Below are 56,151 nucleotides of genomic sequence, written 5' to 3'. Positions count from 1 at the left end.
CGATCTACAGCAACGATGCGGGCGGCGCCATCCCGGGTGCGACCCCGGGCGGCGACAACCAGCAGGGTGTCCAGCCCTCCGGCCAAGCCACGCCCGCGCCGACCAGCGCGGCGCCCAAGCCGGGTAGCTGACGCGCAGACGAACAAGGGCCTGTCCTCGGATTACACCTGGGACAGGCCCTTTTCGTCATCCCGGCGTGCTTTTGGCCGGGATCCATAGAGACAGGGTGGATTCCGGCCAAAAGCACGCCGGAATGACGGGGTATAGGTTCAGAAGAGGGTGAGTGCCTCGGGCGCAACGGCCTTGGCGGGCGCTGCGGTCTTGGTGGTCGCTGCGGTTTTGGTGGTCGCGGCCCGGTGGCGCGGGGTCGGCGCCGCGGAATGCGCGGTGGCGGTGACCATTTCGCCGTGTTCGGCGGGCCGGGTGATGGGCAGCGGCTCGGTCTTGGGCTCGGTCACCGGTAACGGCTCGGTGATCGGATCGGCCGGGGCCGGATCCTCCGGCTCGATGGCGACGCCGCTGGCGGCCACCTGGCGGGCCGCCTGACCGGCCAGCGTGTCGGCCTGCTCGTTGAAGTAGTTGCCCACGTGTCCGCGCACCCAGCGGAACCGGACCGGGCCGGGGCGGCCGGCGATGGCGCTGTCGATCTGCTGGATCAGCTCGACATTCTTGACCGCACCGCCGGTGGAGGTCTTCCAGCCGTTGTTGCGCCACCCGTTGATCCATTCCGACGCGCACTTGATCGCGTAGAGCGAATCACTCTCGATGAGCAGGGGTTCGGCGCTGGGATGCGCGCGCACCGCTTCCAGCAGCGCGCGCAACTCGGCGATCTGGTTGGTACCCGAAGGCGCACCGCCGCTCGCCGAGCCGCCCGCGTGATTGACCCAGGCCCAGCCGATCGCGCCGCCCGGATTGCGCAGGCATGATCCGTCGGTGCTCACGATGATCATGCGGCCTACCCTACGCGATCCGGCCGACAAGATCGGTGCCGTGGAATTCCTCTATCTCCCTACGCAATTGCGACTCGGTCCGCCGGACCGTGGCCTGCACCAATGCGGCGGCCAGCTTGGAGAGCAACTTGCCGGTGAGTCCGCGCGGCACCCAGTACTCGGTCTCCGAGGTCAGCACCGCGCGACCGTAGCCCAGCGGGTCGAAACGCAGGGTGATGACACAGAAGTTGGCGCACGCCGACGTCGGCTTCCCCGTCCGACGTCGGCGCAGTGTGTACTCGATGACCGCGTTGCGGCGGTAGTCGGAGATCTCACACTCGATGGTGGGATGCCACAGGCCGACGCGCAGGGTCGCGGCGAAGACGGCTCCGGCACCGTGGTCGGAATCCCCGACCGGTTCGAAGGCGGCAACGCCGAAGGCCCAGTCCGGCACGAACTGGTGGTTGTCCGTGTATGTGAACGCGACTTCCACCGGTGCGCCGACATCACTCGCGTACTTGAAATGGCCCATAGGCTGCTCCCTGTCCCACGGCTGCCTTAAAAGTACTACAGCAATCCTATTTATTGGACGGATCCGGATCGAACGCGGCATCCAATCGATCCGCTATGTACTCGGCGATGGGCAGGGCGGAGGTGGCCGCCGGGGACGGGGCATTGAGCACGTGCACCGAGCGCGGCGTGCGCTCGAGCAGGAAGTCGTGGGCCAGGGTGCCGTCACGCAGCACGGCCTGCGCGCGGATGCCGGCCTCGCGGGGCAGCAGATCGGAGCGGGTCAGCTCGGGACAGTAGCGGCGGCACTCGGCCAGATAGCCGCCCTTGAACAGGGAATTGCGCATTTCCCGCACCCCGGTGCGGACATTGGCGGCGGCGACCTTGTGAAAACCGCGGTAGCCCAGGATCTCCCGGGCGTCGCGCAGGTTCACACTGCCCTTGCGGTAGCCCTCGCGGGCCAGGCCCAGCACCGCGTTCGGCCCGACGGTCAGCTCGCCGTCGATGGTGGGGCTCAAATGCACGCCCAGGAACGGCAATTCGGGATCCGGGATCGGATAGATGAGGGTGCTCACCAGATTCGCGCGCTCGGGCGGCAGCCGGTAGTACTCGCCGCGGAACGGCACGATGCGCAGGTCGATCCCCAGGCCCGCCAGTCGCGCCATCCGATCGGCCTGCAAGCCCGCGCATACGACCAGATTCCGAGCTTGCCAGCGTCCGGTCGGCCCCGAAATCGCGACCGCGGAGTCTGTTTCGATGATGCTCGCGATCTCCGCGCCGAGCACGATCTCACCCCCGGCGGCCCGGACCTCGTCGGCCAGCGCCCGGGTGACCCGGCCGTAGTCGATGATGCCGGTGCTCGCCACGAACAGCGCCCCCACACCGGTGATCCGCGGTTCGCGCCGCACCAGCTCGGCGGCGTCGAGCAGTTCCACCTCGACGCCATTGGCGACCGACCGCTCGTAGAGCGCCATCATGCGCGCGTGCTCGGCGGCATCCGTGGCCACCAGCAGTTTTCCGCACACTCGGAACGGAATATCGTGTGCCGCGGCGAATTCCTTGGTGAGCTCCGCGCCGCGCACGCACAGCCGTGCCTTCAGGCTGCCCGGCTCGTAATAGATGCCCGAGTGGATGACACCGCTGTTGTGCCCGGTCTGATGGAGGCCCAGTTGCGCGGCCTTCTCCACCAGCAGCAGGCTCGCCCCCGGATGGCGTTCGAGAATGCGGTGCGCGGTGGCCACCCCGACGATGCCGCCGCCGATCACGCAGTAGTCGTACACACCGGGAAGTCTCACACAGCGCTGGACGCGCCTTCCACAGGAGCCGGGACCGGATGGCGCACGATCTGCACGCCGTAGCGTCCCAGGCCCGGATCCGAGAGCGTCAGCGTCACGTCGCCGTGGACGTCCACGTCGGTGCGCAGCTGCGTGTTCGCCGTCGGATCGGCGTTGATGCCGAGCTGCTCCCCCAGCGGGGTGTGCAGCAGCACGTCGGCGATCGCGGCGAAGACATTGGTGTCGACGGTGAGTGTCAGCGAATCATGTTGGGCCGCCGCCACTTGCGCGCCGAGATAGGTGGTGCCGAGCTTCAGCTGCGCGCCCAGCGGATGCGGTGCCTCGGCGGCCGTGGCGGCGCCGGTGCCCGGGACGCGGGCCGGAATCGTCAGCCGCGTGGCCGGTTCCTGCGGGGCGCCGGCGAAAAACGAAGTCAGACCGATCTTTTCGGAAATTGGTGCGGCGGCCTGGACATCCGGCTGATCCGCGCCGCCGCCGAGGGCGATCGAGGCCGGTCGGTCGGCCGGCGGTGTGGTGGCGAGTTTGCCGGGTTCGTGGGCGATCTGGTTGGCGATATACGATCCGGCCGCGACGGTCAGCCCGATGCTGGCCATGCTCGCGGTGACAATGGCGCTGAAGCGGAACGCCTGGGCCGTGCGCCGTTTGTGCGACATGACTGGTGCGTCCTTTCCCTCTCCCCTGGTCCCCCTGCGTCTGAACGACGCAGCGACCCGCACCATTGAAAGTCGTACGCGCGTCCAGGTTACGGGGGCGAAGGTAACCCGAGGTAAACCGACCCTCCATTGAGAGCAGGATCACAGAACGGAAAGGTTGGACATCAACATGTTTTCCCCGGCGTAAGCCTGGGTAAAAAGTTCATTAGCGGCGAGCGCCAACTCGACTGCCATCGAAGAGACCTCCGGCCAACGGCGTCCGGTCGGCACCAGGCACGGCGCACCCAGGCTGGCGCTCGTTCGCTCCCTCTCCGGGAACGTGGTTCCACGAGAGAACACATGCCCCTGTGGGAATTGGGGATTTCTGGTCGGAGGCCGGGATGGGCGGCGGGTCAGTTGAACTGACCCGCCGCTCGGCCGCTTCCGGGGGGACCGGCGAAAGCCTGTGCCAGGCCTAGCCATTCGCGGGCGTCATCGCCATCGACCTGCAGCGCGAGATCATCGAAGTGCCGCCGCTGAGTCACCAGCAGGCAGAAATCCAAGGCCGGACCGGTGATTCGCTGCGCGGCGTTCTCGGGTCCCCAGCTCCACTCGCTGCCGTCGGGCGCGGTCAGCTCGACACGGAACTCCTCGGCGGGCACGTCCTTGCCGTGCGTCAGATAAGCGAAATTGCGGGTCCGCACACCGATATGCGCGATATGCCGCAGGCGGGCGGTTGGTTCGCGCTTGATGCCCAGCGTGTCGGCCACGTCCTGGCCGTGTGCCCACGTCTCCATGAGCCGCGCGGTGACCATCGAGGCCGGGCTCATGGGCGGCCCGAACCACGGCAGCTTGGTGCCCGCCGGAACCGTGCGCAGCGCCTCGACGAGCGCGGCACGGTCGCGCCGCCAGGCAGCGAGCAATTGCGGCGCTGGGGTTTTCGCGCCCTCCGCGGCGGCCTCGTCCACGAAGGTGAGCATCTTGGGCAGGGCTTCCTGCACTTGCCGGTCGAACTCGGCGGGATCGGTGGCCGCGACCGCGGCGACCTGATCGGTCCAGTTCAGGTGGGCGATCTGGTGGGCGATGGTCCAGCCCGCGGCAGGTGTATCGCGCTGCCATTCGGCCGGATCGAGATCCGCGATCAGTGCGTCCAGCGCGGCGCATTCGGCGGTGAAGTCGGCGAGCAATGCCTCGAGATCGGCCACCGGACGAGCATCGCAGCACCGTCAGAAAAATGCAAGCACGCGTGCTTGATTTCCGAATCGGTCTGCTACCAGCCGAAAAGGATCAAATGCACGGCCCCGACCACCAGGCCCAGCGCGGCGCCGTGCAGATACAGCAGCCACGCGTCCTGCTCCACCGAGGCGTAGAACATCTCCATGAACTCGCCCGGCGTCAGGTGCTGGAGTTTGCGCGCGGCGAACTCGTCGATCTTCTTGGCCTGGGTGGCCGCGAATTCCGGATCGTCGGCCAGGCTCGGGGCCAGTCCGACCGCGGCCGTGGTCGCGCCGATCTTCAGATTGTCGAACTGCCGCTTGCCGAATACGGTTCGCACCACCGAATGGGTGGGCCCGAGCTGGCGGTGGATCTCCTGGGAGATGAGCCGTTCCAGCAGCTGCCGGGTCTTGTCGCCATTGGGTCCGTCCAGCAGTTCGCGGGCCAGGTTCGGCAGCGTGAGCACCTGGTAGGCCAGGATATTGGCGAGATCGGCGGCGGCCTCGGGCTGCCGCTTGGCCAGCAGCGCCTGCTTCCACAGGTACTTGTAGCGCGGCTGCGGATCGCCCGGCTCGAACACCATCTTGATGGCGATGACATTGACGATGACGCCGATGGCCGCGGCCGCCGACAGGATCACGAACCAGCCCGGCAGCCAGCCCAGCACCGGAATCCGGTGGTGCACCTGCATATACAGCGCCAGCAGCAGGCCGAACGGCGCGCCGAGCAGGCCGACGCGCACCATGAACTTCAGCTCCGGCGCGGCGATGGTGGTGGTCAGGTCCTTGAGGATGGTCGGGTTCTCCCGCAGGTACCGGATGACGAAGTCCTTGATGTCGATCAGCTGGTCGACATTGTCGCCGAGCCGCTCGAACGCGGTGCGCGCCAAGGTCGGCAGCTCCCGCTCGATCCGCTGGTAGAGCACATTCCGCACGGCCTTGGGCACCGCGCCCCACAGATCCGGGTTCTCCTGCATCATGATCTCGTCGACCATGGCCGGCACCTGCTTGCGCCCCACCTCGGCGATATAGTCCGCGATTCCCTCGAGATCGAGCTCATGAATGAAATCCCGCGGACTCCCGATCCGCATCAGCGCCTTGTCCACACAGATGCTGGCCATCTTCTCGGCCCGAGCCGGAATGAACCCCTGAAACCCCAGCCGCCGCCCGTCCCCCGAAAACGTCGGCAACACCTGCACCCGCCGCGGCAGATACGGATACAGAATCTCCAGCCCCGGCACCCGGAAACCCTTGAAATAGACCGGCCAGAACAACATCAACACACCGGTCCAGTTGGTCAACCACCCCGCGATAGCACTGAAAATCGGAAAGCTGATCAAATCAACGACAAGCTTCGACTGCCCCGTCAGCTCCTCCCAATCGAGGAACACTCCCGAAGCCACTGTCGCCATACCAGCGTCCCCCTACTGCCGAGCTGATGGTGAGAAAACGGACTCCCAACACTCTCACCGCTCCGGACCCCTGTCAAAAGCTCCCGACCTGGAAGAACCTCTCGTGTCGCCGGTGTCCAAGAGCGGTGCTGCAACCGCCGACCAGCAAACGCCACCATTGGGTAATACCAAGGTATTATGGTGGCGCGGTGGAGTACGTATGGTCACCGACAGCCAAACAGTTCCTCCAGCGATTTCAGGTTCGCACCTGGGAGGTGATGGAAGTCCTGTATTCGTCTCACCGGTGGCCACGGTCGGCCCGCACCGACCAGGGCCTACCAGTGCTGACGGTGTGGGGTCGCAGCGATGAGGGCCGTCCGTTGGTAGTTATGCTGCGGCAGCTGCCTTCACCCTCCACACGCTGGGAAATCCTGATGGCCGTGCCGATGGGACCGCACCAGCTCACCGAGTACAACGCATGGGAGGCCAACCAATGAGCGATCCGACAGAACCCGGCTACCCGCGCAGCCCTGATGAAGCCGCCGAGTTTCTGGGCGGCCTGACGTTCGACGACAGCGCCGCTGTGCCGCCGCTGCCGCCGACCACCGACGAGATCGAGACCGGAATGGTCACTACCTCCCTGAAGCTTCCCGCTGAACTACGGGACCGCATCCGGGAGACGGCCGCAGAGCACTGCATCACCGCGAGCATGCTGATCCGCCAATACATCGAAATGGGCCTGGCCTCCGAACAACCCGGGCGCATGATCCCGCTCTCCGACGCCATCCGAGTCTTGTCCAGCCTGCGCGCAACGGCTTGATCACCGACGCTCGGGAATGCCGGGGAATACGAGGGGTTGAGCGTCGAGCCGATCAATGGGCGCTTTGAAGGACTTCTTCGAGGCGCATGTGGTGGGGCGGTGTCAGTTCCTGCTGTCGGGGCATGACCATTCGTTGCAGGTGCTGGAACCCAATGTCGCGTCGAAGGGGACCCGGCAGATCATTTCCGGGGCGGCCGCGAAGTCGGTGCACGGGGAGCCGTCGCCGGGTGGCAAGCACACGGCGAATGGTGCGCTGTACGAGAACTACACCGATCTGGGGTTCATGGTGCTGGAGCTGACCCCCACGTCCGCGGACCTGGGGGTCTACACCGTTGATCTCTCGAACGGTCAGTGCGCCAACGCTTTTCAGCGTCGGCTGGGCTGATCAGGGCTTCAGGACGATCCGGATCGGGTTGCCTTCCTTCGCCTCCAGGGCGTGGACGGCCTTGGGGGCGTCGGCGAGGGGGACGACGGCGCTGACCGAGCGGGAGAAGTCGACCCGTTGCAGGCCTTGGAGTTTCACCAGTTTGCTGACGTCCTCGGGGGCGGAGCCGTAGTGGCCGCGGACCTGCTGCTGGAAGAAGCTGAAGGCGGTGCCGCCGGTGATGGTGATGGGCTTGTCGGTGAGGCCGACCAGGACCAGGCGGCCCTGCGGGGCGAGGCAGACCACGGCCTGCTCGCGGACCGGGGCCACGCCCGCGAAGTCGAAGGCGGCCGCCAGACCGGTGCCGGTCGCCTGGAAAACCTTGGCGCGCAGGTCCGGATCGGCCGGGTCGAGGGCCAGGTCCGCGCCGAACTCCAGCGCCCGCTCGCGGGCCGCGGGCAGCGGATCCACCGCGATGATCGGCGCGGCGCCGACCAGGCGCAGCAACTGCACCCCGTGCGCGCCCAGCCCGCCCACACCCCAGACGCCCACGGCCTCACCGGCTTTCACCTCGGCGGTGGCGGTGATGGCGGCCCACGGCGTGGACACCGCATCGGGAATGAAGCAGGCCTGCTCGAACGGCAGTTCATCGGGGAGCGGCACCAGCGTGTCCACCCGCGCCAGCGTGTACTCGGCCCAGCCGCCGTCGTAGTCCACACCCCGGGTGAAGGTTGCTCCATCACGAAGCTCACCCGCCTGCAATACGACTCGATCCCCCACCTTCGCGCTGGTCACCCCGGGACCCAGCGCATGCACCGTGCCCGCCACCTCGTGCCCGAGCGTCACCACGTCGTCCTTCAGGAACAGCGGCGTGAGCGTCCCGTCGATCAGGTGCACATCCGACAGGCACACGCCCGCGGCCTCCACCTTGACCAGCACATGATCCGGTCCCGGCTGCGGGATCGGCACCTCGTTCAATTCCAGTCGCCGTGAGCGCGGGGATTCCGAGCGCGGTCCCAGGTGTAGTCGGGCTGCCAGCATGGTGTCGGTCATGGGCCTCATGCTAGGCCGGGCGAGCGCTCAGTGGACGTGGTCCGCCGGGAGGTGCGCGGCGAGGAAGTCGCTGACGATCTCGGTCACCGCGGCCGATCGTTCCAGCATCGGCACGTGCCCGCACCCGTCGAGGTATTCGGCGCGATCGGGCCGCAGCTTCTCGTTCACGATGCGCCCGGCCGCCGCCGACAGCACCCGATTCTGATTACCCCAGATCACGCAGAGCGGTGGCAGCTCGCCCCGATCGGGCCAATCATCCAGGGCCGCAAAGGCGGAAAGATCGCGCACCAGCTGGACGAGCGCCCGCGCCGGGAACCCGGTCGCCGCCAGCGGCGCGACATAGGGGCTTTCCCGATAGGCGCGCCGGGTGGTGAACCAGGACCGTGCGGTCCTTCGGGCGAACCAGCGCGGCGTGTGCCACCCGCTCAGCGCCCGCACGGTGCCGTCGGGCGCGCCCCGCACCAAGCGTGCGGCCCGCCGCCAATCCCCCTGCATGGCAGTCGATTCGGTCAGCGGATTGATCGCGACCACCGCCCGGAACAATTCCGGATACCGCCGAGCGAGCGTGAGACTGATCGCCGACCCGACGCAATTACCGACCAACCCCGCATCCGTGAGCCCGTGCTGCATGAGAAACGCACAGATCAACTCGGTATAGCGCTCCAGCGTGTACCCGTCCGCGGGCCGATCCGATTCGCCGTATCCCGGCAGATCGACTGCGTAACAGCGGTAATCGCGCGACAGCGCCGCCATGAGCGGCGTCCAGATGAGATGCGAGGACCCCGCACTGTGCAGCATGACCACGGGCGGCCCGGTCTCACCTTGCCGCACGAAGGCCAGGCGGGTCCCGTCGAATATGAACTGCTCCATGACACTCCAACACCTTCGTTGCCAGTGTTGTTTTCATGGTCCCGCAATCCGGTTCAGCGTGAGCCGATTTCGCTGAGCCCGCGGTCGAGGAAGCGGATCATCCAGTCGAAACTGTCCTCGGAGTCGCCGCTCCACTGGAAGCCGTCGGAGGATTGCAGGGTGGCGAAGCCATGGAAGGTGCACCGTAGTGTCCGCAGGGCATGCACCATGTCGTCCTCGGCGACGCCGTAGCCGCGCAGCACCACCTGCATGGAATCGAGCATGCGCGAACTGGATTGCAGCAGTGGATCATCCGGCCCGCCGAGCGGTTCGCCGACCGTGGCGGCATAGCGGCCGGGATGCTGAACGACATACTCGCGGAAGGTATTGGCGAAGGCCGCCAGTGCCGCGCTGCCCGTCTTGCCGTGCATGGCGTCGCGGACCCGCTGATCGAGTTCGGTCATGGCGAGCACGGCGATACCGTGCCGCAGATCGGCCAGGCTCTCGATGTGCTTGTACAGCGAGGGCGTTCGCACGCCGACCCGCTGCGCGAGCGCGCCCAGCGACAGATTCGCGAAACCGACCTCGTCGGCGAGGGCGGCCCCCGCGGCGACGACGTCGGTCTTGCTCAGCCCGACCCTAGGCATGGTGTTCCTTCAGGAACGGCAGCACCAGCTCGGCCACCCGCTCGGGCTGTTCGAACTGCGGGTAGTGGCCGGTGCCCTCGACCAGGCCCAGGCTGCCCAGACCCTCCGGCAGCGCGGCGACGATGCGCTTGCCCTCGGCCTCGGGGCTCGGGAAGTCGGGATCGGCGGTGCCCATGATGATGAGCGCGGGCCGGGTCACGTTGGGCACCTGGGCTTCCGCGTCCGCGGGGGTCGACTTACCGGTCTTCATGAACTCGGCGAACCGGCCGGGCTCGCGCAGCTTGGCCTCGACCTCGGCCAGGTACTCGTCGCGGTCGGCCGGGTCGGACGGCATGGCCACCTTCAGGTACTTCAGCCACTGCCCGAGGCTCTTGAAGATCATGGTGCCCATCAGCGGGATCATCCCGCCGCGGTGGCGCGCATTGGTGAAAAGCGCTGCGATGTCCGCCTTCTGGGTGAGCGTGAACGGGTTGATCTCCACGATGGCCCGCACCAGATCGGGCCGCAGCGCCGCCGCGATGGTCGCCGAGCCGCCGGAGAGCGAGTGCCCGATCACGATGGCGGGCCCGCCGCCCAGCTGCTCGATGACCGCCAGCAGATCATTGGCCACATCGGTCCGGCTGATCGCCTCCTTGCCGGTCTCCGACGCCCACTCCATGCTCGACTCGCCGTGGCCGCGCATATCGGTGTTGACCACCCGGTACCCGGCGGCCACCAGCAGCGGCACCAGATGCTTGTTCACGTTCCGGTCGATACCCATGCCGTGCGACAGCACGACCAGCGGGCCCTCACCCGTCTCGTCGTAGGCGATCCGTCCACCGTCGATGTCCACGTACTGCGTCATGGTCTTTACACTCTCTGGGAGTAGCTAACTGCGATAGCCATAAAGCTAATCGCTTTAGCCTAGCTCGTCAACACCCAATCTGAATTCGGTCTCGACCTGGCCCTTCTCATGTTCGCCCCCGGCGAACAAGGTCGCGGAACAATCGGTATACCCCTTGGGTTGAGTAGGTAACGCTCAACCTTGGAAGGGGTCGAAGACGTGACTACACCAACGAACCTGCCGGTCCTGTTCCTGACCGATCCGATCGTGCTCCCGGGCATGGTCGTGCCGATCGAGCTGGACGAGTCGTCGCAGGCCGCCATCGATGCCGCCCGCGCGGGCAAGGTCAACCAGGTGCTGGTCGCGCCGCGCCTCGATGAGGGCTACGCCAGCTACGGCGTCGTGGCCACCATCGAACAGGTCGGCCGGATGCGCGGCGGCGCGCCCGCGGCGGTGCTGAAGGCCGAGAGCCGGGCCAAGATCGGCCACGGCGTGACCGGACCGGGCGCGGCGCTGTGGGTCGAGGCCGAACCGGTCGAGATCCCGGCCGCCGACGGCCGCACCAAAGAGCTTGCGGCCGAATACAAGAAGCTGGTCGTGTCGGTCCTGCAGCGCCGCGAGGCCTGGCAGGTCATCGACGCGGTCAATCAGATGAACGATCCGTCCACGCTGGCCGACGCGGCCGGCTGGGCGTCTTACCTCAGCAATGAGCAGAAGCGCGAAATCCTGGACACCCCGGATACCCAGGCGCGCCTGCACAAGCTGATCGAGTGGACCAAGCAGCACATCGCCGAGTCCGAGATCAGCGAGAAGATCAGCGAAGACGTCCGCGAGGGCATGGAGAAGCAGCAGCGCGAATTCCTGCTGCGCCAGCAGCTCAACGCGATTCGCAAGGAGCTGGGCGAGGACGAGCCCGACGGCGCGGAGGACTACCGGACCCGCGTCGAGAACGCCGACCTGCCCGACGACATCCGCGAGGCCGCGCTCCGCGAGGTCGGTCGCCTGGAGCGGTCCAGCGATCAGAGCCCGGAGACGGGCTGGATCCGCACCTGGCTGGACACCGTCCTGGAACTGCCGTGGAACGTGAAAACCACCGACTCCACCGATGTTTCGGCCGCCCGCGCGGTGCTGGACGCCGACCACCACGGCCTGGACGAGGTCAAGGACCGCATGGTCGAGTACCTGGCCGTGCGCTCCCGCCGGGCCGCCCGCGGCCTGGAGGTCGTCGGCGGACGCGGCTCCGGCGCGGTGCTGGTGCTGGTCGGCCCGCCCGGTGTCGGCAAGACCTCGCTGGGTGAATCGGTCGCACGGGCCCTGGGCCGCAAGTTCGTTCGCGTCGCCCTGGGCGGCGTGCGCGACGAGGCCGAGATCCGCGGTCACCGGCGCACCTACGTGGGCGCGCTGCCCGGCCGCATCGTGCGCGCCATGAAGGAGGCGGGATCGATGAATCCCGTTGTCCTGCTGGACGAGATCGACAAGGTCGGCAGCGACTTCCGCGGCGATCCCGCGGCGGCCCTGCTGGAGGTGCTGGACCCGGCGCAGAACCACACGTTCCGCGACCACTACCTGGACCTCGATCTGGACCTGTCCGACGTGCTGTTCATCGCGACCGCGAACGTCCTGGAGACGATTCCCGGCCCGCTGCTGGACCGCATGGAACTGATCAGCGTCGACGGCTACACCGAGGCCGACAAGGTCGCCATCGCCCGCGACTTCCTGATCCCGCGGCAGCTGGAGCGCAATGCCCTGACCGCCGAGGAGGTCTCGATCACCGAGGAGGCGCTGCGCGAGATCGCCGCCAACTACACCCGGGAAGCCGGTGTGCGGCAGATGGAGCGCCTGATCGCCAAGGCGCTGCGCAAGGCGGCCACCAAGCTGTCCGAATCGGCGGACATCTCCGATAGCGAAAGCGTCATCGTCAAGGGCGAATTCGTGCCGGAGGGTCTGGGTTACGACAAGGAACTGGGCTACGACGGTGAATCCGCCCCGGCCACCGGGAAACTGGTGATCGGACTGGGTGACCTGAAGGAGTACCTGGGCCGCCCGCGCTTCACCCCCGACGGGGTGGAACGCACCGCGGTCCCCGGTGTCGCGACGGGTCTGGCCGTGACCGGGGCGGGCGGCGACGTCCTCTACATCGAGGCCAATGCCGCCGAGGGCGATCGCTCGCTGACCCTGACCGGCCAGCTGGGCGACGTCATGAAGGAGTCCGCGCAGATCGCCCTGACCTACGTCCGCTCCCACCTGGAGGAGATCGGCATCGAGCCGAAGGTGCTGGATCGCAATATCCACATCCACTTCCCGGCGGGCGCGGTGCCGAAGGACGGACCGTCGGCGGGCGTCACCATGGTCACCGCCCTGGTGTCGCTGGCCCTGGGTCGCCAGGTCCGCGCGGATGTCGGCATGACCGGTGAGGTCACGCTGAACGGACGCGTGCTGCCCATCGGCGGCGTGAAGCAGAAGCTGCTCGCCGCCCAGCGCGCCGGCCTGAAGACCGTGTTCATCCCGGCCCGCAACGAGCCGGATCTGGACGAGGTTCCGGCCGAGGTGCTGGCCGCACTGGATGTCCGCCCCGTCGCCGACGTGGCGGAGATCCTGGCCTACGCCATCGAGCCGGTGGCAGAACCGGCCTACGACGGGCGGCAGTTGAGCGCTACCGCCTGACGGCCGAATGATCGAGAGCCGTGCGTCTTCCGTGAAGACGCACGGCTCTCGGCATATTCAGGTCGTAAAGTCGGAGTGACTTCCGATGGAGGGCGGACCCATGCAGCCGAACGATCCGGCACAGCCCGGCCAGCTCGATCAAGTCGCGGGCGAGCGTCTCTCGCACGCGAACCGCATCTTCACTTCCGACCTGTCGGTCAACGAATTCGCACTGCTGCACGGCGCGGGCTTCGACCCGATCGATCTGGTGATGGGCGTGTCCGTCTATCACGTCGGCTTCCAGTTCACCGGCATGCGCCAGCAGCAGGAGCTCCCGGTCCTGACCGAGGCCACCTACCGGGCGCGCTGGAATGCCATGTCCCGCATGCAGGCCGAGGCCGACGCGCTCAAGGCCGACGGGGTGGTGGGCGTGCGCCTGGAATGGCGGCAGCACGGCGAATCCATGGAGCATCTGGAGTTCATCGCCGTCGGCACCGCGGTCCGGTACGCGAAATCCCCTGGCAGCTACCGGCGTCCGAACGGTCAGGCCTTCACCAGTCACCTCTCCGGTCAGGATCTGGTGACGCTCATGCGCACCGGCTACGCGCCCGTCGCGTTCGTCATGGGCAATTGCGTTTTCCACGTGGCCGTCCAGGGCTTCCGCCAGATGCTCAGTCAGATGGGCCGCAATATGGAAATGCCGCAGTGGACCCAGGGCAATTACCAGGCCCGCGAGCTGGCCATGTCCCGCATGCAGGCGGAGGCGGAACGCGATGGCGCGACCGGTGTCACCGGCGTGAGCGTCGATATCTCCAACTACGCCTGGGGATATCACACGGTGGAGTTCTACGCCTCCGGCACCGCCATCCGCCGCATGGGCGAGGGCGATCCCATCACGCCGACGTTCACCCTCGGGATGAATTCGTGACCGACTTCGATATCGACACCGCCACCCGCGCCATCAACGCGGCCCTCGACGGGCCCGGTGGGCTGGGTCTGGTCTTCAATGTCTTCGCCGGCGTCCCCGGAGTTACCCGGACCCCGCCGCGCAAATCGATGTTCCGCTCCGAGCCGGAGCGGGTCCAGATCGGTTCCTGGCGTTACGAGCTCACCCGCGACGACCGCATCAAGGCCGACCACATCGTCGGCGGAATCGTGCTGGCCGAGGAGGTGCTCCCGGCCGCCGGGATCGCGCCGCACCTGGCCCGGGCGCTGGCCGAGATCGCCACCTCCTACGGTGCGCCCGCGCTGCCGCACCTGTCGGCCGCGCTGGAGGTACTGGCCGGAGCGGGTTGAGGCGGCAATCAGCCAGTAACCGTTGATGTTTCACATGAAACCCGCGTTGATTCGACGAACGAAAGCGACACGGTCCGTTCGGATCTCATAGGGTGCTGTGGTGATCACCGTCGCCAGCTGGAATGTCCTGCACCGTGTGCACGCCGATAACTGGACCAGCGATGTCGCGGCCCGCTGGCCGGAGGAAGCCAAGCGCATCGCGGCCGTGACGGCCACGGTGGCGGCCCGCACCGAGACGGTCATCGCGCTCATGGAGGTCAGTGGCGACCAGCTGGCAAGTCTGCGGAAGGCATTGCCGGGCAGGGAGTTCCACGTCCTCGACTATCCGCGGGTACCGCGGCCCCGCCGCCTGCCGAATGTCCTGGATACGCGGACCGAGCACCTCGTGCTCATTGTCGATGGCACCGCGCGGGATGTCGCGGCCGAATCCTTCCTCTTCGACCCGGGCAAGGGCGCGCTGGCCATCGAACTCGACGGACTGCTGATCGTCGCCACCCATGTGACCGGTGACGAGCGCCGCGCCGATCAGCTGGAACGCCTGCGCCTGCTCACCGCCTCCGATCCGGCAATCCTGCTGGGCGACTTCAATATCGACCGGGACACTCTGGCCGCGGCCCTGGGGCCGGAATACTCCGTCGCCGATTTCCCGCCGGATTCCATTCCGACCCGCCCCCGGGACTCCGGCTCGAAATCCCAGTTCATCGACCACGTGGTCGGGCGCGGAATCCCGGTGCGCGACCTGGCCGTCGAGGATGTGGCCGGGGCCTCCGACCACAACCTCGTCCGCGCCGTCGTCGGCTAGAACTCGCCCGCCACCCCGAGCACCGTTCGGCCGGAGTGCGTTCCATCCAGGATGGAGTGCAGGACAGCCTCGGCCTCGGTAATGGGCGCGTAGTTCTCCAGCAGCGAGAGATGCTGGGGCTTCAAGTCTTTGGCCAGCCGGGCCCACAGATCCCGGCGTTGCGCGATCGGGAAGTGCGCGGAGTCGATACCGAGCAGGGACACCCCGCGCAGAATGAACGGCATGACCGTGGTGGGCAGATCGGAGCCGCCGGTCAGACCCGAAACCGCCACCGCACCACCGTATTTGATGGAGCTCAGCACATGGGCCAGGGAGGTGCCGCCGACGCTGTCCACCGCGGCGGCCCACTGCGCCTTGCCGAGCGCGCGCAGCTTCTCGCCCTCGCCGGGCAGCCGGCCGATCACCGAACTCGCGCCCAGCGTCGAGAGCAGTTCGCCCGCACCGAGTTTGCCGGTGGACGCGATCACCTCGAAGCCGAGCCCGGCCAGGATATCGACGGCCACGCTGCCGACGCCGCCGGTCGCGCCGGTGACCAGGACCGGGCCGGAATCGGGGGTGAGACCCCGATCCAGCAGCGCCTGCACGCTCATGGCGGCGGTGTAGCCCGCGGTGCCGATGGCCGCCGCCTCGCGCGGGGTCAGCCCGTCCAGCTTCACCACCCACCCGGCGGGGACGCGCGCGTATTCGGCGAACCCGCCGTGGTGCGCCACGCCGATGTCGTAGCCGTGCGCGACGACCTGGTCGCCGGGCGCGAATTCCGGATCGGTGGAGGCGAATACCTCGCCCGCGAGGTCGATGCCGGGGATGAGGGGGTACTGGCGCACCACGCCGCCGCGCGGGGTGATGGCCAGTCCGTCCTTGTAGTTGGCGCTCGAGTACTGCACCTTGATCGTCACTTCACCCGGCATGAGGAAGTCGTCGCCGACCTCCTCGCGGATGAGGGAGATCCCGTCCTTCGTTTCGTGTGCCACCATCGCCTGGAACTCCATGCCCTGAGCATAGGACTCCCGGCGCTGGTCAAGTCGGTGAAAGCGGCCGAGCTCAGGCGAATTTCGGGGCGCGCTTGCCGGTGAAGGCGGCAATGCCCTCCTGGCCGTCGGCGGATTCGGCGCAGCGGGTGATGAACGCGGCCTCGGTATTGAGCTGCTCCTCGAGGGTGTGCTGGGACGAGACCAGCAGCAGCTTCTTCACATTCGCGTTCGAGCCCTTGGGCCCGGTCGCGAACTCCTGCGCGAGCGAGTCGACGGCGTCGGCCAGTTCCACATCCCGCACCACCCGGTGCAGCAGGCCCCACTCCAGGGCCTCGGCCGCCGACAGGGTGCGGTTGGTGAGCATGAGCTCCTGGGTCTTGCGCAGGCCGATCAGGCGCGGCAGGTAGTAGGACGCGCCGCCGTCGGGGCTCAGGCCGACCTTGGTGTAGGCCATGGTGAAGGAGGCGGATTCGGCGGCGACCACCAGGTCACCGGCCACCGCGAGGCTCATGCCCGCGCCCGCCGCGGTGCCGTTCACGCCCACGATGAGCAGCGCGTCCATCCGGGCCAGCGCCGAGACCGCGCGATGCAGGGTGCCCGCCAGCTGCTCGATGAACGCGCCGGTGTCCGCGCTGGCCGCCATGGCCCGCACATCGCCGCCCGCGGAGAAGAACCGTCCGGCGCCGGTCAGCACCACGACCTTGACGGTCGGATCCTCCGAGCAGTACGAGGCCGCGCGCTCGAGCTCGTCGGCGAGGGCCTGATCGATGCCATTGGCGGCGTTGGGCCGGTTCAGCGTGATGCGGGCGATCGGGCCGTCGTGCTCGAACAGGATGTTCTCGTAGTCGCTCATCGCGAGAATGCCTTCCGTCGGGTGGAACCTCATCACAGCATGGCGTATTCGACGCGGACCCCGAGCAACCGGATGGGGCGGTCCAGCTCGAAGGAATGCAAGACCTCCAGGGCCGTCTGCACGACCTCATCCACATCGGCCGTGGGCGCGGGCAGTTTCCGCTGTTTGCTCCGGGTGAAGAAGGTCTTGGTCCGCACCGTGACACTGACCCGCCCGATGCCCCGGCCCTCGGCCACGGTCTCCTCGGCGACCTGGGTGGCCAGCCGAACCACCGCGGCGTCGAATTCCTCGCGCTCTGTGAGGTCCTGTGGAAAAGTCTCGGATCGGCTGTGTCCCACCGGTTCTCGCGGCTCCGCGATGTCCGTGTCACCCGCACCGTGCCCGAGTACCCACAGATACGGCCCGGTAGTCGGCCCGAACTCGGCCGCCAGTTCCTTTCGGTCGGCCGCGGCCAGATCCGCGACGGTCTCGATCCCCAAGCCGCTCAGGCGCTTCGCGATCCGTGCGCCGATGCCCCACAGCGCGCTGGTCGGCCGATGCGCCATCAGCTCGTCCCAGTTCTCGGCGGTGAGCCGAAAGATTCCGGTCCCGGCGTCCTGCTCGGGCGGCGCTTCCGCGGACTTGCCCACCGCCTTGGCGAACCCGGTGGCCAGCTTGGCCCTGGTCTTGTTGTCCCCGATACCGACCGCGCAGGTCAGGTCCAATTCCTCGATGGCCGAGCGGATCTCGCGCGCCAGCTCTTCGGGATCGTCGGTATCCACCGCGAGGAACGCCTCGTCGAAGCCGAGCACCTCCACGCGCCCCGGAAAGGTACGCAGCAGCGCCATGATCTCCTCGGACGCCTCGGCGTAGAACGGCAGATCCTGCGGTAGGAATACGCCCTCCGGGCAGACCCGCGCGGCCGTGCGCAGCGGCATGCCCGCCCGCACGCCGAAGCCGCGCGCCGGATACGACGCGCAGGACACCACCTTGCGAGGCTCGGCCGGATCGCCGTTGCCGCCCACGATGACCGGCTGTCCGCGCAGCTCAGGATGCCGCCGAAACTCGACCGCGGCCTGGAATTGGTCGAGGTCGACGTGCAGCAGCCAGCGCGTCACCCCTCCGTCATACCGCATGGTCTCCAGAAATGCGGGGATCTGCGGGAACGGTCAGCCGGAACGGCCGGTGCTACCGGGAACGGCGCAGCCAGCGCAGCGGCGAGCGATAGGCATAGCGCGCCTTCACCACGCCGGTGTCCACCGTACCGGTGACCCGGATGAGCGGAGCGCCCGGAAACCGCGGCAGCTTCACCCGATTCGCCACGGTGCCCTCACCGGGCGTCACCCCGTCCATGTCGACCCGCCAGCCGCGCGGAACGATCAGCACGATCGCCCCCGCGCCCGCGGTGACCTGGATGTCGATCTCGCGCCGGGAGCACCGGGCCCGGGTGAAGTCGACGACCAGCTTGCCCGAAACACAGTCGGCCACCAGTTTTTTCGGAACCGTCCAGTCCTCGTCGGTGCGCCGGGTCCCGCCCGTCACCCGTATCTCCATGGGCGGCGCTTCCGCGGCGGGCTGATATCGCCGGGCGCCGAACATGCGCTCGATATCGTCGACACGGGTCGCGGGCGTCTGCCGCTGCACCTTGGTACGGGTCACCGAAACTCCTCCCCCGGCATGTGAAACGATCATGTGGGTTATGCCATGGGAGCTCGAATTATGCCGTACGGCAGGGCATTTCGGGACGTCAGAGCGGCCTCGGGGGCCACAACACGGTGTCGGTTCGGGCACGGTCGGATCACGGCCGTGCCGAACCATGCCAAGCGGCTAGCGGTGGCCCAGGAAAACCGTGGTCGCGCCCAGAATGTAAATGTCTTCGCGCGCACCGACATACGTCTCGGCGTCGGCATCCAGCAGTGCCGCCAGGGTGGCGCGATCCTCCTCGCCGAGGCGGTCGCCGACCCGCTCGCTCAATCCGGTCAGCCACGCGACGACACTGTCCCGCACGGCCGGGGCCGGCGGTGCGGGGTGATCGGTGAGCACGCTGAAGGAGGTCACCGCCTCGAGCCCCGCATTGCCGAGCGCCACATTCCAGCCGTAGGGCATCGGCGTGGAATCGGTGATCTCGGCGCGCATCTGGGCGAAGCCCGCGTCGCGGAGTCCCAGCAGCCGATCCTGCAGGCCGGGCGCGCCGACACCGAGATCCCAAGGCAGGCAACGCACCGGCAGGCCGCCCTCGGCCAATGCCAGCCAGCCGCCCGGGCGCAGCAGCCCGGCCAGGCGGGTGGTGCCCGCCTGCTGATCGGGCAGGTGATGCACCGAGCGCGAGGCCCACACCAGATCCGCGGCGGGCAACTCCGCACCGAAGTCCGGTGCGGCGGCATCGGCCAGCACGGTCTCCACCCGGACCCGATCGTCACCGGCGGTCGCGACCTTCACGGCCTGCTGGGCCACCTCGAGCAATTCCGGCACCGCGTCCACGAGGACGAGGCGACCGCCGCCACGCGCGAGCAGTTCGTGCGCGAAGGCCACACTCTGGCCACCCGCCCCCGCTCCGATATCGAGCACGACAGGCTCGGTCCGGGCCGGAATCAATCCGATCAATCGGCGCGCGATCTCGGCACTGGCCTCGGCCGACATGGCGTCGTCCCGCTGCAGATCCGGGATCATGGTCGCCCAATCGATCTTGTCGTGGGTGTGGCCGTGTCCATGGGAGTGCCCGTGTCCGTGACCGTGGGAGTGCTGATGGCCGTGCGTGTCTGCCTGTCCGTGTGAATGAGAGCCCATGCTCCCGACGCTAACCGCACACGCGCCGGGAGCCCCACTCCTTTTGCCGATCCGGCAAGCCGCTAGGCCGCCGCGACCGGTGCGCTCGTGTCGGCGAACTGGGTGCGGTACAGCTCGGTGTAGCGGCCCTCGGCGGCGAGCAGTTCGGTGTGCGTGCCGCGCTCCACGATCCGGCCGTGCTCGAGCACCAGGATCTGATCGGCATTGCGGATGGTGGACAGCCGGTGCGCGATGACCAGCGCGGTGCGGCCCTCGAGCGCCTCGGCCAGCGCCTCCTGCACTGCCGCCTCCGAGGTGGAGTCCAGTGAGGCGGTGGCCTCGTCCAGGATCACCACGCGCGGCTGCTTGAGCAGCAGGCGGGCAATGGTGAGCCGCTGGCGCTCGCCGCCGGAGAGGCGGTAGCCGCGCTCGCCGACCACGGTGTCCAGGCCGTCGGGCAGGGATTCGATGAGATCGCGCAAGCGGGCGCGCCCCAGCGCGTCCCAGAGCTCCGCCTCGGTGGCCTCGGGCCGGGCCAGCAGCAGATTCGCGCGAATGCTGTCGTGGAACAGGTGCCCGTCCTGGGTGACCAGGCCGACCGTGTCCTGAATCGACTGGCCCCGCAGTTCGCGCACATCCCGGCCGCCCAGCAGCACCGCACCGGAGTCCACGTCGTAGAGCCGCGAAACCAGTTGCGCGATGGTGGATTTACCGGCCCCGGAGGACCCGACCAGCGCCACCATCTGCCCGGGCTCGGCGCGCAGCGAAATGCCGTGCAGCACTTCCTCACCGCCGCGGGTGTCCAGCGTGGCGACATCCTCGAGCGAGGCCAGCGAGACCTTGTCCGCCGCCGGGTAGCCGAAGCTGACGTCGTCGAACTCCACCGCCACCGGCCCGTCGGGCACCGGCACGGCCAGCGGCGAATCCTGGATGAGCGGCTTCAGATCCAGGATCTCGAAGACCCGCTCGAAGCTCACCAGCGCCGACATCACGTCCACCCGGGCGCTGGCCAGCGCGGTGAGCGGGGTGTACAGCCGGGTCAGCAGCAGCGAAAGCGCCACCACCGCACCGGGTTCCAGGGAACCCTGCAGGGCGAGGTAACCGCCGAGCCCGTAGACCAGGGCCAGCGCCAGCGCCGACACCAGGGTGAGCGCGGTGACGAAGACCGTCTGCAGCATGGCGGTGCGGACGCCGATGTCGCGCACCCGCCCGGCCCGCAGCCCGAACTCCGAGGACTCCTGCCGCGGCCGCCCGAACAGCTTCACCAGCGTCGCGCCCGGCGCGGAGAACCGCTCGGTCATCTGGGTGCTCATGGCCGCGTTGAGCCCGGCCGCCTCACGCGAGATCCCGGCCAGCCGATCGCCCATGCGCCGCGCGGGCAGCACGAACACCGGCAGCAGGACCAGCGCGAGCAGGGTGATCTGCCAAGACAGGCTGAGCATCACCGCGAGGGTGAGAGCCAGCGTCACCACATTGGTGACCACGCCGGACAGGGTGGTGCTGAACGCCCGTTGCGCCCCGATGACGTCATTGTTCAACCGGCTCACCAATGCGCCGGTCCGGGTGCGCGTGAAGAAGGCGATGGGCATCTTCTGGACGTGGTCGAACACCGCGGTGCGCAGATCGAAGATGAGCCCCTCCCCGATCCGCGCCGACAGCAGGCGGATGACCAGCCCGAGCCCGGCGTCCAGCACCGCCACCGCCGCGATGATCACCGCCAGCGTGATCACCGTGCGCGGTGCGCCGTGCCCGACGATGGCGTCGACCACCCGCCCGGCCAGCACCGGCGTGGCCACGGCCAGCAGCGCCGAGACGATGGAGAACACCAGGAACGCCACCAACCGCCGATGGTGCGGGCGCGCGAAGGCCAGAATCCGGCGCGCCGTCGCCAACCGCAGCGGCCGCTGCTCGGTGGGCGCGTTCATCTGCCGGTACAGCTGGCTCCACGCCACGGATTCGATACTCATCCCCGCTCCTCACGTCCGGGTTCCATCGAACCCCACGGCACCGACATTAAGACCTCAACAATGGTTGAGATCAAGGGCTTCCGCCCAGGTCGCTCGTTCGCGCTGGGCGAAATACCCGGACGCGGCAGGGCCGCGCATAGGGTTGGTGTCGTGAGCGAGGCGTGGGAGCGAGCGTTGCGCGGTGCGATCACCGGTGAGGTCGACACCGATCCCCGGCGGCGTGCCGAGTACTCCTCGGATGCCTCGAACTATCGGGTGTCGCCGCGCGGTGTGGTCTTCCCGCGTGATGCGGCCGATGTCCAGGCCGCCCTGGACGTGGCGCGCGCCGAGGGCCTGACCGTGACCGCGCGCGGGGCCGGAACCTCGGTGGCGGGCAATGCCATCGGACCCGGGCTGGTGCTGGACTTCAGCCGCCACATGAACACCGTCCTCGAACTCGACCCCGAGCGTCGGATCGCCCGGGTGCAGCCCGGTGTGGTCCTGGCCGCGCTGCAGCGGCAGGCGGGGGCGCACGGGTTGCGCTTCGGACCCGATCCCTCCACGCAGAACCGCTGCACGCTGGGCGGGATGATCGGCAACAATGCCTGCGGTCCGCGTGCGGTGGCCTGGGGCCGCACCTCGGATACGGTGCGGGAGTTGCGGATTCTCGACGGACTGGGCCTGGAGCGGACCCTGCGCGACGACCTGTCCGTCATCGCGGGCCTGCCCGAGTTCACCCGGTCGAACCTGGCGCTCATCCGCACCGAACTGGGTCGCTTCGAACGGCAGGCGTCCGGGTACGCGCTGGAACACCTGCTGCCGGAACGCGGTTCGTCGATCGCCAAGGCCTTCGTCGGCACCGAGGGCACCTGTGGACTGTTGCTGGAGGCCACCGTCGATCTGGTCCCGATACCCGCCGCGACGGTGCTCGTGGTGCTCGGCTATCCGGACATGCCCACGGCCGCCGACGATATCGCCGCCGTCATGGCCGCGCGGCCGATCGCGGTGGAGGGCATGGACGCCCGCCTGGTCGATGTGGTGCGCACGCATCGCGGCGGCGCGGTTCCCGAGCTACCGCGCGGTGGCGGCTGGCTGCTGATCGAAATCGAGGGCGACACCACCGAACACGCCCGCGACCGGGCGGAGCTGCTCCGTACGAACGCGCACGCCCTGGACTCCCGGGTGGTCATCGACAGGGCGGAAGCCCAGGCACTGTGGGCCATCCGTGCCGACGGTGCGGGCCTGGCGGGCCGCACGCCCGACGGCCACCCCGCCTGGCCCGGCTGGGAGGACGCCGCGGTGCCGCCCGAGCGTCTCGGCGACTACCTGCGCGAATTCGACGCGCTCATGCGTGAGCACGGTCTCGACGGCCTGCTCTACGGCCACTTCGGCGACGGCTGCATCCACGTCCGCCTGGATCTGCCGATAGCCGATGCGCCGCAACGCTTCCGGAGCTTCCTGGAGGACGCGGCCCGCCAGGTGGTGAAGTTCGGCGGCTCGCTGTCGGGCGAGCACGGCGACGGCCGGGCGCGCTCGGATCTGCTGCGGTTCATGTACTCCGGTGAGGCCCTGGACGCCTTCGCCGGATTCAAGGCCCTGTTCGATCCCGATGCCGTCCTGAATCCCGGTGTGCTGGTGGCCCCGCGCCCGATCGACGCCGACCTGCGGCTGGCCGGTCTGCGCCCGCTGCCCACGGTCGGCGGCTTCGCCTTCCCGGACGACGGCGATCTGGCCACGGCCGTGCACCGCTGTGTCGGGGTCGGCAAATGCCGGGCCGATACCCGCGCCGCCGGCGGCTTCATGTGCCCGTCGTATCTGGCCACCGCCGATGAGAAGGACAGCACCCGCGGTCGCGCCCGCGTGCTGCAGGAAGTCGTTCGGGGAGCGCTGGATTGGCGTTCCGAGGCCGTCGCGGAATCGCTGGATCTCTGCCTGTCCTGCAAGGCCTGTCACTCCGACTGCCCGGCGGGCGTCGATATGGCGACCTACAAGTCCGAGACGCTGTACCGCCGCTACCGGCGTCGGCCGCGCCCGATCGATCACTACTCGCTGGGCGGGCTGCCGCGCTGGCTCGGCGCGGCGACGCGCTCACCGCGGCTGGTGAACAAGTTGAGCGCCGTGCGGCCGCTGCGCCGCCTCGGACTGCGCCTGGCCGGTATGGACGCGCGACGCGCGGTGCCCACATTGGCGGACAAGAGCTTTCGTCGATCCTGGACCCCGTCGAGCGCGAACCCGGACGCCGAATCGACTGTGCTGCTGTGGATCGACACCTTCACCGACGCCTTCGATCCCGAAATCGCCAGCGCCGCCATCGAATTGATCGAATCCCTCGGTCATCGCGTACGCATTCCCGACACCCGCGTCTGCTGCGGCCTCACCTGGATCAGCACCGGTCAACTCGACGGCGCGCGAAAACACCTGCGCGCCACCGTCGATGCCCTCGCCGACCATGCCGTATCCAGCGGTCTGGTCGTCGGCCTGGAGCCCTCCTGCACCGCCGCACTCCGTGACGACCTCCCCCGATTGCTGCCCGGCGATCCGCGCGCCGCCGCCGTGGCGGGAGCGGTCCGCACCCTCTCCGAATTCCTGGAGTCCCACCCCGGCTGGCAGCCCCCCGATCGCACCGGCCACACCGTCCTGGTCCAGCCGCATTGTCATCAGCACGCCGTGCTCGGCTTCGCCGCCGACCGCCGGATTCTGCGCGGCACCGGCGCGGCGGTGATCGAGATCACCGGCTGCTGCGGGCTTGCGGGCAACTTCGGCATGCAGCGCGGGCACTACGACGTCTCGGTCGCCGTCGCGGAGAACGGCCTGCTCCCGGCCCTGCGCGCGGCGCCGGACGATTCGATCCTGATCGCCGACGGCTTCTCCTGCCGCACCCAGGCCGCGCAGCTGGCGGGTCGCTCATCCCTGCATCTCGCCCAGTTCCTGACCAATAGAATGGCGCGGTGACTTCAGCGCCGCCCGCCCGGACCGCCCCGGTCGCGAGCGAGCGCAGCCGCACCCTCCGCTCCGAGCGGCCGATCGATCTGGCCGCCACCGTCTCTCCGCTGCGCCGCGGCTTCGGTGATCCCTGCCACCGCGAAACCCCCGACGGCTCACATTGGCACGCCTCGCGCCTGCCGTCCGGCGCGGTCACCTACCGGCTCCGGCAGGCCGACCGGCACACGGTCGACGCGCGGGCGTGGGGTCCGGGCGCGGAGGAATTCCTGGAGCGGCTCCCAGCCATGCTGTGTCTGGACGAGGACGTCAGCGATTTCGCGCCCGAGCACCCCAAGGTCGCCGAGGCGCACCGGCTCAATCCGGGCCTGCGCATGCTGCGCACCGGCCTGGTCTGGGAGGCACTGGTCCCGGCGGTGCTGGAACAGAAGGTGCACACCAAGACCGCCCATGACTCGTGGCGGAAACTGGTGTGGCGCTATGGAACTCCCGCGCCCGGCCCGGCGCCGCAGGGGCTGCGGATCATGCCGGACGCCGAGACCTGGCGGCACATCCCCTCGTGGGTCTACCACCGCGCCAATGTCGGGCCGCAGCGGTCGAAAACCATTGTGCTGGCCTCCCGTATCGCGCCGAAATTGGAGGAGGCGGCGACCCTGAGTCACGCCGACGCCGCGAAACGGCTGCGCACCGTGCCCGGGATCGGCGTCTGGACCGCCGCGGAGATCGCCCAGCGCGCCTTCGGGGATTCGGATGCGCTGTCGGTGGGCGACTTCCACCTGGCATCCATCGTCGGCTGGACCCTGTTGGGCAAGCCCATCGACGACGACGCCATGGTCGAATACCTGGAACCCCTACGCCCGCACCGCTATCGCGCCGTGCGCCTGCTGGGTCTCGCGGGTTTCGCGCGCAAGCCCAAGTTCGGTCCGCGCACGCCCTACACCGATCACAGCCGCATCTGAGCGTCGATCACCGTTGCGCTACAGCGGCATTCGCCTCGCGCTGCGCGCGGGCCAGCGCGTCGGGTACCGGAATCCGGCCCAGGTACATCTCGTCGAGAATCGGCGTGATGGCCCGCAAGGCCGCCGGGAATCCGGCACCCCCGCCGGCCGCGATCGTCTTGCCCTGCAGCACATCGAAGAACGGCGAGACATCCACCCCGTGCCGCGCCCAGTAATCGCGGTAGACCTGCTGGTCGGACACCACGGCGGGAATGGTGGCCCCCTCGGCGCCGAGATACCGGTTCCCGTCGGCGCTGCCCAGCCACGCCAGCACCCGCCGCACCGCCTCCGGATGCGCGGAGGCCGTATTACCCGCGACACCGATCGCGTTGTCCGCGCTCACCCGACCGTCAGGCCCTTCGGGAATCATGGCCAGCCCCCAGCGGAATCCGGCATTCTTCGCAATGGTGGCGAGATTGAAGGTCCCGGACTGGAACAGCGCCATGCGGCCCTGGAGAAAGGCGTTCTTGGCGAAATCGCCGCTGGTATTGGTGTCCGCGGCGGACGGGGACAATCCGTCCGCGACCAGCGCGGCGGTGTATCCGAAGGCGTCGCGCCCCTGCGGTGAGTCGAAATCGAAGCGACCGTCCCGCTGCAACTGTCCGCCCGCCGACCCCAGATAGGGCAGCGAGATGGATTGAAAGTCGTTGGCGGCGTTGTACGGCCACCCCGACACCGGAGCCAGCCGCCGCAGCAACGGCCGGAACGTATCCCGCCCGGCATCCGGACTCCACCGTGCCGCGGCCAGTTCGACGGCATCGACCCCGGCCTTCTCCAGCAGCTCCCGGTTGTAGTAGACGGCGGTGCCCGCGTCGACGAACTGCGGTACCGCCCAGAGCTTCCCATCGCGCGTGTACTGAGCCACGGCCCGGGGATCCCAGATCCGCGCGGCCTCCGGCCCCAGGGCCTTCGCGATATCCACCAGGTGCCCACTGTCGGCGTAATCCTCGTAGAGATTCGTCCAGAACAGATCGTCGGCGATCCCGCCCGCGACATCCAGCCGCAGCTTCTGCGCGTAGGAAGCCCACGGCACCACCGTGATTCGCACCTCGACATCCGGATTGACCCGCTGGAACTCGTCCAGCGAGGCCCGGTACGCCGACACGAAGCTCTGATCCCAGATCCGCAGCCGCACCACCGTGCGACCGCCGCCCTCGGTATCGCGTCCGAGCCATACCGCCGCGGCCACCAGCAGTAGAGCGACCGCGAGAATCCCGAGCACGGCCCGGGTTGAATCCTTCATTCGCGGCCCGCTCATTTGAGCCCCGTCACCGCGACGGACCGCAGCACCTGCCGCTGGAACACCACGAACAGCACCACCAGCGGCGCGATGGCCAGCGTCGTGGCCGCCATGATCAGCGTCCATTGCGCGTCGTACTGCGTCTGCATGTTCGCCGTCGCCACGGTCAGCACCTGCCACCTGCGCCCGGACGCCGCCACCAGCGGCCACATGAAGTTGTTCCATTGCGCGACAACGGTGATGATCGTGAGCGTGGCCAGGATCGGCCGGCTCATCGGCACCACGACGCTCACCAGAATGTCCAGCGCCGTGGCCCCGTCCACCCGCGCCGCGTCGATGATCTCGCCGGGAATCGCCCGGAAGTACTGGCGCAGCAGGAAGATCGCGTAGGGCGAGCCGAACAGGAACGGCAGCACCAGCGCCCAGAAGGTATTGAGCCACCCCAGCTTCGCGAACATCAGATACAGCGGCACCAGCGTGACCGCGGTCGGCACCATCATGGTCCCCAGATAGATCCAGAACAGCACATCGCGTCCGGGAAACTCCATGCGCGCGAACGCGTACGCGGCCATGATCGACACGACCAGCTGTCCGCAGGTGATACACACCGTCATCAGCGCCGTCACCGCCACCGCCCGCCCGACCCCCTGGTCGAGCACGGTCCGGAAATTGTCCAGCGTCGCGGGATGCGGTGCAGCCAAGGCGGATTCGTTCGCGAGCTGTCGCGGCGTCTTGACCGCGGTCATGGCGCTCAACACCAGCGGCGCGACCGTCACCAGCGCCCCGAGGATCAACAGCGCGTAGGCCGCCCCCGCCCGCACCGCCCGCTCAGTACTCATAGCTGGTCCGATCCCGGAGGTACCGGTGCTGCCCCACGGTGATCACGAACATGACCGCGAACACCACCACCGCCATGACCGCCGCCCGCCCCGGATGCGCCGCCTCGAACGCCTCCGAATACAGCCGCATGGCAACCACATCCGTGTGATGGTCCGGCCCGCCCTTGGTCAGCGCATATACCGCGTCGAAGGTCTGGAACACGGTCAGCACCCCGGTGACCAGCACGAAGAACATGGTCGGCCGCAGCAGCGGCAGGATCAGCCACCGCACCCGCCGCCACCCGGTGGCCCCGTCGAGAGCGCCCGCATCGAGGATCTCCCCCGGAATGGCCCGGATCCCCGCGACGAAGAACAAAGCCACATAACCGACATTCATCCAGACGATCACCGACGCCACCGCCGGCAGCGCCAGCGTCGGCGAACTCAGCCACTCCACCCGCCGCCCCAGCAGCGCGTTCAACGCCCCATCGCTCGGCGCGAAAATCCACTGCCACACCACGCCCACCGCCACTGGCGCACACATCCACGGCAGCGCGTACACCACCCGCAACACGGTCCCACCCCGCCCGCGCCGCGCCAGCATGGCCGCCACCGCGAACCCGAGCGCCGTCTGCACCGGCACCACGATGGCCGTCAGCCCCAGCGTCACCAGAATCGAATGCCCGAACTCCCGATCGGTCAGCACCGACCGCCAGTTCTCCCACCCGGTGAACTCGATGGGCCCCAACAGATTCCAGCTGTGCACGCTCAGCCACAGCACCACCGCGACCGGCAGCAGCAGAAAGCACCCCACCCCGATGAGGCTCGGCAACAGCAGGGCGTAGCCGACCGCGGCATGTCGGCGTCGTGCGGTCATCCGGTGGCGAACCGTCCGGTCCATGCTGAGACCATTCACGATCGGCGACGCTACCGGCGGCATAAGCGACACTCGCTTTCCCACGCCCGATCTGCCCGATATTGCCCTGTGCCCGACGCGATTTCGGGCCTGCCTTCCACCCGGTGCGCGCGCCTGGCGCATGATAGTTTCAGCCGCGCGCGTTCAGAGCTACAACGGCGAGGCTGGCCACGACAGGGCAGGGGACGGCGTCGATGAGAATCAAGCCACGGGAACAGATCCTCGGAGTCTGGCGGTCCATGTTGACCGCGTGCTACCGCGATGAACAGTGGGTCTGGGACGGTCGCAACGGTTCCAACTCCATCAGCGACGCGGAGCAGCTGCTGTGCCTGCTCTATCCGGCCACCGAGATCGACGGGTTCGGGCTGGAGCGCCCGGACGAGATCGCCGACGATATCCGCGAGGTGCTCGCGCCCCTGGGCGACAACGGGCTGTCCATCGGCGAGCGGGTGGTCTGGCTGCTCGAGCAGTACGTCGAGCGCTACACCGAGCGCGATCCGGAAACGAATACCGAACTGCCGGTCTTCGCCGCGGGCAGCTACCTGGCCGCCTCCGACGGCACCGAGCCGACCGCCGACCAGCGCAAGCTCGACGTGGTCGACTCCTATTCGATGTCACTCACCCTGTGCCTGGCGGCGCTGAAGTTCCTGCGCGGCTTCAGCGGTCCGGTCGCCGAGCAGGCGGTGGCGCGGCGCACCCGGCTCGCGGTGGAGCTGGGCCCGCGCATCGAGGCTCTCGACGCCCGCATCAATGTTCGGCTCACGGCCGCCATGGTCGGCCTGATCCGCAGTTTCGTGGTCAATACCGTCAAGCCCAAGTCCGAGGCCGGGCGCGCGATGCTGTCCATGCTCAATCAGACCGGCAGCGCCCCGGAGACGGTGGTCGCCGCGGTCCGCAACCGCCTGGACCGGGTGCGCATCCGACTACGCAACGATGCCACCCTGAGCCAGGTCGAGGGCGTGGACCTCGATACCGAGGGCCTGCTCTTCGAATGCGGTTGGAGCTGGGGCATTGTGCGCAAGGCCGCGACCATCGACTTCGTGAACATGCCGATCGCGGACCAGCCCGGCCATGCGGTCGCCCGTCCCTACCTGCATTTCACCGTGGTGGCGTTGGACGGCATCAACGACCTCACCTCGGTGCGCACCCGCGAGCTGGACCTGCTCAACAGCCAGCAGCGCCGCCTGGCCGAGGCGCTGCAGCTGCGCTGGGATCTGGCCCAGCGCTACTGGGCGGCGGTGGCGCGCTTCGGTTCCGGGCGCTGGCCGCTCGAGGACATTCCGTGGCGCACCTCCGACGGCGAGGAGTCGGACTACTTCAGTCTCATCGTGTCCGCGGTGCTCATGCAGGATCTGCTCAACCGCGAGGCCAATGACGACGATCTGGACCGCGCCGCAACGATTTTCGACGAACTGGCCCGGCGCGGCCGCATCATCCGCCGCTTCACCGAGGACGATCCGGCCCGCACCATGCACACCCCGGGCGTGAGCCTGCGCCTGCACGGTAGCGAGGACCTGGACGGTCCGCTGCTGCGGTGGACGGTATCCGATTACGCCACAGTGCTTTTGAAGCGCACGCTGCAGGCGGCGCGGCTCTCGGGCACGGTCGAGACCCGCGATCAGCTGATGGCGCTGGCCCAGGCCACCATGGATCATCTGGACCTGCGCGCCTTCCGGGGCGGCCCGGCCACCGGCCTCTGGGACGACCCGAGCCGGATCTTCGGCGGCCCCGAGGTCGAGCTGCCCTCCTGGTATCTCACCGAGCGGGTGGTGGAGTGCATGGTGACCGCCGCGCGCATGTACCGGGAACCGCCGCTGCGCTCGCCGACCTCGGTGACCCGGGCCATGGAGCTGCTGACCGAGGCCGAGCACCTGCTCAATCGAGAGATGCTGGAGCTCAGCGAAACCGACGTGTCGGCCGGCCGCACCGCCCTGATCCTGGCCGAGCAGCGGCTCGAACGCGCCCGCGAACTGGTGGACGAGCGTCCCGGCACCGCGGTGAGCCTGGCCTCGCAGGCCCTGCTGGAACTGGATGAGCTGGCCTATGCCCGCTCCGACGCGACCAGGAGCGAATGACCGTGCTGGTGTTCTCGGCCTCCGACAAGGGCGGCACCGGCCGCTCGGTGACCAGCTGCAATATGGCCTACTGGCTGAGCATGAAGGGTCTCAAGGTCGCGTACCTGGACTTCGACTTCGGATCACCCACCGCCGGAGGCACTTTCGAGATCAGCCGGATCGACAACGGCATCACCGACGGCAGTGGGCTGCACGCCTATCTGCTCGACGAGAACGGCACGCCCGCCCGGCTCAGCGTGCGCTCCGAGACCGACCGGCCGGAACTGAGCCGGTCCCGGCACCCCTCGGGCCGCCTGGTGCTGTTTCCCGGCGACCTCGGCGGATCCGAGTTCACCACCCTCGACGAACGCATGATCAACCGCTGCGCGGCGCTGTTCCTCACCTGCGAACAGGAATACGACGTCACCTTCGTAGATCTGAGCGCGGGCCGGTCCATCGCGCTGGCCCTGGCGCTGAGCGCCACCAAACAGCCGCAGCTGGCCCGGGCGGTGTGCCGCTGGCTCATCTTCCACCGCTGGACCCGCCAGCACATCGCGGCCGCGCACGGTCTGGTGCACGATCAGCACGGCGTGCTCGAGACCGGTGAGGCCTGGGGACACGACCGCGTCGAACTGCTCGGTTCGCTGCGCTACATCCGCACCGCCGTGCCCGAACTCGGCGCGAGCGGCGGGCTGCGCCCGGCCCAGGCGGCCTGGTTGCAGGAACAGCACAACACCCTGACCCGCGCGGCCAATCGCCACGGCATGGGCGAGAGCGGGATACTGGGCAGAATCCCGGTGGAACCGATGCTGCAGTGCCGGGAACAGGTGATCCTGGACGTGGACGTGGCCGCACACGTGGCCAATGCCGCGACCGTGGAGGCGTTCCGCTCGCTCACCGAGAAACTCATGAACGACGCCGTCTGGGAACAGGTGGAGGTGCGCCGATGAGCTCCGCGACCGACTACAGCGAGGCAGGTGAACGCAATCGCGTGGCCGGACAGCCGCTCTCGCATCTATCCATCGAGGTCGGGCACTTCTACATGGACGAGCTCGTCAACGGGGTCGACCGCATCCACGCGCAGCTGCGTAAGGTGGCGCCCATCGTCGAGGCCCAGATGGACGCCGCCGAAAAGGAATTCGGCCCCGGCGCGCGGGTGAGCACCTGCTTCCTGGTGGACGACTACTTCTGGACCCGCACCGCGTCCTCGCGGTCCCGGGACGCGCGCCGCAAGTCCGATCCGCGCGAGGTGCTCGAGAAACTGCTCGCCGCGGCGGCGGAATGCGGGGTGCGCATCGACTATCTCGCCCGCGAGGCGGGCTGCGCGGAGGTGCCCGGCTTCCTCGACGGTGAACCCGTCGGCGAGCCGGTCCGCCTGGCCGAGATGATGGCCGCCCGCATCGTCGCCGAACCCGCGCGCGACAGCACCGGCCGCCGCCCGCCGACGGTGGAGTCCGGCTGGCTGTGCAATGGCCGCCGCTCCTCGGAATTCGATGCGGGGCAGGCCATGCGGATCGCCCGCTACCGGCCGCCGGAGGAGTTCGGCGCGCGCAATCACTCGATCTTCCTGGATGTGCAGCTGTGGAGCCGCCAGCTCGAGGAGGTGGCCGGGCAGGAGGTGGAGAGCATCCTGTGGTCCTGCCCGTTCCTGGCCGCCATCTGGCAGTTGTTGCGGCTGGGCATGATTCGCGACGAGGGCGCCATGGTGGCCGCGCCGGTGCCGTGGGACGACCCGTGGCCCGGCGACTGGTCGCGGTTGCCCGCGGTGGTGCAGCTGAACCCGCGGGCCAAACCCTTCGCGGCCTATCGGGCGCTGTCCGTGCTGCCCTACAGCTACCTGGGCATCGAGCACGCGGTCCGGGTCATCCTCGACCATCTGCAGCTCGACGACGATGTGCAGGCCAAACTGGCCGAACGCGGTGCGGGCGAGCGAATTCCGGTGGAGGTCCCGCGCCAGGCCACCCGGCGTTTGAACCACATCTTCCTCGGGGACGTCTGAGGCATGAACGATCCGCTGGTGCTGCTGGGGGAAGTGCGCACCGCACTGCTGCCGAACTCCGGGGGGCTGGCCGCGCGCGAGGCGTCGGCGCTGTTGTCGCTGCTGCCCGGGCAGCGCGTACTGATGCGGGAACGCCCACTGGCGCTGGCGGTTTCGCCGAGCTCGGCGGTCGGCGTGGACTGCCGGCTGGCGACGGTGTCGCGCTCGGACAGCCGCGCCATCGGGACGGTGGCCGCGCACGCGGTGCTGGTGGGCGGCCGGGTGATCCAGAGTTCGGCGTGCTCGACCGTGGTCCGGGCGGAGGATCGGAACCGGCGGCCCTGGTCGCACTATCTGAACCAGGTCGGCACCATCGAACTGCTGCACCGGATCGGCGACGACACCACGGCCGCGGTCGATCTCACCGAGGGCTTCCTCGAGGGCTCCAGCGCCACCACTCTGGATCTGGGCTCGATCAGCGACCGGCTGCTCACCCGGGTGCGCACCGATGCCCGGCTGGATCAGGATCCGCCGGTGCGCTCCAGCGCCACCCGGCTGCGCTGGGCCGCGCGAGTCGCGCCGCCGGTGGACGGCAGCACCCGCGCCCGCACCCTGTTCGCCTTCCGGCTCGAGGACGAGACCACCCGATCGGTGCGGATCATGGTGCCGACCGCCCGGGATCTGGCCGGGGTGCAGCGCTTCTGCGAGGATCTGGCGGTCCACGACTGGTTGCTGTCCATCCTGGGTGCCGCCCTGGCGGAGGCCGATCGGGAAGCGCCCGAACAGGATTCGTCCGCGCGCCTGTCGCCGCTGCTCGAACAGCTGGTGCACCTGTGGATGCCCGGCGCGCACACGCCGCCCCGGCTGCGGGAACTGTGGACCCGGCTGGAATCCGATCCGGGTTTCACCCGGCAGTGGACCGCGCAGGTGGGGCAGTTGCGCGACCGTCTGGCGGTGGCGACCCTGGCGGCCCTGCGCAGCTCCAAGATCAGCACCATCCAGTGGTGATCACAACCGGAACCAGCGGCGCACCAGCAGGGCGAAGAACACCGACATGGTGACCGCGCCCAGATAGCTCTCGATCACGAGAATGGCCCGCCCGCCCACGCGCAGATGCTCGGTATCGCCGATGCCCAGCGGATTCAGATAGTTCATCAGCACCTGGAAGACGGTCACCGCCACCGACTGATCCGACCGCAGCAGTACCGCCACGAGGAAGACCACCAGCTGGGCCGCCACGAACCACAGCATGCGGAAGGGCCGATATCCGTAGCCGCAGATGAGATCCGGGAACCAGCCGCCGATCCGCTTCCAGCCCACCGGCTGGGCCGCGCGCCGGGCCCGGGCCAGCGCCAGACCGCACCGGTCCTCGGCATCGGTGTCCTCGTCGATGCGGTAGAGACTGCCCGCGCGCCGATAGGCGAGCGCGGCGTGCGCGGGCAGTCCGGCCTGGGTCAGCGGCGGGCCCAGCCGCTCGTAGGCCTCGGCCAGCAGCCGATTCTGGGTGCGGCTCAGGCGCAATGGCCCGCGGAACTCCACCTCGGCCGCGATGAGCGCGGCCAGCAGCTGATTGACCGAGAGGGGCCGGGACGCCGCCGTGGCGGTGTGCTCGAGCACGGGGGCGTAGATGTGGGAGAAGACGAGACTGTCACCGGCCCTGCGGATTCCGGGCGGATCATAGGTGGCGACCACCGCCTCGGTGTGCCGGGTGAACAGATCCAGCAGCGGTTGTTCGGTGGTGCGGCGGCGCTGGCGGTGCGGCTGGTCGAGGAATTCGGTGACGCTCTCGGCGTAGGTGTCGGCATGCCGCTCGATGCGCATGCTCATATCCGCCACGAATGGTGAAGAGGGAGCGCTTTTCTCGAGCATGATCAATGATAAATCCTGTGTACCAGCACATCTCGGGGCTCATCGGCCCCGAAGTAGGCCGGCTCGTGGTCGGTCCACACGAATCCGACCTCCTTGTAGAGGTGGTAGGCGGCGCGATTGCCGGGCTTCACGGTGACGAAGACCTGTTCGGCGCGGGCCCGGCGGCACTGTGCCAGTGCGGCTTCCAGCAGGGTGCGGCCGTAGCCGCGGCCCTGGCGGTCGGCGGCGACAGCAAATCCGAGAAACCACGCGCTGCCCGCGCCGTCGAGGGCGGTGAGGACGTAGCCGCAGAGCTCCCCCGCCTCTTCGGCAACCGTCCAGTTTGCTCCGTGTAATTCGAATAATTGGCGCAGAACGAAATACGGATAGGCGAGATGCTCGAATTCGATCACCTCGAGGGCGCGGATCGCATCCAGGTCCGCCACGGACGCGGTCCGGCACGCCGGAACAGGCGAGTGTTCGAAGGCCAACAACGGTGTTCCCCTCCACCCCGGGCGCCGCGCTGCCGGAAGAAAGCGCGGTGGATTCCAGGGTAGGCGTCACGCCCGAGATTGGGTGCGGTTCGACCCGCCCGCCGTCTGTGGAACGGGCGGGCCGAACCGCGCTGCAGCACGCGAAGGGGACTGCGCCTCCGCAACCCGGAGGTTAGGCGCGGGGCGTTCGAAAGCGCTGTGCGGCAGCGTTCATCGCGGCGGGGGGCCTTCCCCGGTCCACCCCCGGTCGCGAAACCTTCCCTGTTCGGCGCAGTGCGGCGCGAGCGTCGAGCGCGAGCCACAGCAGCCGATACACCAATCGGTCGTAACCGGTCGGTTTGATTTGTCCGGTCATCTCTGGCTGCCCGGTCATGGCAGGGCGCGCTCGTCGAGCACGCACCGTCCCTCCTCCACCAGCGTCGCCCGCGCGCGCCTGCGCACCTTGCACGTCTGCACCGTGCAATCGAGGTGCAATTGCATTGCGGCGTGGGCCTCTTCGGCGGACATCACACCCGGATCACGGCGGCAGCGTGAGAGACCGGCGATGTGCATATTGAGGGACGTCAGTTGCATGTCCAGACCACTCCTTGTTCCCACTGGTTCCTGAAGTGCCCGGAGGTTCAGGAAAGGAAAGGGGCCTAGCTACATCGCTCCGGGCACACATCTAGCACACCACGAGCAGACGCCAAGCGGGCGAATTTCGACAAGGAGAACGCAAAATTGCGCGAATTCCCAGCAGCGAATCCACCTGGGGGAGGACGATTCTCCATAGTGGACGAGGCGCCCGCCCGCCGGCGGCCCCGAATCCGCGCACCCGACCCCCCGATCCATGCCCGCGACCGCGAATGGAGCGTGTTGTGTCCGAAGGCCCCGCGTCATCCACCCTGCCCCGCCGCCAGCTCGGTCGTTATCTGCGCGACTGGCGTATCCAGGCCGGACTCACCATCGCCGAGGCGGCGAAGCTGATGGAGTGGGGCGCGAGCACCTTACAACGGCTCGAGAAGGGCAATGCCGATCGCATCCGCACCATCGACATCCAGGAGCTGTGCCGGATCTACGGCATACCGGCCGAAATCGCCGAGGGGCTCAAGGGTTTGGCGCAGCAGGCGGCCGTCAAGAGCTGGTGGCACTCCTACGGCGATCTGATTCCGGAGAACTTCGACGTCTACGTGGGCCTCGAGGCATCCGCGCAGCAGTTGTCCTGCTACCAATCGGAATTGGTGCCCGGGCTGCTGCAGACCGCCGACTACGCAAGGGCCCTGAACCGGCTCGGCTATCCGGAAGAAACTGTGGCGGAGGTGGATCGGCGCGTTCAGCTGCGCCTGCAGCGGCAGGCCATGATCACCCGCCGCAGCCCGGCACGGATCGCCATGGTGTTGCACGAATCGGTATTGCGCCGCCTGGTGGGAGGTGCAAGGGTGATGGCGGCGCAGGTGCGGCACTTGGCGGAGGTGAGTACCCGGCCCAATGTCGGCCTGCGCATCCTGCCCTTCACCGCCGGTGTCCCCCTGGGACTTTCGACCGGCCCGTTCGTGATTCTGGAGTTCGGAACCGACGGCAAGGGGCAGCCGGTGGAGCCCCCGGTGGTGTACGTGGAGGGGTTCACCGGCGATCTGTATCTCGAGAGACAGGGCGACGTGCAGCGCTATCGCCGGGCGCGCGACGGTCTGGAACGCTGCGCGCTGGACGTCCAGGACAGCAGAAACCTGCTCAGACAGGTGGCGAAGGAGTATTCGGCATGAGTGTGGAGCTTTCCGGGGCCCGCTGGTTCAAGAGCAGCCGCAGCGGGGCCGGTAAGGAATGCGTCGAGGTGGCGTTCCTGACCGCGGGCCGAGTCGGCGTGCGGGACAGCAAGAATCCGCTCGGTCCGGCGCTGGTGTTCGGTGCGGCGGAGTGGCGGTCGTTCACCGCCGGCCTCGAAAACGGGGTGTTCGACAGCTGACGCTGATCGGGGGTTCACGGGCCCCGAGCTCCCGTGAACCCCCGAGTCCTCTTGCGAACTCTCGTCTTACAGGATTGCGACCACGCCGATTGCCACGGCGGCGACCAGTACGCCGATCGCCAATGCGGGCATCAATGCGCCGGTGAGTACGTATACGCCCATCGCCGATACCGCGAAGAGCATCCCTACGATCAGCCGTTCGACCCAGTCATCGGGACCCATTTTCCGGTACCGGGGACGAGCATTCTTCAGTCCACGGTCCACGAATAGTTGGATACCCATGCTTAGCCGTCGCAAACATGCTTCTGTTGCTGAACAGTCGCCGTTTCGTGATCAAGAACCAACTCTGTAACTCCCGTGGCCCCGCGCTGCTGCGCGGGGCCACGGTGCAAGAGGTAGCAAACGTTTCGTCAGCGGCGGAAAAGCTTGTTCCCGAGCCAGACGATCGGATCGTACTTCCTGTCCACGACCCGTTCCTTCAGCGGAATGAGTGCGTTATCTGTGATCTTGATGTGTTCTGGGCAAACTTCGGTGCAACATTTGGTGATGTTGCAGAATCCGAGCCCGGCTTCTTCTTGTGCCAGGTCACGGCGGTCCGCCACATCGAGGGGATGCATTTCGAGTTCGGCAATACGCATCAGGTATCGCGGGCCCGAGAAAGCGTGCTTGTTGTCCTCGTGATCGCGCACCACGTGACAGGTGTTCTGGCACAGGAAGCATTCGATGCACTTGCGGAATTCCTGCGACCGTTCCACATCGGCCTGCTGCATCCGGTAGTCGCCGGGCTTGAGATCCACCGGTGGCGTGAAGGACGGAACCTCGCGCGCCTTCTGGTAGTTGAACGACACATCGGTCACCAGGTCGCGAATGACGGGGAAGGTGCGCATCGGCGTCACCGTCACCACCTCGTCCTGGGTGAAGGTCGACATGCGCGTCATGCACAGCAGTCGCGGCCGCCCGTTCACCTCGGCCGAGCACGAACCGCACTTGCCCGCCTTGCAGTTCCAGCGCACCGCCAGATCCGGGGCCTGGGTGGCCTGCAGCCGGTGGATGATGTCGAGCACCACCTCGCCCTCGTTCACCAGCACGGTGAAGTCCTGCAGGCCGCCGCCCTCGGTGTCGCCGCGCCACACCTTGAACTTCGCTTCGTAACCCACGGCTATTCCGCCTTTCCTGCCTCGTTCGGCGACTCCGTGTCCCGCAGCGCTGCGAGATCGGCGGGGCTGTAATACTTTTCGAGCTCGGCACGGTCGAACAGCCGGAGCAGATCCTCGCGCATGGGCACCTGATCCTGGGGCGTCACGGTGACCGAGGGCACCGAGAAGCCGACATCGTCGGGATCGACGGTGCAGACCAGCAGCTTGTTGCGCCAGGCCGGATCCATGCCCGGATGGTCGTCGCGGGTGTGGCCGCCGCGGCTCTCGGTGCGCAAAAGCGCGCCCTGCGCGACACATTCGCTGATCAGCAGCATATTGCGCAGGTCGAGCGCCAGGTGCCAGCCCGGATTGAACTGCCGGTGCCCCTCGACCATCACGTGGTCGTAGCGGTCGCGCAGCTCGGACAGCTTGTCGATGGCCTGCTTCAGCTCGTGTTCCTTGCGGATGATGCCGACCAGATCGTTCATGATCTGCTGCAGGTCCATGTGCAGGGTGTACGGGTTCTCCCCCGGCCCGCCCTCACTGGGCGGATCGAACGGTGTCACAGCGGCTTTCGCGGCCGCGGCCAGATCCGTATCGGAGATCTTGGGCCGCCCGGCCAGCTGCTCCACATACGACGCCGCACCCAGTCCGGCCCGTCGCCCGAATACCAGCAGATCCGACAGCGAGTTGCCGCCGAGCCGGTTCGATCCGTGCAGACCGCCCGCGCATTCACCGGCCGCGAACAGCCCGGGCACCGTGGCCGCCTGGGTATCCGGATCGACCTCGATGCCGCCCATCACGTAGTGACAGGTCGGTCCGACCTCCATGGGCTCCTTCGTGATGTCCACGTCCGCCAGCTCTTTGAACTGGTGGTGCATGGACGGCAGCCGCTTGACGATCTGGTCGGCGGGCAGGCGTGAGGCGATGTCCAGGTACACACCGCCGTGCGGGGTGCCGCGCCCGGCCTTCACCTCTTCGTTGATGGCGCGCGCCACCTCGTCACGTGGCAGCAGATCCGGTGTGCGCCGGGCGGAGTCGTTGTCCTTCAGCCACTGGTCCGCCTCCTCGATGCTCTCGGCGTACTGGCCCTTGAACACCGGCGGGATGTAGTCGAACATGAAGCGCTTGCCGTCGGAGTTCTTGAGCACGCCGCCGTCACCGCGCACGCCCTCGGTGACCAGGATGCCCTTCACCGACGGCGGCCAGACCATGCCGGTCGGATGGAACTGCAGGAACTCCATATTGATCAGCGAGGCCCCGGCGCGCAGCGCGAGCGCGTGCCCGTCGCCGGTGTACTCCCAGGAGTTCGAGGTCACCTTGTAGGACTTGCCGACACCGCCGGTGGCGATGACCACCGCCGGGGTCTCGAACAGGATGAAGCGTCCCGATTCCCGCCAGTACCCGAAGGCCCCGGCGATCTTGTCGCCGTCCTTGAGCAGTTCGGTGATGGTGCACTCGGCGAAGATCTTGATCCGCGCCTCGTAGTCGCCGGTCTGCGCGAAGTCCTCCTGCTGCAGCGCGACGATCTTCTGCTGCATGGTGCGGATGATCTCGAGCCCGGTGCGGTCGCCGACGTGCGCCAGCCGCGGATAGGTGTGGCCGCCGAAGTTGCGCTGGCTGATCCGCCCGTCCGGGGTCCGATCGAACAGCGCGCCATAGGTTTCCAGCTCCCAGACCCGGTCCGGCGCCTCCTGGGCGTGCAACTCGGCCATGCGCCAGTTATTGAGGAACTTGCCCCCGCGCATGGTGTCCTTGAAATGGGTCTGCCAGCTGTCCTTCTCGTTGGCATTGCCCATGGCGGCCGCGCAGCCGCCCTCGGCCATGACGGTGTGCGCCTTGCCGAACAGGGACTTGCACACCACCGCCACCGACAGCCCGTGTTCGCGGGCCTCGATCACCGCACGCAGACCCGCGCCACCGGCGCCGATCACGACCACGTCGTACTTGTGCCGCTCGACTTCAGGCATTGAACCGAATACTCCTGGGAGACTTGAGGATTAGGACTAGCCGACGATCCGGAGATCGGTGACCTTGCCGGCCGCGACCAGGGCGACATAGAGATCGGTGAGCATCAGCGTGCCGAGCGTCGTCCAGGCCAGCTGCATGTGCCGGGTGTTCAGCTTCGACACCACGGTCCAGAAGCGGTACCGCACCGGATGCTGCGAGAAGTGCTTGAGGCGACCACCCGCGATGTGGCGGCAGGAATGGCACGACAATGTGTACGCCCACAGCAGCAGCGCGTTCACGGTGATGATGAGGGTGCCCAGGCCGATCCCGAATCCGCTCCCGGAGTGGAAGGAGATCACCGCGTCGTAGGTGTTGATCACCGAGATGATCACCGCCGCGTAGAAGAAGTAGCGGTGCGCGTTCTGGATGATCAGCGGAAGTCGCGTCTCGCCGGTGTATTTCGCGTGCGGTTCGGCCACCGCGCAGGCCGGCGGGGACATCCACACCGACCGGTAGTAGGCCTTGCGGTAGTAGTAGCAGGTGAGCCGGAACAGCAGCAGGAACGGCAGCACCAGGAAACCCAGCGGAATCCAGTGCGGCAGATCGGGAATCGGCGTTCCGAAATGGCTCGAGCCCTCGACGCAGCCCGCGCTCAGGCACGGTGAGTAGAACGGCGTCAGATAGTGGTATTGCCCGACCCAATAGTAGTCGTGCTGAAAGGATCTGACGGTCGCGTAGATGATGAAGGTCGCGAACCCCGCCACCGTCACCAGCGGCGGCAGCCACCAGCGATCGCTGCGGAGCGTGCGTGCCGCGATGGCGGCGCGACCTCGACCGAAAACCCCGGTAGTACCTGATTCAGGAGCCTTGACTGGTGCGGCGCTCACTGGTGGATGCCTCGCTCATCTATCCCGTGGAACGTCATCGTTACCTCCGGCATCGAATGTGATGGTGAGCACCCTACGACAGCCGCGCTATCACTCGAGCTCGCAACAGCCATTTCGTGACCCAGTGATTTGCGCCACATTTCCTGGTTCGACCAGCGATTCGTTTGCTTGGTGAACAAAGGGCAATCTTGCGAACTAGACGGTGTGTCAGAGAGATTCGTATTTCGGGCATCGGGGTGGTCGGCGCGGTCTATTTTTCCGGTTACACACCGTCACACGGCAGCAACAACTCTGTGGTGGCCTGTCCCCTGGGCTGGACAAACCCCTCGGGGCAGCCGGTGATGAGGGTTCGAAGGGAGCCGGTGATGAGACGAGCGGCGATCGTCATGCCGATGCGCACGCCACTGGGTCTGCCGGGCGGCGCGCTCGCGAAGGTGCCGCCGGAACGGCTGATAGCCACGGTGTTATCGGCCGTGCTGGGGCGCTGTGGCCTGGCTCCGGGGCGAGTCGAACAGCTCGTCACCGCGGTCCCCGACACCGAAGCGCTGCGCCTCGCCCTGCCGCAGTGCGGATTGTCTTCGGAATTGGGCGAATTCGCGCTCGGCGACGGTCCCGGCGGCGGCCTGCGCGCGCTGATCACCGCCGCCATGATGGTGCGCACCGGCGCGGCCGACGTGGTGGTGGCGCTCGGCGCCGAATACTCGCGCACCCCAATCGGATCCGAGGCGCAATCACCCAGCGCACCGCGGCCGCGGCCGCGTTCCGAGCCGGACGACGCACCGTCCACCGATGAGCAGATCGCGATCTGGGCCACCGCCGAATCCACTCGCGGGCAAGCGGATTCGCTGCGGACCGAACAGCTGGCCTACGATCTCGGCCTGACCCGCGGCGCGGCGGACGACTTCGCCGCCGCCAGCCATCGCCGCGCCGCCCGCGCCCATCGCCAGGGCGTCTTCGGCGCGGAGATCGCACCGGTGGTGGTCTGCGCGGACCCGTACGACCCGAATTCCGCCGTAGTGCAACTGGTCGACCGCGACGAGGGACTGCGCGACGACGTCTCCGCCCGCGCCTTCGCCGCCCTGGCCCCCGACCTGCCCGGCGGCACCACCACCTCCGGGAACAGCAGCACCCGCAGCCTCGCCGCCTCCGCCTGCCTGGTGGTCGCCGAGGAGCGGCTGGTCGACCTGGGCCTGGAACCCATGGGCTACCTGGTCGAATGGACATCGGCGGGTACGACCGCCGATGCCGAGGTCGCCGCCGCCACGCACGCGGTGGCGAAGACCCTGTGGCGCAGCGGTTTCGAGCTCGGCGATCTGGAACTGCTCGAGATCGAGGAGACCTCCGCCGTCGACGTGCTCGCGGTGACCCGCACCCTCGGCCTCGCCGACTACGACCCGGACCTGGTGAACGTCCACGGCGGCGCGATCGCCCTCGGCGATCCGGGCGGTGCCGCGGGTCTGCGCATGGTGACCGGCCTGCTCAACGAACTCGCCCGCCGCGACGGCGGTCTCGGCCTGGCCGTCACGCCCGCCGGTCCGACCTCCGCCGTGGCGGCCCTGTTCGAATCGCCCAACCTCGAGCCGGTCTCGCAGGCCCCGCTCGGCGCCCGCTTCCGCGGCGCGGGAACCAAGCGCGTGCGGGGTCGGCACCGGCACTGAGGCTCAGAGGTTCGGCACCGAAGTTCAAAAGAGCGGCCAGAGCCGGACGACGGCAGTCCCCTTGGCGAAGGCCGCGGCCAGCTCCTCGCGATTGATGCTGCCATCCGAATTCAGGCTGATGCCCGCGTATTTCCCGTGCGTCGGATTGTGCGTGAGGATCACCCGATACAGCTCGGCCGCCTCGTCCACATCGGTGATCACCGCCCAATCGGCCTCGATCACCCTGCGCCGCAAGGTGATCCGCACCGGCTCGCCTGGCCGCAGATTCCGCCGCCACGTGGCCGCGCTGCCGATCAGCAGCGTGCCCTCGTGCTCGGCGTAGGCGACCGGATTGTCGTACACCCGCCCGATCCGCGCTGCCGGTCATGGCGGCGGTGCAGTCGGACGGCGAATTGCGCGCGATCTACCAGGAGCGCAGCCGCGACCTGGACCTCGGCCCGCACCGCGCGGTCGACGGCGTGGTCGCCTATCTGTCCGCCCGGGGTGTGGCGGCCGAGCAGCTGCGCGCACCGGCCCTGTTGCTGGTCGGCGCGGCTCATCAGCGCGCGCTGCAGCGGCAGCTGAGTCCACCCGACGCGCTCGTCGAATTGCCGAGCCCCGACGTCATTGTCGAGGTGGCTCTGCCGCTGTTCGAAAGACGGAGTTAGTTACTTCGTGCGGGGGCGGGAGTGGAAGCCGAGACCCTCGTCCTGTGCGCCCATCCAAGCTGCCTCATCGTGCTTGGCGTCGGGGACGTAGATCGTCTCCTGCTTGGCGCCCGGGGATTCCGGGGGCGGGGCCTGCTCGAACTCATCGGCGTCGATGACGAGCCTTTCCAGATCGTTCTCCAGCCGGCGAACCGTGCCCGCGTCTCCGTAGTGGGAACGCAATGCGCTGACGCACTGCCGGAGCTGGCCGACCGCGTAGCGGAGTTCCGCAATTTCGCTGCGTGTCATCGAAACCCTCCTCGAGCCGTGTGACAGACCACACATCGTGATCTACAACACAGTACGTGATCATGTGGGATCCGTCTCGTGCGGCGTGAATATTACCTGCTCAGAGGCCTGTCGCGGAGTCACGAATTGGGCGCGAAGGTGTTTCAAACCGTCGCATCCGCCCGTCGCGGACGGCCTTCCGGCTACCCCGCGATCGCCAACTCGGGCCCGCAATCCGGCCCGCAATCGGGCTCCTCACCGCGGGCCGCCGCGATGGCGCGGGCGACCAGCGCCACCACCGCCGCGGCCGCCTCCTCGGCGCGCTCCAGAATCACGCTGTGCCCGGCCCCGTCCAGCCGCACCAGCTCGGCGTGATCGACCTGCGAGGCCAGCACCACCGAATGCGCGAACGGGATCATGATGTCGGCCGAACCCGCCAGCACCAGCACCGGAATCGTGCCCAGCCGGTGCAGGGTCGCGGATTCGTCGAAGCTCATGAGGGATTCGAGGAAGCTGGCCATGGTCAGCAGCGAGGTGTCGTTGAGCATGGCCGTGGCCACCGCCAGCATGCGCGGGCTCACCTTGCGGGTGCCGAGGGTGGCGTCGCGCATGATGGGCTCGAAGATGCGGCGGCTCAGGTGCTTCGAGGCCTGCATGGCGCGCGGGGCCTTGCGCACCGCCACCCGCAGCGAGCTCACCGCCGGTGCGCTGAGCAGCCGCCCCAGCCCCACCCGGGTCACCCCGCTGGCGGCGCTGGAGAACAGCCCGACGGCCACCACCCGCGTCCCGATGGTCTCCGGGTACAGCCGCGCATAGGCTAGCACGGTCATGGCGCCCATCGAATGCCCCACCAGCACAACCGGTCCGGTCGGCACCACGGCCCGCAGCACCGCGTCGAGATCGCGGGCCAGCTGCTCGATGGTGTAGGTCGAGGGATCGGCATTCCCCGAATCCCCGTGCCCGCGATGGTCGTAGAACACCATGTGGGTGTCATCGCCCCAGGCCTGCAGCAGATGCCCGCGCATGAACGCCCAGGATTCGGCCCGCAAACAGTGCCCGTGGACGAACACGACGGTGACGGGCGCATCGGTGTTGCCGAACTCGCGCACCGCGAGTGGCACACCGTCATCGGCGGAGACGGTGACATGGCGGCCGTCGGCGTTGGCGGCGCTGTCGATCGTGGACATGACGTGCTCCTGAAGAGTTCGCCTTTTGCCCGGTTGTCGATAGACATAACCCCCGCGTTAACCCCTCACACCAGGCGTTATGCACAAGTTGTCCAACTGAAGCCGCCGATCTATGCAGCACTGTCGGAGGATCTACAGGACTCTCGGCAACTTGCTAGACCCGCCAAGAGATCACTGTCGATCGGCTCGAGAGCAGAAAATCTAGCGAAATCTAGAGGATCAACTAGAGAGACATAGATAGGGCAATCGATAAGCTCCAGCACGTGACCAGAGACCGAAAGTTCCGTATTGCCCATGTCAGCGGGCACGTGTTCTGGTGGGTCTTCGTCGTCGCCGTCATGTTCCCGGCGATCTCCGACGGCTCGGGCCGCAGTGAGGTGGTCTACAACGGGGCCTACCAGCCGCTCACCGATACGCTCAACGGGTCCATCGTCCACGTCGCGTCTAACGACTACGCCCCGTCGGACGGGTTCTGTATCGGCAGACCACTGGCGATCCTTGCCTTCGCGCTGGTGGTGATCGCCGCAGTCGTGGAGGCGGTGCTGATGCGCCGGCAGACGCAAGGGTTCATCACGGTGGCCGTGCCGCTGTTCGCCGGGCTCGCGATCTGGCAGGTGGTCCCCGACCCCTGTGGGATTCGTTCGAGTGTGACCGTGTCCTCGCTCGCGATCATCCTCCTCGCCATAGCCGCCCGGGAAATCTGGGCGCGGTACTACACGCCCTCGCTGTCCTCATTGCCTCCGTCATGAAATTCTGCCGCTATCTAGTGAATTCATTAGATAGCGGCAGAATTCTATTGCTGTCCGGGGGTTAGGTGCCGGCCCCCGTCTTGGTGGACGGTAGGAACGGCCGGAGCAGGTTCTTTTCCGTGGTCTCGCCGAACTGCCATTCCGCGATCCACGGTCCGGTGCCCTCGCTCGGGTCGAGTGCGCCGGCCTCGAGGAAGCGATAGCGGCCGTCGAGGATGCCGCGGGCCAGGTCGGTATTGGCGTCGTCGGTGTTGGACCACAGGGAGTTGAGGAGGTTCTCGACGCGCAGGCGGGCCTGGCGGCAGAAGACGTCGGCCAGTTCCTCGGCGGCCACGCCGTCGGGATCGCCCGCCACACGCAGGGATTGGGCGTGCACGCACGACGCGGCCATGGCGAACAGTTCCGCGCCGATGTCGACGATGCGGCCGAGGAAGCCCTGCTTGTATTCGAGCTTGGCCTGCCAGCGCGCCATGCCGTACATGAGGGCGCGGGCCTGCTTGCGCGACGTCCGTTCCACGAAGCGCATATGCCGTGCGAGCGGGCCGAATTCGCCGTAGGTGACCGGGGTGGTGCCCGCGCCGACGGTCAGTTGCGGGAACCACTTGGCGTAGAAGCCGCTCGCGCCGACGGCAGCCTTGGCCTTGTCCTTGAGTTCGGCATTGCGGTCGACCAGCGCACCCGCGGCGGACATGTGGGCATCGGCCATCTCGCGGGCGATGAGCAGCCGCATGATCTCGCTGGAGCCCTCGAAGATGCGGTTGATGCGCAGGTCGCGCACCAATTGCTCGGCCCCGACGGCTCTTTCGCCGCGCGCCTGCAGCGAGGCGGCGGTCTCGTAGCCGCGGCCGCCGCGGATCTGCACCAGCTCGTCAGCGATCTCGCAGGCCTGTTCGGAGGCCCACAGCTTGGCCAGCGCCGCCTCGATGCGGATGTCGTTGCGGTTCTCGTCGCACATGGTGGCCGAGAGGTCGAGCACCGACTCCAGCGCGAAAGTCGTTGCGGCGATGTAGGAGAGCTTCTCGCCGACCGCGGCGTGCTCGCCGACCGGGCGGCCCCACTGCACGCGGGTGGCCGACCATTCCCGCGCGATCTTCAGCGACCATTTGGCCGCGGCGGTGCACATGGCCGGAATCGCGAGGCGGCCCGCGTTCAGCGTGGTGAGCGCGATCTTGAGGCCGTCGCCCTCGCGGCCGACCAGATTCCGTTTCGGGACGCGGACATTGTGCATGCGGGTGACGCCGTTTTCGATGCCGCGCAGGCCCATGAAAGCGTTGCGCCGCTCCACGGTGATGCCCGGGCTGTCGGCCTCCACGATGAACGCGGAGATGCCGCCGCGATGGCCCTCGCTCTTGGGCACGCGCGCCATCACGACGAGCAGTTCGGCGACCACGCCGTTGGTGGTCCACAGCTTCACGCCATTGATCTCGTAGGCCTCGCCGTCCTCGGTCGGGGTGGCGGTGGAGGCCATGCGCGCCGGGTCGGAACCCACATCGGGTTCGGTGAGCAGGAAGGCGCTCACCGCGCCTTTGGCGCAGCGCGGCAGGAACTCTCGCTTCTGCTCCGGGGTGCCGGCCAGCTTGAGCGGCTCGGGCACGCCGATGGACTGGTGCGCCGAGAGCAGCACGCCGAGGCTGGCGTGCGCGGAGCCGACCAGCATGAGCGAGCGGTTGTAGCCGACCTGGGACAGCCCGACGCCGCCGTACTCCTCCGGAATCTTGAGCCCGAAGCAGCCGAGTTCGGCCAGCCCCTTGACGTATTCGTCCGGAATGCGACCCTCGGCCTCGATGCGCTGGCCGTCGATGGTCTCGCAGAACGCGCGCAGCCGCGTCAGGTAGGCCTCGGTCTTGGCGCTGTCGGCGGCATCCGGGTGCGGGAACGGGTGGATGAGGTCGAGCCGGAACCGGCCGAGGAACATCTCCTTGGCGAAGGACGGCTTGGCCCAGGTGGTTTCGCGGGATTCCTCGACCAGTGCCCGGGCTTGTTCCTCGGTGGCGTGAACTTTGGCGGCAGTCGCCATGATGTCCTCCTCGACCGTGATGAGAATCACATTCGAGTGTAGGAGCCTTTGTTACCCACCGGTAGGGGTCCGCAATGATCGAAAACGCTTGTCAGGCAATGATCTTGAAACTTCAGCAACTCTCCAGCTCTCGTGCCCGCCGCCCGGTGGGCGGCGGGCACAGGGAAACTTGAGGGGCTACTGCACGCTGCGGAGATATCGGCCGAAATGCGGGACGGTGAAACCGATGCTGCCGCGCTCGGCCGAGTAGATGAGGCCCTTCTTGATCAACCCGTCGCGCGCCGGAGACAGCGAGGCCGGCTTGCGTCCGAGCTCGCTCGCGACCGCGGAGGTGGACACCGGCCCCTCGTCTCCGGACAAATCGGCCATGGCGCGCATATATTCTCGCTCCGTCGGGGTCGCTCGCTCGTAGCGGGAGCCAAAGAAACCGACCGCCAGCTCTTCTTCGGCGGCGGGCGCGGCCACCGCCACATCCTCGGCCGTGATCGGACTCTGCGCCGCCGCGTCCCAGGTCGCCTTGCCGTAGGCCTGCACGAAATACGGGTAGCCGTCGGCCTTGCGGTACAGCGCGTCCAGGGCCTCCTCGGAGTACTTCACGCTCTCCCGATCGGCGGGCGCGATCAGCGCCTGATCCGCCGACTCCCGATCCAGCCGATCGATGCGGTGATACGAGAACAACCGCTCGGAATAGCTCTTGGACGCGGTCAGCACCGCGGGCAGATGCGGCAGCCCCGCACCCACCACGATCAAAGGCGCGGCGTCCTGGCTCAATTCGTGGCAGGCCCCGCAGATGGCCGAGATGTCGGCGGCCCCGAGATCCTGCATCTCGTCGATGAACACCGCGATCCCGATGCCGAGATCGCGCACCAGTGCCGCCGCCTCCATGAGCAGCTCCACCAGATCGATCTCGATATCGCCGGAGTCCGCGCGGCCGGTCACCGCGGGCACGTCGATGCCCGGATTCCAGCGGTCCCGCATGCCCTTGTCGGCGGTGGAACGCAGCGCGAAGGCCTTGAGAATCCCCAGGAAATCGTCGACCTGCTCCGGATTGCGGTGTGCCACAGCGATGGAGCGCACCGCCATGTGCAGCGCCGAGGCCAGCGGCCGGCGCAGTTCCTGATCGGGGCGCGCCTCCAGCTTGCCGGTGCCCCAGCCGCGGCCGCGGGCGGCCGAGCGAAGCTGATTGAGCAGCACGGTCTTTCCGACCCCGCGCAGTCCGGTGAGCATGACGCTGCGCTCGGGCCGGCCCCGCGCCACGCGCTCGAGCACGATGTCGAAGGCGTCGAGTTGCCGGTCGCGGCCCGCGAGCTCGGGCGGCCGCTGTCCCGCGCCGGGTGCGTAGGGATTCCTGACGGGGTCCACGCGGCCACGGTAGCGCGGGAATCGACGATTATCCGGGCATCTATCGAAGGCCCTAGACGCAGCTATCGATCGGCATACCGGAGCGACGTGGTTCGTGCCCGAGGTGTCCGCCGATGTCTCTACCCTTATGCCTGATTCGTTGGGATCCAGCGCAGGAGGGTTCATGTCGGAAGAAGTCGTACCCACCGTCGCGGAGGTGGTCGAATCCTGGAACGTGCCCGCCGAGGCGATTGTCGCCGCGCGCATACGCAACAACATTCTGGTGGCCATCGAGCGCGGGTACGACGATCCGCAACTGGTGGCGGACCTCGCGGTGGGTCCGTTGGTGATGGCGCTGGGACAGCTCGAGGTGGATCTCGCCGACGCTCGCCGCAGGATTGCGGAGCTGGAGCGGGTGGTGGAGGCGAAGGGTTGATAACGGCCCAGTCGATCACCTATACCATCTCGTGATCAGGCGCCCTATACACCGAATTGCCCCTTCAGCGGGGCGTTTTGGAAAAGGTGCGACACACCCCTCGCGTCGGGTGGACAACGCGACGGCCTAGTCGTAATCTTCTCGTGACTTAGCGGAGTCTGTTGCTTCATCGGAGAGGCAGCCCGCGACGTTACACAGCAGCAAGATCGGAGATGCGGCTCAGTGGGTAAGCACAGCTTGCAGCGGGAATCTCGGATTCCGAGTTCCGTGAAGGGTGCCATCGTCATGGGTGCGATGGCCGCGACGACTACTGGCGCGTTCCCGGCGATCACCGCCACCGCCGCCACCGTCGATATCCCGGGCATCGGAAAGTTCGACGTGCCGGACGATTTCGCGCCCCAGGTCCAGCAGTTCAACCAGGCGGCCAAGGACGCCGCGTCGGCGCTGCAGGTGGCTCCGCCCGCCGCACCCGCGCCCGCCGCGCCGCAGTTCCAGCTGCCCTCCCTGTTCCAGCAGAAGTCCAGCGTCGGCGACATCGCCCTGCACGCCGCCGAGACCAAGGTCGGCGCCCAGTACTCCTGGGGCGCGACCGGCCCCTACTCCTTCGACTGCTCCGGCCTCGTGCAGTGGGCCTACAAGCAGGCCGGAGTCGAGTTGCCCCGCACCAGCTTCGAGCAGTCCAACGTCGGCGCTCCGGTCGCCTTCGAGGACCTGCAGCCCGGTGACATCGTCATCACCAACGGCGGCGGCCACGTCGGCATCTACGCCGGCGACGGCAAGCTGCTGAACGCCGTGCAGACCGGCACCCCGGTGTCCTACACCAACCTGCACCCCAGCCAGGTCGTCACCGCGCGGCGTATCGCCGCCTAGCAACACAGGGTCATCGCGCGACGAAGTATGGTCGATGCGTGACCTCTGCTCCACTGAGCACCACGGCCCAGGCCCGAGTTGATTCTTGGACCTGGGCCGTCCGCATTTTCAAAACCCGCTCGGCCGCCGCGGCGGCGTGTCGCGCGGGGCATGTAAAGGTCAATGGCGTACCTGTGAAGCCCGCGCACAATGTGAAGCGTGGCGACGAGATCCGCGTACGGGTCAATGGTTTGGAGCGCATCGTCATCGTCGAGCAGCTCATCACCAAGCGCGTCGGCGCCGGTGTGGTCGCCCAGATCATGATCGACAAGAGCCCGCCGCCGCCCGATCCGCAGCTGGCCGCCCTCATGCCCCGCCGGGACCGTGGCGCCGGTCGTCCGACGAAGCGCGAGCGTCGCGAGACCGATCGGCTATTGGGACGAGAAGGCGACTGATCGCCGGGTTCCCCACGCCGCGGCCGCGATCGTGATCAGCGCGCCGAGCATGAGTGCCGCAGGTTCGCCGGGCTTCAGGACATGCAACTGGGTGCCGACCGTGACGGCCGCGACCGGCACCCCGATCTGCGCGGAGGCGAGCGCGCCCAATGGAATCGGTTGTCCCAGTAGACGCATGAGTATGTGGGCGAGCACGGCGGCCAGACCGAGGGCCAGGCCCAGCAGGATCAGATACGGGTGGTCGCCGAACTCGCGCAGGTTCAGGCGCGCGCCCAGCCAGACGAAGAACAGCGGCGCCAGGAAGCCGTCACTGATCGCGAACAGCTGCTTGGCGACCCGGCGCGGCTCACCGACGGCCGCGACCGCCAGCCCGAGGGCGAAGCCCGCCAACATGATCGAGACATGGCTGCGGGTGGCGAGCGCGCCCAGCGCGAACAGCAGCGCCAGGCTGACCCGCAGTTCGAGCGCGAACTGCCGTTCCTCGGACACCTTGTGCATCCGATGCCGGATGCCGGAATCCTCGAGCCAGCGCAGGAAGACGTACACCCCGACCGCCGCCACGGCCACCAGCAGCGCGCCCAGCGCCGCCCGCCCCGCATGGCCCGGATCGATCACCAGCGGCAGCGCGACCACCGCGGCCGCGTCCGCGATGGCGACCTGGGCGGTCAACTCCAGCACCGGCTTTCCGCCCAGCCCTTGGGAATCCAGGATGGGCAGCACGATGGCCGCCGAGGAGGAGGCGATCAGCACGGCGTAGAGCAGCCCGTGCCCGGTGCCGAACCAGGCCGCGATGCCCTCCCCGGCGAATACCGCCAGCACGCCCACCACCACGGCGCGCACCGCGCCCTCGCCCAGTGCGGAGCGGATGGAGGCGTCCCGCACCGGGACATGGGTGCCGGCCACGAACATGACCACCGCGAAGCCGACGTCCGCGAGGAAGGTGAAGGTCGGGTCCTCCGGATGCAGTAGTCCGAAACCGGTGGCGCCGAACACGATTCCGGCCACCAGCTCGCCCAGGATGACAGGCAGGTGCCAGGACCGCCGCCAGGCCAGCCAGGGTCCGGCCAGGCCGAGGACGGTGATGAGGGTGAGGGTTTGGAAGTTCACGGCGTCACGCGTTCAGGGCAGGGACGCGATCTTCACCGGGATGGCGATGTTCTCGTCGGTGTAATAGATGGCGCAGACCCGGTGATAGCCGTCCGCGATCACCATGGGCACATTCCGGCGGAAGTCGCCGCGCACCACCAGGATCGGCGAGAGCGCCTTGCCCGCCACGATCTTCTGCAGATCGCGGCGCACGTACGGGTTGGAGGTGGGCAGCGCGTCCAGCTGCGCAGCGCGCAGCAGGTCCTTGGCCTTCTTGTGGGTCAGCGGCGCGTCCCGCAGCTCCTGGACCACCGTGTCGACGACCTCCGGCTCGGCCAGCATCTCCAGGTAGTCCGCGGCGGCCGGATAGTCGTGCTCGTCCGGCACCTTCTTCCACTTCACCTCGATCACGGGGTCCGCCATGGCGTCATCCTGCCCTAGGCGGCGGGCCCGACCTCCCATTCCACACAGATGACGCGCCGATCCACCTGCGCCGCCGCCAATTCCCGCACCGAGCCGGGATCCGCGGCGCCGGGCACCGGGGTCAGCAGCACGGTGAAGTCCGCCGGATCCGCGGCCGTCAATTCCAGCAGATTGGCCGCCGCCGTCAGTCGCGACTCCCCCGACGCGTGCACCACGCCCCGGATCGCCGACCCGCACTCGCGAACATCCTGCAACGCCGTCGCCAGATCCATCCGATCCGCACAGTCGCAGCGCACCACCACGATCCGATCCTCCATCCCCGCCAACCCCACCGGCAGCGGCCGCGGTGTCCGCGTCAGCACCACGACATCCCGTGCCCCCGCCTCCAACAGCCACCGCACCGCCGCCTGCCCCTGCACTCCCAACCCACCCGCGACCACATACGTCCCCTCGGGCCGCACCTCGACCACCGGGAAGACCGGTGCGCCCGCCGGCCCACCCGACAGCTCCGCACCGCCCTCCGACCACCGCCGCTCGCTCCCCGAATGCTCCCTGCGCCACTGCCGTTGCGGCGGCGCGGCCGTGTGCGGCCCCAGCGCCGTCCAATCCACCTGCCGTCCTTCGAGATACAACAGCGCCAAGGTCCGCAGCAGGCTCGCGGCCTCGTCGTCACGCGCGAGCGCGGGGTGCGCACCGCCCCGGAACGCCGCGCGCTCGCGGACGGTCGAGGTGAGCACCGCGGCCGGGCCGATTTCGAGCACAGTCGAAATCCCCTCGGCGGCAGCGCGATCCAAGGCCGCGGACAGCTCGACCGCACCCGTGGCGTTGGCCGACCAGTAGTCGCCGTCCAGGCGGAGATCGGGGTCGGCGGCCGTATCGGCGCCGGGTGGGCCGGATGCCGCCGGTTCTGTGCCGTCCGAGCCGGCCGCCCGCAATACCGCCCCGCGCCGGGTGGTCGAGTAGAGCCGTCGATCCGCGGCGACCGGTTCGAGATCGGCGAGCGCACAGCGCAATTCGTCGGCGCGAGCACGGATCGAGGGCAGATGCGAGGGCTGCGGTACGGCGTCGGGCGCCAGGCGCTGAGCGAAGATCGCGCGCCGATGCGCCCGCCGCACCAGCGCGTCGATATAGCGCGGCTCCCCCGAGACGGTGACGGTGGTCGGCCCGTCCACCGCCGCCACCGCGACATCCGCGCGCATGGGTTCGACCAGGCGCGCCACCTCGGCGGGCGTCGCCTCCAGCCGGGCGGCGGCCCCCGCCCCACCCGCTCGCTCCAGCAGCCGCGCTCGCGCCACCACCACCCGCGCCCCGGCCCGCACCGGCAGGGCGCCGGAGCAGACGGCCGCTGCCACCTCTCCCATACCGTGCCCGGCGACCGCATCGGCGCGGACTCCCCAGGATTCCAGCAGCTGGGCCAGCGCCACCTGGAACACGAAGAGCGACGCATGCGCGAAAACCAGTTCACCCGAGCCGTTTCCATCGTCCGCATCGGTGCCGCGACCGTCTCCGAGGGCGGCGCCGCCGACCGGGTCCGCGGGGTGGCCGATGCCCGTCGGTACGGCTCCCACGCTGCAGGTCGGTCCACGGGTCGGTGCCGCGGCGGCCTGGGCGGGCGGGCGGAATCCGTTGCGCGGCGTCCACACTCGGGGCCCGCCGGCGTCGACCACGGTGTCCGCGGCCGCGGTGAGGGCGGTGGCGAAGACCGGGTAGCGGGCGGCCAGGGCGCGGCCCATGCGCGGGTGGTCGCCGGTTCCCGGGAACAGGAAGAGGAGTTCACCGGTGCGCTGCGCGCGGGGCGGTTCGAATATCTCGAGTGGGCCCGATGTCGCCATGGCGGACGTGATCAACTGGGCGGCAGGGGCATTCGCGCCAGCGGCCCCGATGCGACGGGCCAGCGTGCGCAATCGGGCAGCGGCTTCGGTGGCGTCGCGCGCCAGGACGGCGGCGCGGGTGTCTTCGGGGACCAGTCGGGCGGTGGTGGCGGCGAATTCGCGAATCGAGCGATAGGAGCCGACCGCCACCGCCCAGCGCAGCGCCAGCGCGTGGACGGTGGCCGGGTCGCGGCCCGTGATCGGGATCAGCACCGGGGGTTCGTCACCGCGGTCGGCCGTCGCCTCGCGGTTGTTCGCGGGGTCGTGGAGGGCGATATGCGGGTCGATTCCGTCCGCTTCCTGGAAGCCGAGGCCCGGCCCGCCGATTTCGGCATAGCCGCGGGTGCGGGTGCGGGTGGCGTCGGTGGTGCGCTGGAGGATCAGGACGGTGCAGAGGCCGGGGCCGGTGCGGGGGCCCGGGAGGCGGAGATCTGAAATATCCGGTAGGAGAGCCAGATCCACGCCGCCGCAGATGACGAAGGGGACGGATTCGTCGGCCAGCAGGCGGACGCCCATGTCGACCGCCACCAGGGGTGAGGCGCGCTGGCTGTCCACGGTGAGGCTGGGGCCGCGCAGGTCGAGGGCGCGGGAGAGGTGGTGGGCGCTGTTGGTGCCGCCCACCGCGCCGAAGACCACCGCGGCCTGGGAACCCGGTGCCAGGCAACCCAATCCGGAGTCGTCGAGGGCCTCCACGGCCACTTCCAGGGTGGCGCGCTGGCGTGGGGTGAGCCCGGCGGCCTCGAGCCGGTCCATGCCGAACCACTCGTGGTCGAATTCCGTACCTGTCGTCCGGCAGCCGACACCGACGATCGACACCCGCGTGAAGGGGGTGGGATCGGTCGATGCTCTCGTACTCTGCCGCACAGGGATGCCCTCCCGTGTCCGCGGTCGGCCGTCGAGGTACCTCCGGCGATTCTGCCAAGATTTCGCCGCGGCCAGAAGGGCTTTCGCGAGAGGGGCGCGATGAGTTCGACCGGAAGGTCCGGTTCAGCGCCGCCCGGGGTTCCGGTTCACCGCTGCCTGGAGCTATGAGGCCGTGGCCGTCCGCGCCTGAAAGGGATGGTCGAAATCCTCGGCCGTGGCATGTGTGCTGAAGAATCGCAGTGCTAGGTTCACCGCGTCCTGCTCGGTGTACACACCCGAGATGGCCATGGCCCGGCGCAGCGCGTCGTCATCGAGATAGATTCGAGTGATTGCCATTTCAGGCACCTCCGCCGCATCCGTCGTGTACTCGAAAGCATGACGGATACCACCGACAGGAATAGCCGGAATGGCAAGAGCCCCCGGCATCCTTGCCAAGGGCCCTTGTCGTAATTGTCTGGGACGTACCGGTTTTCGCCGGATTTACCCGATCTTGTTCGTGCCGCTCAGCCGAGCATGCTCGCGAGCCGCTGACCGATCAGCGCCTCGGCCTCGGACACCATCCGCGACACCAGCTCCGCGCAGGTCGGGATGTCGTCGATGAGCCCCTGCACCTGACCGGCCGACCAGATGCCGGCGTCCAGATCGCCCTCCTCGAATACGCGACGCCCGCGCGCACCGGCGACCAGGTCCTTCACGTCCTCGAACTTGCCGCCGGCCTTCTCGATCTCGACCACCTTGCGGCTGATCTCGTTGTCCGCCACGCGCGCGGTGTTGTGCATGGTGCGGAAGATGAGCTGCGTCGCCCGCTCGGAGTTGGCGACGATCTGCTCCTTGACCGTCTGGTGGATGGCCGACTCCCGGGTGCACATGAAGCGGGTGCCCATGTTCACGCCGTCCGCGCCCAGCGCCAGCGCCGCGACCAGGCCGCGGGCATCGGCGATACCGCCGGAGGCGATGACCGGAATGTCGAGCGCCTTGGTGGCGGCCGGAATCAGGATCAGGCCCGGCACATCGTCCTCGCCCGGGTGCCCGGCGCATTCGAAGCCGTCGATGGACACGCCGTCCACGCCGATCTTCTGTGCCTTGAGCGCGTGCCGGACGCTGGTGCACTTGTGCAGCACCTTGATTCCGGCTTCCTTGTAGTACGGCAGGAAGGGCTCCGGGTTGGACCCGGCGGTCTCCACGATCTTCACGCCGGACTCGATGATCGCCTTGACGTACTCCTGGTACGGCGGCGGATTGATCGACGGCAGGATGGTGACGTTCACGCCGAAGGGCTTGTCGGTCAGCTCCCGCGCGCGGTCGATCTCGCGGCGC

General features: G+C 68.3%; 57 protein-coding genes (1 of these 57 only partly in view). 21 read left to right on the top strand and 36 right to left on the bottom strand.

The features are described 5' to 3' along the window. A protein-coding gene (locus ON43_RS34760) for a hypothetical protein (protein ID WP_040814408.1) crosses the window boundary here: on the top strand, positions 1-131 show its 3' end. The gene continues 781 nt to the left of window position 1, outside the view; only the last 131 of its 912 coding nucleotides appear in the window; its start codon lies off the left edge, out of view; its stop codon occupies positions 129-131. A 138-nt stretch (positions 132-269) separates the two neighbouring features. Here ON43_RS34760 and ON43_RS44065 read toward each other — a convergent pair whose 3' ends face one another. The 6 genes from ON43_RS44065 to ON43_RS34730 all read right to left on the bottom strand — a co-directional run bounded on the left by ON43_RS44065 (position 270) and on the right by ON43_RS34730 (position 5,992). Continuing rightward, complete coding sequence (locus ON43_RS44065; protein ID WP_083913959.1) at positions 270-950, bottom strand: ribonuclease H family protein; 681 nt, start codon at positions 948-950, stop codon at positions 270-272. A gap of 10 nt (positions 951-960) precedes the next feature. Then, positions 961-1,461, bottom strand: a complete 501-nt coding sequence (locus ON43_RS34750) for an SRPBCC family protein (RefSeq protein ID WP_040814407.1) — start codon at positions 1,459-1,461, stop codon at positions 961-963. Between the two features lie 46 nt (positions 1,462-1,507). Then, entirely contained in the window at positions 1,508-2,734 is a 1,227-nt protein-coding gene (lhgD, locus tag ON43_RS34745) for an L-2-hydroxyglutarate dehydrogenase (protein WP_245568872.1), read from the bottom strand. After that, complete coding sequence (locus ON43_RS34740; protein ID WP_040814405.1) at positions 2,731-3,387, bottom strand: hypothetical protein; 657 nt, start codon at positions 3,385-3,387, stop codon at positions 2,731-2,733. Before ON43_RS34740 ends, lhgD begins: the two co-directional genes overlap by 4 nt. Positions 3,388-3,779: 392 nt before the next feature. Then, complete coding sequence (locus ON43_RS34735) at positions 3,780-4,571, bottom strand: TIGR03084 family metal-binding protein (protein ID WP_040814403.1); 792 nt, start codon at positions 4,569-4,571, stop codon at positions 3,780-3,782. 65 nt (positions 4,572-4,636) lie between these two features. After that, positions 4,637-5,992 (bottom strand): DUF445 domain-containing protein, encoded by a 1,356-nt coding sequence (locus tag ON43_RS34730; protein ID WP_040814402.1) that lies wholly within the window; start codon positions 5,990-5,992, stop codon positions 4,637-4,639. A gap of 472 nt (positions 5,993-6,464) precedes the next feature. Between ON43_RS34730 and ON43_RS34725 the strand changes: the two genes are divergently transcribed. Both ON43_RS34725 and ON43_RS34720 read left to right on the top strand, forming a co-directional pair. Next, complete coding sequence (locus ON43_RS34725; RefSeq protein ID WP_040814400.1) at positions 6,465-6,791, top strand: YlcI/YnfO family protein; 327 nt, start codon at positions 6,465-6,467, stop codon at positions 6,789-6,791. 55 nt (positions 6,792-6,846) lie between these two features. After that, positions 6,847-7,176 carry a metallophosphoesterase family protein gene (locus ON43_RS34720; RefSeq protein ID WP_040814398.1) on the top strand — a complete coding sequence of 110 codons (330 nt, stop codon included), beginning with the start codon at positions 6,847-6,849 and terminating at the stop codon, positions 7,174-7,176. Here the strand turns inward: ON43_RS34720 and ON43_RS34715 are convergent, their stop codons facing one another. From ON43_RS34715 to ON43_RS34700, 4 genes are read right to left on the bottom strand one after another with little or no spacing between them, the layout of a single operon-like run. Then, positions 7,177-8,208: a zinc-binding dehydrogenase gene (locus tag ON43_RS34715; RefSeq protein ID WP_040814396.1), complete on the bottom strand. Its 1,032-nt coding sequence runs from the start codon at positions 8,206-8,208 to the stop codon at positions 7,177-7,179. A gap of 27 nt (positions 8,209-8,235) precedes the next feature. Beyond that, positions 8,236-9,078, bottom strand: a complete 843-nt coding sequence (locus ON43_RS34710) for an alpha/beta fold hydrolase (RefSeq protein ID WP_040814394.1) — start codon at positions 9,076-9,078, stop codon at positions 8,236-8,238. Between the two features lie 53 nt (positions 9,079-9,131). Continuing rightward, positions 9,132-9,704 (bottom strand): TetR/AcrR family transcriptional regulator, encoded by a 573-nt coding sequence (locus ON43_RS34705; RefSeq protein ID WP_040814393.1) that lies wholly within the window; start codon positions 9,702-9,704, stop codon positions 9,132-9,134. Next, positions 9,697-10,548 (bottom strand): alpha/beta fold hydrolase, encoded by an 852-nt coding sequence (locus ON43_RS34700; protein ID WP_040814391.1) that lies wholly within the window; start codon positions 10,546-10,548, stop codon positions 9,697-9,699. Before ON43_RS34700 ends, ON43_RS34705 begins: the two co-directional genes overlap by 8 nt. A gap of 258 nt (positions 10,549-10,806) precedes the next feature. Between ON43_RS34700 and lon the strand changes: the two genes are divergently transcribed. From lon to ON43_RS34680, 4 genes are all read left to right on the top strand, one after another. Beyond that, positions 10,807-13,191 (top strand): endopeptidase La, encoded by a 2,385-nt coding sequence (lon, locus tag ON43_RS34695; protein WP_373283522.1) that lies wholly within the window; start codon positions 10,807-10,809, stop codon positions 13,189-13,191. A gap of 100 nt (positions 13,192-13,291) precedes the next feature. Next, positions 13,292-14,098: a heavy metal-binding domain-containing protein gene (locus ON43_RS34690; protein ID WP_040814390.1), complete on the top strand. Its 807-nt coding sequence runs from the start codon at positions 13,292-13,294 to the stop codon at positions 14,096-14,098. After that, on the top strand, positions 14,095-14,466 hold the full coding sequence (locus tag ON43_RS34685; RefSeq protein WP_040814388.1) for a DUF5073 family protein: 372 nt from the start codon (positions 14,095-14,097) through the stop codon (positions 14,464-14,466). Before ON43_RS34690 ends, ON43_RS34685 begins: the two co-directional genes overlap by 4 nt. A 100-nt stretch (positions 14,467-14,566) precedes the next feature. After that, a complete protein-coding gene (locus ON43_RS34680) occupies positions 14,567-15,268 on the top strand; it encodes an endonuclease/exonuclease/phosphatase family protein (RefSeq protein ID WP_040814516.1) in 702 nt (233 codons plus the stop codon). On the opposite strand, the gene ON43_RS34675 is transcribed toward ON43_RS34680, so the two are convergent. The 6 genes from ON43_RS34675 to ON43_RS34650 all read right to left on the bottom strand — a co-directional run bounded on the left by ON43_RS34675 (position 15,265) and on the right by ON43_RS34650 (position 21,804). Next, complete coding sequence (locus tag ON43_RS34675) at positions 15,265-16,257, bottom strand: oxidoreductase (RefSeq protein WP_040814386.1); 993 nt, start codon at positions 16,255-16,257, stop codon at positions 15,265-15,267. The two genes, ON43_RS34680 and ON43_RS34675, sit on opposite strands and share 4 nt — an antisense overlap. A gap of 52 nt (positions 16,258-16,309) precedes the next feature. After that, entirely contained in the window at positions 16,310-17,092 is a 783-nt protein-coding gene (locus tag ON43_RS34670; RefSeq protein WP_040814514.1) for an enoyl-CoA hydratase/isomerase family protein, read from the bottom strand. Positions 17,093-17,124: 32 nt separating this feature from the next. Then, entirely contained in the window at positions 17,125-18,189 is a 1,065-nt protein-coding gene (locus ON43_RS34665) for a DNA polymerase IV (RefSeq protein WP_040814385.1), read from the bottom strand. Between the two features lie 70 nt (positions 18,190-18,259). Beyond that, entirely contained in the window at positions 18,260-18,730 is a 471-nt protein-coding gene (locus ON43_RS42945) for a hypothetical protein (RefSeq protein ID WP_051179633.1), read from the bottom strand. 168 nt (positions 18,731-18,898) lie between these two features. After that, complete coding sequence (locus ON43_RS34655; RefSeq protein ID WP_083913957.1) at positions 18,899-19,858, bottom strand: class I SAM-dependent methyltransferase; 960 nt, start codon at positions 19,856-19,858, stop codon at positions 18,899-18,901. A 62-nt stretch (positions 19,859-19,920) separates the two neighbouring features. Further along, the gene (locus ON43_RS34650) at positions 19,921-21,804 is read right to left on the bottom strand and encodes an ABC transporter ATP-binding protein (RefSeq protein WP_040814384.1); all 1,884 of its coding nucleotides are present in this window, start codon (positions 21,802-21,804) and stop codon (positions 19,921-19,923) included. Positions 21,805-21,954: 150 nt separating this feature from the next. Here ON43_RS34650 and ON43_RS34645 point away from each other — a divergent pair, with 150 nt between their 5' ends. Both ON43_RS34645 and ON43_RS34640 read left to right on the top strand, forming a co-directional pair. Continuing rightward, positions 21,955-24,735, top strand: a complete 2,781-nt coding sequence (locus ON43_RS34645) for an FAD-binding and (Fe-S)-binding domain-containing protein (protein ID WP_040814383.1) — start codon at positions 21,955-21,957, stop codon at positions 24,733-24,735. Beyond that, the gene (locus tag ON43_RS34640) at positions 24,732-25,682 is read left to right on the top strand and encodes a DNA-3-methyladenine glycosylase family protein (protein WP_040814381.1); all 951 of its coding nucleotides are present in this window, start codon (positions 24,732-24,734) and stop codon (positions 25,680-25,682) included. Before ON43_RS34645 ends, ON43_RS34640 begins: the two co-directional genes overlap by 4 nt. A 7-nt stretch (positions 25,683-25,689) precedes the next feature. Here the strand turns inward: ON43_RS34640 and ON43_RS34635 are convergent, their stop codons facing one another. Genes ON43_RS34635 through ON43_RS34625 form a run of 3 tightly spaced genes read right to left on the bottom strand, consistent with a single transcriptional unit; the run spans position 25,690 to position 28,656 of the window. Next, on the bottom strand, positions 25,690-26,964 hold the full coding sequence (locus ON43_RS34635) for an ABC transporter substrate-binding protein (protein ID WP_051179631.1): 1,275 nt from the start codon (positions 26,962-26,964) through the stop codon (positions 25,690-25,692). 11 nt (positions 26,965-26,975) lie between these two features. After that, complete coding sequence (locus tag ON43_RS34630; RefSeq protein WP_040814379.1) at positions 26,976-27,800, bottom strand: carbohydrate ABC transporter permease; 825 nt, start codon at positions 27,798-27,800, stop codon at positions 26,976-26,978. Then, positions 27,790-28,656: a carbohydrate ABC transporter permease gene (locus tag ON43_RS34625; protein WP_083913976.1), complete on the bottom strand. Its 867-nt coding sequence runs from the start codon at positions 28,654-28,656 to the stop codon at positions 27,790-27,792. Before ON43_RS34625 ends, ON43_RS34630 begins: the two co-directional genes overlap by 11 nt. A 233-nt stretch (positions 28,657-28,889) precedes the next feature. Here ON43_RS34625 and ON43_RS34620 point away from each other — a divergent pair, with 233 nt between their 5' ends. Genes ON43_RS34620 through ON43_RS34605 form a run of 4 tightly spaced genes read left to right on the top strand, consistent with a single transcriptional unit; the run spans position 28,890 to position 33,735 of the window. After that, a complete protein-coding gene (locus ON43_RS34620) occupies positions 28,890-30,770 on the top strand; it encodes an SCO2524 family protein (RefSeq protein ID WP_040814378.1) in 1,881 nt (626 codons plus the stop codon). After that, the gene (locus ON43_RS34615; protein ID WP_245568871.1) at positions 30,767-31,699 is read left to right on the top strand and encodes an SCO2523 family variant P-loop protein; all 933 of its coding nucleotides are present in this window, start codon (positions 30,767-30,769) and stop codon (positions 31,697-31,699) included. The genes ON43_RS34620 and ON43_RS34615 overlap by 4 nt, the downstream gene beginning before the upstream one ends. Next, the gene (locus ON43_RS34610) at positions 31,696-32,748 is read left to right on the top strand and encodes an SCO2522 family protein (protein WP_040814377.1); all 1,053 of its coding nucleotides are present in this window, start codon (positions 31,696-31,698) and stop codon (positions 32,746-32,748) included. Before ON43_RS34615 ends, ON43_RS34610 begins: the two co-directional genes overlap by 4 nt. A gap of 3 nt (positions 32,749-32,751) precedes the next feature. Next, on the top strand, positions 32,752-33,735 hold the full coding sequence (locus ON43_RS34605; RefSeq protein ID WP_040814376.1) for an SCO2521 family protein: 984 nt from the start codon (positions 32,752-32,754) through the stop codon (positions 33,733-33,735). Here ON43_RS34605 and ON43_RS34600 read toward each other — a convergent pair whose 3' ends face one another. The 3 genes from ON43_RS34600 to ON43_RS34590 form a co-directional block, all read right to left on the bottom strand. Beyond that, the gene (locus ON43_RS34600; protein ID WP_040814375.1) at positions 33,736-34,554 is read right to left on the bottom strand and encodes a hypothetical protein; all 819 of its coding nucleotides are present in this window, start codon (positions 34,552-34,554) and stop codon (positions 33,736-33,738) included. It lies immediately after the preceding gene. 44 nt (positions 34,555-34,598) lie between these two features. Continuing rightward, on the bottom strand, positions 34,599-35,021 hold the full coding sequence (locus ON43_RS34595; RefSeq protein WP_051179630.1) for a GNAT family N-acetyltransferase: 423 nt from the start codon (positions 35,019-35,021) through the stop codon (positions 34,599-34,601). 417 nt (positions 35,022-35,438) lie between these two features. Continuing rightward, on the bottom strand, positions 35,439-35,642 hold the full coding sequence (locus ON43_RS34590; protein WP_040814374.1) for a hypothetical protein: 204 nt from the start codon (positions 35,640-35,642) through the stop codon (positions 35,439-35,441). Between the two features lie 284 nt (positions 35,643-35,926). Between ON43_RS34590 and ON43_RS34585 the strand changes: the two genes are divergently transcribed. Then, entirely contained in the window at positions 35,927-36,811 is an 885-nt protein-coding gene (locus ON43_RS34585; protein ID WP_040814503.1) for a helix-turn-helix domain-containing protein, read from the top strand. After that, complete coding sequence (locus ON43_RS34580) at positions 36,808-37,011, top strand: DUF397 domain-containing protein (protein ID WP_040814373.1); 204 nt, start codon at positions 36,808-36,810, stop codon at positions 37,009-37,011. Before ON43_RS34585 ends, ON43_RS34580 begins: the two co-directional genes overlap by 4 nt. Before the next feature lie 66 nt (positions 37,012-37,077). On the opposite strand, the gene ON43_RS44055 is transcribed toward ON43_RS34580, so the two are convergent. From ON43_RS44055 to sdhC, 4 genes are all read right to left on the bottom strand, one after another. Beyond that, positions 37,078-37,233 (bottom strand): hypothetical protein, encoded by a 156-nt coding sequence (locus ON43_RS44055; RefSeq protein WP_245568870.1) that lies wholly within the window; start codon positions 37,231-37,233, stop codon positions 37,078-37,080. Positions 37,234-37,421: 188 nt separating this feature from the next. Next, positions 37,422-38,168 (bottom strand): succinate dehydrogenase/fumarate reductase iron-sulfur subunit, encoded by a 747-nt coding sequence (locus ON43_RS34570; protein ID WP_040814372.1) that lies wholly within the window; start codon positions 38,166-38,168, stop codon positions 37,422-37,424. A gap of 2 nt (positions 38,169-38,170) precedes the next feature. Beyond that, positions 38,171-40,117, bottom strand: a complete 1,947-nt coding sequence (locus ON43_RS34565; protein WP_051179628.1) for a fumarate reductase/succinate dehydrogenase flavoprotein subunit — start codon at positions 40,115-40,117, stop codon at positions 38,171-38,173. Between the two features lie 36 nt (positions 40,118-40,153). Further along, entirely contained in the window at positions 40,154-40,984 is an 831-nt protein-coding gene (gene sdhC / locus ON43_RS34560; protein ID WP_040814371.1) for a succinate dehydrogenase subunit SdhC, read from the bottom strand. A gap of 365 nt (positions 40,985-41,349) precedes the next feature. Between sdhC and ON43_RS34555 the strand changes: the two genes are divergently transcribed. Beyond that, positions 41,350-42,642, top strand: a complete 1,293-nt coding sequence (locus ON43_RS34555) for a thiolase family protein (RefSeq protein WP_167333482.1) — start codon at positions 41,350-41,352, stop codon at positions 42,640-42,642. A 24-nt stretch (positions 42,643-42,666) separates the two neighbouring features. On the opposite strand, the gene ON43_RS42940 is transcribed toward ON43_RS34555, so the two are convergent. Next, the gene (locus tag ON43_RS42940) at positions 42,667-42,984 is read right to left on the bottom strand and encodes a PNPOx family protein (protein WP_051179626.1); all 318 of its coding nucleotides are present in this window, start codon (positions 42,982-42,984) and stop codon (positions 42,667-42,669) included. A 23-nt stretch (positions 42,985-43,007) separates the two neighbouring features. On the opposite strand from ON43_RS42940, the gene ON43_RS34545 reads away from it, so the two are divergent. Then, entirely contained in the window at positions 43,008-43,289 is a 282-nt protein-coding gene (locus tag ON43_RS34545) for a hypothetical protein (RefSeq protein WP_051179625.1), read from the top strand. On the opposite strand, the gene ON43_RS34540 is transcribed toward ON43_RS34545, so the two are convergent. Next, entirely contained in the window at positions 43,290-43,577 is a 288-nt protein-coding gene (locus tag ON43_RS34540; RefSeq protein WP_040814370.1) for an Rv0250c family protein, read from the bottom strand. 182 nt (positions 43,578-43,759) lie between these two features. Continuing rightward, positions 43,760-44,743: an alpha/beta fold hydrolase gene (locus ON43_RS34535; RefSeq protein WP_040814368.1), complete on the bottom strand. Its 984-nt coding sequence runs from the start codon at positions 44,741-44,743 to the stop codon at positions 43,760-43,762. Between the two features lie 263 nt (positions 44,744-45,006). Between ON43_RS34535 and ON43_RS34530 the strand changes: the two genes are divergently transcribed. Continuing rightward, a complete protein-coding gene (locus tag ON43_RS34530) occupies positions 45,007-45,492 on the top strand; it encodes a hypothetical protein (RefSeq protein ID WP_040814367.1) in 486 nt (161 codons plus the stop codon). Between the two features lie 61 nt (positions 45,493-45,553). On the opposite strand, the gene ON43_RS34525 is transcribed toward ON43_RS34530, so the two are convergent. Both ON43_RS34525 and ON43_RS34520 read right to left on the bottom strand, forming a co-directional pair. After that, positions 45,554-47,509, bottom strand: a complete 1,956-nt coding sequence (locus ON43_RS34525) for an acyl-CoA dehydrogenase family protein (RefSeq protein ID WP_040814492.1) — start codon at positions 47,507-47,509, stop codon at positions 45,554-45,556. A 177-nt stretch (positions 47,510-47,686) separates the two neighbouring features. Next, a complete protein-coding gene (locus tag ON43_RS34520; protein ID WP_040814364.1) occupies positions 47,687-48,871 on the bottom strand; it encodes a DUF8462 domain-containing protein in 1,185 nt (394 codons plus the stop codon). Positions 48,872-49,034: 163 nt separating this feature from the next. On the opposite strand from ON43_RS34520, the gene ON43_RS34515 reads away from it, so the two are divergent. From ON43_RS34515 to ON43_RS34505, 3 genes are all read left to right on the top strand, one after another. Then, the gene (locus ON43_RS34515; protein WP_040814362.1) at positions 49,035-49,286 is read left to right on the top strand and encodes a hypothetical protein; all 252 of its coding nucleotides are present in this window, start codon (positions 49,035-49,037) and stop codon (positions 49,284-49,286) included. 285 nt (positions 49,287-49,571) lie between these two features. Then, entirely contained in the window at positions 49,572-50,156 is a 585-nt protein-coding gene (locus ON43_RS34510; RefSeq protein WP_051179643.1) for a C40 family peptidase, read from the top strand. Between the two features lie 38 nt (positions 50,157-50,194). Continuing rightward, complete coding sequence (locus ON43_RS34505) at positions 50,195-50,590, top strand: RNA-binding S4 domain-containing protein (protein WP_051179624.1); 396 nt, start codon at positions 50,195-50,197, stop codon at positions 50,588-50,590. Here ON43_RS34505 and ON43_RS34500 read toward each other — a convergent pair. From ON43_RS34500 to ON43_RS34485, 5 genes are all read right to left on the bottom strand, one after another. Continuing rightward, the gene (locus tag ON43_RS34500) at positions 50,567-51,697 is read right to left on the bottom strand and encodes a cation:proton antiporter (RefSeq protein ID WP_040814361.1); all 1,131 of its coding nucleotides are present in this window, start codon (positions 51,695-51,697) and stop codon (positions 50,567-50,569) included. The two genes, ON43_RS34505 and ON43_RS34500, sit on opposite strands and share 24 nt — an antisense overlap. 12 nt (positions 51,698-51,709) lie before the next feature. Then, a complete protein-coding gene (locus ON43_RS34495; RefSeq protein ID WP_040814487.1) occupies positions 51,710-52,087 on the bottom strand; it encodes a hypothetical protein in 378 nt (125 codons plus the stop codon). A gap of 26 nt (positions 52,088-52,113) precedes the next feature. Next, positions 52,114-54,834 carry an acyltransferase domain-containing protein gene (locus tag ON43_RS34490; RefSeq protein ID WP_083913949.1) on the bottom strand — a complete coding sequence of 907 codons (2,721 nt, stop codon included), beginning with the start codon at positions 54,832-54,834 and terminating at the stop codon, positions 52,114-52,116. Positions 54,835-54,996: 162 nt separating this feature from the next. After that, a complete protein-coding gene (locus ON43_RS45160) occupies positions 54,997-55,170 on the bottom strand; it encodes a type II toxin-antitoxin system VapB family antitoxin (RefSeq protein ID WP_174416524.1) in 174 nt (57 codons plus the stop codon). A gap of 167 nt (positions 55,171-55,337) precedes the next feature. Continuing rightward, on the bottom strand, positions 55,338-56,151 hold an 814-nt coding region (locus ON43_RS34485; RefSeq protein ID WP_040814356.1), incomplete at its 5' end, for an NAD(P)H-dependent flavin oxidoreductase.

The sequence above is a fragment of the Nocardia concava NBRC 100430 genome, from assembly GCF_000308815.1.
GTDB classification, from domain to species: Bacteria; Actinomycetota; Actinomycetes; order Mycobacteriales; family Mycobacteriaceae; genus Nocardia; species Nocardia concava.
This window is presented reverse-complemented; position numbering and strand designations above follow the sequence as displayed.

Excerpts from the sequence above, each read along its gene's own strand:
- ON43_RS34515 (WP_040814362.1), top strand. The coding sequence starts at position 49,035 with ATGTCGGAAGAAGTCGTACCCACCGTCGCGGAGGTGGTCGAATCCTGG.
- ON43_RS34555 (WP_167333482.1), top strand. The coding sequence starts at position 41,350 with ATGAGACGAGCGGCGATCGTCATGCCGATGCGCACGCCACTGGGTCTG.
- ON43_RS34580 (WP_040814373.1), top strand. The coding sequence starts at position 36,808 with ATGAGTGTGGAGCTTTCCGGGGCCCGCTGGTTCAAGAGCAGCCGCAGC.
- ON43_RS34610 (WP_040814377.1), top strand. The coding sequence starts at position 31,696 with ATGAGCTCCGCGACCGACTACAGCGAGGCAGGTGAACGCAATCGCGTG.
- ON43_RS34670 (WP_040814514.1), bottom strand. The coding sequence starts at position 17,092 with ATGAGCGACTACGAGAACATCCTGTTCGAGCACGACGGCCCGATCGCC.
- ON43_RS34700 (WP_040814391.1), bottom strand. The coding sequence starts at position 10,548 with ATGACGCAGTACGTGGACATCGACGGTGGACGGATCGCCTACGACGAG.
- ON43_RS34620 (WP_040814378.1), top strand. The coding sequence starts at position 28,890 with ATGAGAATCAAGCCACGGGAACAGATCCTCGGAGTCTGGCGGTCCATG.
- ON43_RS34690 (WP_040814390.1), top strand. The coding sequence starts at position 13,292 with ATGCAGCCGAACGATCCGGCACAGCCCGGCCAGCTCGATCAAGTCGCG.
- ON43_RS34525 (WP_040814492.1), bottom strand. The coding sequence starts at position 47,509 with ATGGCGACTGCCGCCAAAGTTCACGCCACCGAGGAACAAGCCCGGGCA.
- ON43_RS34740 (WP_040814405.1), bottom strand. The coding sequence starts at position 3,387 with ATGTCGCACAAACGGCGCACGGCCCAGGCGTTCCGCTTCAGCGCCATT.
- ON43_RS34510 (WP_051179643.1), top strand. The coding sequence starts at position 49,572 with ATGGGTGCGATGGCCGCGACGACTACTGGCGCGTTCCCGGCGATCACC.
- ON43_RS34675 (WP_040814386.1), bottom strand. The coding sequence starts at position 16,257 with ATGGAGTTCCAGGCGATGGTGGCACACGAAACGAAGGACGGGATCTCC.
- ON43_RS34710 (WP_040814394.1), bottom strand. The coding sequence starts at position 9,078 with ATGGAGCAGTTCATATTCGACGGGACCCGCCTGGCCTTCGTGCGGCAA.
- ON43_RS34540 (WP_040814370.1), bottom strand. The coding sequence starts at position 43,577 with ATGACACGCAGCGAAATTGCGGAACTCCGCTACGCGGTCGGCCAGCTC.
- ON43_RS34600 (WP_040814375.1), bottom strand. The coding sequence starts at position 34,554 with ATGAGCATGCGCATCGAGCGGCATGCCGACACCTACGCCGAGAGCGTC.
- ON43_RS34655 (WP_083913957.1), bottom strand. The coding sequence starts at position 19,858 with ATGGGCTCTCATTCACACGGACAGGCAGACACGCACGGCCATCAGCAC.
- ON43_RS34625 (WP_083913976.1), bottom strand. The coding sequence starts at position 28,656 with ATGACCGCACGACGCCGACATGCCGCGGTCGGCTACGCCCTGCTGTTG.
- ON43_RS34725 (WP_040814400.1), top strand. The coding sequence starts at position 6,465 with ATGAGCGATCCGACAGAACCCGGCTACCCGCGCAGCCCTGATGAAGCC.
- ON43_RS34615 (WP_245568871.1), top strand. The coding sequence starts at position 30,767 with ATGACCGTGCTGGTGTTCTCGGCCTCCGACAAGGGCGGCACCGGCCGC.
- ON43_RS34545 (WP_051179625.1), top strand. The coding sequence starts at position 43,008 with ATGGCGGCGGTGCAGTCGGACGGCGAATTGCGCGCGATCTACCAGGAG.
- ON43_RS45160 (WP_174416524.1), bottom strand. The coding sequence starts at position 55,170 with ATGGCAATCACTCGAATCTATCTCGATGACGACGCGCTGCGCCGGGCC.
- ON43_RS34535 (WP_040814368.1), bottom strand. The coding sequence starts at position 44,743 with ATGTCCACGATCGACAGCGCCGCCAACGCCGACGGCCGCCATGTCACC.
- ON43_RS44055 (WP_245568870.1), bottom strand. The coding sequence starts at position 37,233 with ATGGGTCCCGATGACTGGGTCGAACGGCTGATCGTAGGGATGCTCTTC.
- ON43_RS34750 (WP_040814407.1), bottom strand. The coding sequence starts at position 1,461 with ATGGGCCATTTCAAGTACGCGAGTGATGTCGGCGCACCGGTGGAAGTC.
- ON43_RS34730 (WP_040814402.1), bottom strand. The coding sequence starts at position 5,992 with ATGGCGACAGTGGCTTCGGGAGTGTTCCTCGATTGGGAGGAGCTGACG.
- ON43_RS34720 (WP_040814398.1), top strand. The coding sequence starts at position 6,847 with ATGGGCGCTTTGAAGGACTTCTTCGAGGCGCATGTGGTGGGGCGGTGT.
- ON43_RS34565 (WP_051179628.1), bottom strand. The coding sequence starts at position 40,117 with ATGCCTGAAGTCGAGCGGCACAAGTACGACGTGGTCGTGATCGGCGCC.
- ON43_RS34635 (WP_051179631.1), bottom strand. The coding sequence starts at position 26,964 with ATGAAGGATTCAACCCGGGCCGTGCTCGGGATTCTCGCGGTCGCTCTA.
- ON43_RS44065 (WP_083913959.1), bottom strand. The coding sequence starts at position 950 with ATGATCATCGTGAGCACCGACGGATCATGCCTGCGCAATCCGGGCGGC.
- lon (WP_373283522.1), top strand. The coding sequence starts at position 10,807 with ATGGTCGTGCCGATCGAGCTGGACGAGTCGTCGCAGGCCGCCATCGAT.
- ON43_RS34605 (WP_040814376.1), top strand. The coding sequence starts at position 32,752 with ATGAACGATCCGCTGGTGCTGCTGGGGGAAGTGCGCACCGCACTGCTG.
- ON43_RS34715 (WP_040814396.1), bottom strand. The coding sequence starts at position 8,208 with ATGACCGACACCATGCTGGCAGCCCGACTACACCTGGGACCGCGCTCG.
- ON43_RS34650 (WP_040814384.1), bottom strand. The coding sequence starts at position 21,804 with ATGAGTATCGAATCCGTGGCGTGGAGCCAGCTGTACCGGCAGATGAAC.
- ON43_RS34705 (WP_040814393.1), bottom strand. The coding sequence starts at position 9,704 with ATGCCTAGGGTCGGGCTGAGCAAGACCGACGTCGTCGCCGCGGGGGCC.
- ON43_RS34590 (WP_040814374.1), bottom strand. The coding sequence starts at position 35,642 with ATGCAACTGACGTCCCTCAATATGCACATCGCCGGTCTCTCACGCTGC.
- ON43_RS34630 (WP_040814379.1), bottom strand. The coding sequence starts at position 27,800 with ATGAGTACTGAGCGGGCGGTGCGGGCGGGGGCGGCCTACGCGCTGTTG.